Here is a 57,671-nt window from a genome sequence, read left to right as displayed (position 1 = left end):
CAAAAATATCATAGATAATTAAAATTGGTCTTAATAGCCATGAATATCTGCCACGTTTAAATTCCATAAGCTACTTGTTTATATAGCCCGTAAAATCCTTATGCTCACTTTTATAAAGCTCTTCTTCTGTTAAACTCTTAAAATAATCAAAAGTGATTTTCATTCCTTCAGCTCTATCCACTTTTGGCTCCCAGCCTAATAATTTCCTTGCTAAAGTTATATCTGGTTGTCTCTGCATAGGATCATTCACTGGTAATTCTTTGTAAATCACTTTTTGAGTTGTGCCTGTTAACTTTATAATCTCTTCAGCAAAATCCTTAATTGATATTTCATGTGGATTACCAATGTTCACAGGATATACATAATCACTTAATAAAAGCCTGTAAATACCCTCCACCTGATCATCTACATAACAAAATGATCTGGTTTGTGAACCATCACCAAATATGGTTAAATCCTCACCACGCAATGCTTGTCCCATAAATGCAGGAATCACTCGCCCATCATTCAGTCTCATTCTTGGACCATAGGTATTAAAAATACGAACTATTCGAGTCTCTAACCCATGAAACCGATGATAAGCCATGGTTATAGATTCTTGAAACCTTTTAGCTTCATCATATACGCCTCTTGGTCCTATAGTATTTACATTCCCATAATAATCTTCCGTTTGGGGGTGTACTAAGGGATCTCCATAAATTTCGGATGTTGATGCAATCAAAATTCTTGCTTTTTTAGCTTTAGCTAAACCTAATAAATTATGAGTCCCTAATGACCCTACTTTTAATGTTTGAATTGGTATTTTTAGGTAATCTATAGGACTAGCTGGCGATGCGAAATGAAGTATATAATCTAATGGTCCTTCAACAATGATGTGCTCTGTAACGTCATGTTCAATAAATTCAAAATTTGGATGATTTATTAAATGTTGAATATTCCTTTTATCACCAGTAATAAAATTATCCATTCCAATAACTTTATAGCCTTCTCGAATAAATCGATCACACAGATGAGATCCTAAAAACCCTGCGGCTCCTGTTATTAATGTTTTTTTCATTTCCCTTTTGTTTCTCTTCCGATTGAACTATAATAAAACCCTTCTTGCTGCATTTCCTTTATATCATACAGGTTTCGACCATCAAAAATTACTGGTTGGTTTAAACTCGTTTTTAATTTATCAAAATCAGGCGTACGAAAAAGACTCCATTCTGTACAAATTATTAACGCATCTGCATTTACCGTTGCCTCATCTTTGTTTAATGCATATAATATTTGATTTCCAAATTTTAATTTTACGTTTGGCATTGCTTCTGGATCAAAAACCTGGACATTAGCCCCTTTACTCAATAAAGCCTCAATGATGTATAAAGCTGGTGCTTCTCTAATATCATCTGTTTCAGGTTTAAACGCTAAACCCCAGATCGCAAAAGTTTTACCCTTTATGTCATTGTTGAAATAGGTTTCAATTCTTGGGATTAAAATTTTCTTTTGAATATCGTTTACTTTTATAACGGCATTTAATATATCAAACTCATAGCCTAAATCTTTACCAGATTTGTATAATGCTTTTACGTCTTTTGGAAAACAAGAACCTCCGTAACCTATTCCTGGAAACAAAAACCGTTTTCCAATTCTAGAATCTGTCCCCATTCCTGCTCGTACTTTATCAACATCTGCACCTACTTTTTCACAAAAATTAGCAATTTCATTCATGAAAGTGATTTTGGTCGCTAAAAATGAATTAGCTGCATATTTAGTAAGTTCAGCAGATTTTTCGTCCATAATAATTATTGGATTACCTGATCTAACAAAAGGCTTATAAAGTTTTTCCATTAACTCAATCGCCTTTTGAGAACTTGAACCAATAACTATTCGCTCCGGTTTTAAAAAATCATCTACAGCAAATCCTTCACGCAGAAACTCAGGGTTTGAGACTACATCAAATTCAACATCTGTATGACTAGAAATTACTTCGCATACTCTTTCAGCTGTACCAACAGGAACAGTACTTTTATCAACTATAACTTTATAGCATTTTAATAGCTTCCCAATATCTGAGGCGCATCCTAACACATAAGATAAATCTGCAGAACCATCTCCGTCTTCTGGTGTTGGCAATGCTAGAAATATAATATCTCCATGCTCTACACCTTCTTTTAATGACGTAGAAAAATTTAATCTCTTGGCCTTAATATTTCTTTGAAATAACACATCTAAATGGGGCTCATAAATTGGCACAACCCCTTTTTTCATTTTATCGACCTTTTTCTTATCAATATCTACGCACAATACATTATTTCCTGTTTCTGCTAAACAGGTTCCTGTAACCAAACCCACATAACCCGTTCCTATTACTGATACTTTCATTCTTCTTTCTAAAATTAATTAATACGCCTTTTCTTCACCTTTAAACATATTCAAGACAGTTTGAATAATTATATTAAAATCTAAAAGTAAAGACCAGTTTTCAATGTAAAATACATCATACTTTGTTCTATTTACAATATCTTCTCTTGTTTCAATCTCCCCTCTATAGCCTCTCACTTGTGCTAAACCTGTAACCCCTGGTTTTACAAAATGTCTCATCATGTATTTAGAAATTTTCGTGCCATACATTTTATTTTGTCTCCACAAATGTGGGCGCGGTCCGACGACCGACATGGTTCCAAACAATACATTGAAAAACTGTGGCAATTCATCAATACTTGTTCTTCTAATAAACTTTCCTACACGAGTCACCCTAGCGTCATTTCTAGTGGCAGAATCCTCTGATCTAGAATTTAAAGTCATCGATCTAAATTTGTAGCACCCAAATCCTTTTTCTTTGATTCCTGGCCGGTTTTGCTGAAAAAAAATGGGTCCTCTGCTTTCTAAGATTATTATTAAACCCAATATGGGTATTAGCCAAGAAAGAACAAAAATTATTACTATACTAGAAAAAATTATATCAAAAATTCGTTTCGTTGCAGCATTTATTGGGTCATCTAACGGAATATCTCGTAATGAGAGTATTGGTGTAATATCGTAATAATTCAAGTATAAATTTTTACTAAATAATTCTTCGCTATCAGGAATAAATTTTAACGTTTTTAAATTTATATCACAGAAATCAATAAACTCCTTTATTTGGTTATTTGTTAATTCTTTTACTGAACAATAAACTTCATCTATTTTATTTTTTAATATAAAATCAAAGCTTTGAGCAATAGACCCTTTTTTATCATTATTTTCTTCATTAGTAAAATATCCTACAAACTTATAGCCATATCCTAGATTATAATTAAAAAATTCTTCTAACTTTTTCGTGGATTCATTTCTTCCTATTATTACAACTTGCTTATAATTACTACCGGTTATAATTCTATATTTTCTAAAGATTATGTGCAAAAATATCCTCCATATATTAAATATTACCAATGTAAAAACAAAAAATATAACAACATTTTCAAAAAGAATTTTTGAATCATTTATGTATAAATAAGTAAAAATTAATAAGACAAATGTTGTTATTTGCTTAGATAGCAAAGAAACTATTTTAATAATTTTAGTGTATCTGTAAACTTTATAGAAAGAGAAGGATATTGAAAGAATTATCCAAAAACTAATAAAAAAAATTAGATCTATTGGCTTTTGTGTTAAGAAAATATTTAGAAAACCTGAAATAAATAACAAATCTATTATATACAATGATGGCTTTATCCAACTAGAATAACCTTCTTTGTTTGCCATAAGCTAATTTGTTGTTTTTACTAAAAACAAATATAATTTAATATATAGAAAAATCAACAATGATTAGTCGTTATTAAAGACATTATAAGTTATTTTTTATAGTATAATTTTAGAGTTTAAGGCTTTTTTATTCAAGTTAATACTCACAATTAAACAATAAAATATTGTGAATACAAATAGCCCTTGTTGTCTCCATAATAATGACTCTGTAAAAAATATCATTGTTGTAGTAACACAAAACATAATAAATAAAAAATTATTAGTTCTTATCGCTTTAATCATAGCTGTCAAGATCATTGCTAACAGTAAAATTAATCCAAAAACACCCGTTTCAGATAAAATTTGGGCGTATTGATTATGATAATTATAATTATGAAACGTATAATAGGTGTCAAACTCTTGATGTCTTTCCTTTACATTTTGTCGTGAAGCGAATAATCCAAACCCTCTCCAAAAAATATTGTCTTCTTCAATTTGTTCTTTTAATATTCTCAATTGAAGTAACCTTATTGAGCTGCCTGTCCATGGGTAACTATTTCCAAACTCTTTTTTTGTAATAATTTCATTAACGCGGGTGTCTTTTTCAAACAGGAATCTTTTGGTAAGTGTAATCGAACTTATGCCAATTATAAAAAATATTATGACAACCATATATATTGATTTTGCCTTGTAGATCTTAATATTTTTATTCTTATAAATATATATAAAGCCCCCAATTAACAAGTTAAAAAGCATCATTTTTGAGGACAATAACAACAGTAATATCAAAAAAAATAGAATCAAAAATTTATCCTTAATACTTTTCTTGTTATTTGATATCAAATAAAAAAAACTGATGGAGAAAATTAATGATACATAAATGGCATTTAAGTCTAATGCACTTACCAAATTATGGTATGTAAAAGAGTATAAAGAATGTGTCTTAAAAAAATTGGAAAACGCATCAATTAAAAAATATAATCCAAAAAAGACATTTGACCAAGTGAAAATATTTAAAATTAATTGGAGGTTTTTTAATGTAATTTTCGGGATAATAGTAAATGCAAAAGGGACTAAAAAAAGGCATACCGTTCTCTCTAATCCTGTCTTAGTTAAACCTTTATCAACTGTCCAAAACCATGTTAAGGAAAATAGCAGGTATAAAGCCATTGGTAACAGCAGAGCTAAATTTAGCGTTCCCCTGTCCCAATTTATAATTTTATGCCTAACAGAAAATATAATAAATAGTCCTAACGCAATACTGCTTGGAGCATATCCCACAAAAAGCATAGACAATACCAGAGCAATTAAATAGGCTAAAAACTCTGTAGAGTTAATGAAAAGTCTAGTTTTGTTTATTACATTCATGTAAAAAATCTAAGTACTTTTTATTTATTATTTCCCATTTAAATTTCTGTTCAATTTTAGAATAGCAATTTTCCAGTTTATCTGTGAATTGATCTTTGTTTATACTATCTATATGATTCTTAACATCTGTTTTTGAGCTAAAATAAAATGCGTCATTTTCTAAAATTGATTTTGCAAACTCATTGTCATGGGCTATTATCAGTGCTTTTGATGCCATTGCTTCCAACAATGATGGATTTGTACCGCCTACAGAATGACCATGAAAATATAAGTTTGAATAATATCGTAAATTGTTTAGATGCTCTAAGTTATATATTCCCCCAACAAATCTAATGTAATTGTAGTTTTTAAATTTGCTTTTTAAATAGGCTCCGAATTTGTTGGTGTGATGGTTACCAACTACCAGAAAAGTAGTTTTCTTTTTGGCTAATACAACACCATCCAATATAACTTCGAGATTGTTTTCTGGTTCAAATCTTGCTACCAGCATATTGTAATTTTTTTCTTTTACATCGTATTGAGATAAAATATCAATATTTGGCTCTGTAAACAACTCTGCACCATAGGCTATGTACTCTGATTTAGCATTGTATTCTTTTAGAAGATACGTTTGTATTCCAATAGAGTCTGAAATCAAATAGTCGCTTGATTTGACTGCTAGTTTTTCGGCATATTTTAAAAATTTTCTTACCACTGGTGAATATTTAGAGCGTTTCCATTCTAAACCATCCATATTGCTAATAATAACCGTATTTTTTGGTAACAACTTATGCCAAATAGTATTACTGGTATAACCTAATTGTAATAAAACATCGAAGTTTCTTTTTCTGGAATCTAAAATACAATTAAAATCATAAATAAATTGACCAAAAGTACCAACTAAATATTCTGGGTCAAACTTATGTCTAATTTTCACCCCTTTAAATAGGCTTTCCTGATAAAGATGATTATGTGAATTATAAACGGTTATATCGTAGCCATTTTCTGCTGCATACACTGAAAAAAACTCGGCAAATTGCTCAAAACCACTATAATGATTGGGAATACCTCTAGTTCCTATTATTGCTATTTTCAAATTCTAGTTTGATTTGATGATCCCTTAAAAAAATAATCCCCCCTAATATGAGTGTCAAATTATCTCTAGGATTATAAATTCCTGAAATTACAAGTGTTGAAATTAAATAAAAAAAGCTAAATCCTAATATAATATTATTGATTCGATTTAGTTCAAGTTGACCATGCATAATGGGTCTGTAGTATAATATTAACAAAAACAGGAAGAACGATAAAAGCCCTAATACACCCGATTTGTATAGAATAAACCCGTATGCATTGTGGAGTAATGAAATAAACCGCATCCCTTCTCCTTCGTCGTCTAAAGGAGCTTTAAAACCTAAATCGACCGTAGACCCAAATCCTCTTCCAAAAACCCAAGATAACGGGCCATCATTATTTAAACTTTCTATTGCCTTTAACACTTCATAACCTCTCCAGTGATCCCATAATTCAGCATGATTATTAACATCAATTTCCGTTAAAAATATTTCAGCTGGAGCTATTTTTAACTTATACATAAATTTACTTAATGTCCCTTCGTTATCTCTATCAATCTCTATAGAAAGCAGATATGCATACAGCCCCAATAATAGAATTATGAGTGTTCCAAAGTATTTGATGCCTTTTCTGGTTATCCTGGTGTATCCAAAAAAAGACAACCCAAGTAAAAGAATTATAATAAACATAGTTCTTGAAAAATAGAGAACAAAGGATGTTGCTAAAATAAAAAAGATGACTTTTTTATACTTAATATTAAGTGTTGGCAACCTATAATTTAGAATTAAAAACAAAAGCGCTATAAGTTCTAAAAAATTATCTCGCCCATATCTGGTTCTAAAAAGATTCATGTCTATAGACATTACTTCCTTATAATTAATTAAAACAATGCTTATATGAAACAATGCGAGGAAAGCTCCAACGTTAATTATACTGATTAAAAAAAACCTTTGATCTCCTATTCTTTTTATTAGTAGATACCCAAGAGACATAAGAGCTATTGGTTTAAAAATATAAAAAAAATCCTTTATAAAATCGATTATTTCGAAACTCCTGAAAAGGGCACTAAAAAGAGACAAAGAAAATATTATAATTAAAGGGAAAAGAATATTTAAAAAACTTTTGGAAAATTTTAAATTACAAGTTAAAAAAGTAATCCCCAAAGAAATGAGAATAAACAAAAAAATAATTTCAACGCTATTAAATAAGAATGAACTTAATAGAAGTAGCACAAACATAATTTTGTGAAGTGTGATTTTACTTATATCATCGGACTTTATCATAGCGTTTCGTAAAGACTGATTATATTTGAAACATATTTTTTTTCAGAAAAATTATTCATTGCGTTTAAATATCCTTTCTCTGCAATTTTATTTCTCTTTTTAATATCAGTAATTAATACTCTTAAATTTAACTTTAAATCTTCTTTGTTGTTCGGTTCAAATAACAAACCGGTTTCATTATGCTTAATAATTTCTTTTAGTCCACCATGATTTGCACCTATAACAGCCTTCTTAGATACCATGGCTTCTAATGATACCAATCCAAAAGGTTCAGGCTCGGTAGAAGGTACTACCGTAAAATCAAAAATATCATACAAATTCCAGATGTCCTTTTGGAAAGGTATAATTAAACATTTATCCTGTAAGTTAAAATCCTTTATTTTAGTTTCTAGTTTATCTTTATATATTGATTGGTTTGGAGGTATTGAACCTACAAAAATTAAAGAAATATTTGAGAATTCATCAGCTAAATCATTAAATGCCTCAAGTAATAATTCATGTCCTTTCCATCTACTTATCCTACCCACTAGACCTATGACCAAGTTATCTGGATTTATATTATAACCTCTTTTAATCTGAGCTATTTTTTCTGTACATAAAATTTCTGTATTTCTGTTAATCCCATTCCAAACAACATGAGATTTCTTCATAAGACTAACATTAGATTTGCACATACTATTTTGTGAAGCAACAGAATTAAAGATTACCGTTTTTGAAAAAACATTAACAAGTCTGGGATAAATTATCTTTGCTAAATGAGGATGTTCAATAATTTCATGTATATGCCAAATATGATTAATGCCTTTTATTTTGGCAAAAATAGCTCCTAATAGGACGGCCAAAGTATTTGAATGAATTAGTACAATTTCCTTTCCCTCAATTTGCCTATTAATATATTTAATAGACTTTATAATCTGAAACGGTAGTTTTAAAAACGCTTTTATACGAAACATTCCGCGGGAAAGTTTAAGTACTGGAGTAGTAATATAGGAGATGTTCAAATCATTTAATGCGCCCGTTAAATCTCCTTCGTTTGGAAGTACGACAATAGGATTATAATCTGAGTTTTCTTTTAAGTCCTTTACTAAATACAATAAGGTTTTGTCAGATCCATAAAGTTCAGCTGATTGGTGAAAAAAGAGAATAGATTTTTTCATAACTACTTTATCTTTTTTCTTGAAACAGATCCTAAAGTTAGTATTCTAAAATCGTTTAGAATAAACCTAGTTAAAAAAAATAATTTTATTCGGCGCTTACTTTTTGTGTGTTTACACATCTTAATACTTATTTTTAATAATCTTTATAAATTTATTTAATGTTATACATGTTTTATATATAGCCTTTGTGGGGTTTCTATAAAAATTATTAATATAAATAAAGTATCCATCTATTAACTGCTTTTCTCGCTTAGCATTAAATCCTCCGTAATGAATATACGAAAGCGTGTTAAAATAAATTCTCTTTTTTTTAATAAGAGAAACCCTTTTACTAAAATCTACATCCTCTACATACATAAAATAATCCTCACATAACCCTCCTAGCTGATCCCAAATCCTTCTTTTTGTTAACAGAAAAGACCCCTCAATCCAATCTACTTCGTAAATATTTTTATTAAATATTCCAGAACTAAATCCATTAGTGTTTTTTGTTAAAAGAGACAATTTAAACAGACTTAATGGATTGGGAAAATTACCTGTAGATTTTCTGTAGTTTTTTTTAGAATCCAACATCTTTATACCAACAACCCCAACGTCATCTTTACTTAATATATTTATTGCTGGTCTTAGATTATTTAATAAAACAGTGTCATTATTTAATAGCAAAATAAATTCCCCATTACTTTTTTTAACACCAATGTTATTAGCTTTAGCGAATCCCAAGTTTTTTGTGTTGCGTATAAGCATGCATTCTGCATAATTCTTTTCAATAATTTCAAGACTTTTATCGGTAGATTTATTGTCTACTATAATTATTTCATACGTAATCCCTTGACTTTGCTTGTGAACAGATGCTAAACAATCATGAAGATATTTTGCTCCATTATAATTAACAATTACTATTGAAAGTTCTACGCTATTGGTCAATGACCTATTTGTCATAATAAAAATTACTTTTTTTGGAAGATAAAAGTAGCTTGATCTCCTTTATCTTTCAAGTTTAATATTCTGGAAAAAATTGTAAAATACATTCCTTTTGGATAAAATCTAGTTTTTAAAATATTTGTATTTTGAGAAATCATAGGAATTCCCCTTTTATAATTTGCACTAATCAAAAATTGTTTGGCGTCAGAATCAAAAAAATAATTTTGTAAACGAAACCCTAGTTTTTCGCACATTTGCTTTAAGCCTGAAAAAGAGGGGATTAAGATATGCCGAGGTGCGTCTATCTGATACCAGTTTTTTTTATATTTCTTAAAAGCATAGCAGGAACTTATTGGGGATCTGAGTATTAGAGCCCCATTGCTTTCAAGTAATTTATAAATATTTTTTAAACTTGAATGGGGTTCTTCAAAATGCTCAAACACATGACTTAAAATAATAATATCAAATTTACATTTTTCATTAACCAAACCTTCTACACTTTCCTTTCTAATTTTATAATCGTTTTTTTGTATTTCTTTCTCTAAATATGGGTCAATACCAAAAAGTTTTTTAAATCCTTGTTCATTTAACTTATCTAATAAAAATCCATCTCCACAACCAATATCCAAAATTCTTGAGGTGTTCTTATCTGGTTTACAAATTTTAATAGCCTTCAAGTTTGAGTTTCTACCAGTTAAAAACCTAACGGAACAACCGATTATTGAAAAGTCTCCTAAAGTATTAGCGCTTTTGCTTTTTGAAATCCAATTCTTAAATTTGTTCGCACTCCTTTTTACAAAAGAATAATAATTTCTAGGATAATAATCTACCATGTTATTTGGAATGTTTATCAAAGACAAGCTTTGGCAACTATCACAATACAAATATTCAAAATAAGTTTTGAATCCAAACATCATTTCTTCAACTTCAATAATATCATCAGACTCATTAAAACATAGTTTACATTCTCTTTTCATAAATTATCATATATTTTATTCTATATTGTTTAAAAGCAATTATTAGGCCCACTTGTTCTCACTTAAAATTTACTCCTTTTAAATTTAGATAAACGACTAGTAAACAAGTGGCATAAAATATTTCAATTAAAATAAGTGTGAAAATTGAACCTATAATTTCAAAATAATTAATTAAAAATATGCCAGATAACAACCCAAACAGGGGGGCTATTATTGCGATTTTCATGAGTTCTTGTTTCCTGTCTAAAGCAGTCAAATATAGGGCTAATGGACAATTAACAATTGCTATTAAGATTCCTACTAAAGATAAGAGCAACATGCTTTCTAGTATGTTTGAATTAAAACTAGTAAAATACAATATGACTTCTTGGTGAAAAATTAATAAAGCGCCTAATTCTATAATAACAAACATAATAACAAAGCCATACGTGTTTTTTATGTTACGTTTAGCAACTGTTTTGCTAGTGTTTACTTGCTCAGATATCTTTGGTAACATAAATGTTTGGTATATCCCAAAAGGTTTTCTTCCAATGTTGTATATCTTTTCAATAATAGAGTACACTCCCGCCATTTCATAAGAAATAAGAGAGCCAACTAAAGGGCCTAAAAAGTAAAGGGACGTATAACTCCCTATGTTTGATAGAAAAAAATGGTAGCTCCCTTTTAATTCTGTTATAATTGAAGAAAATATAAACTTATTAAACTTGAAGTTATGATTTTTTATTATATAAATTAAAGATGATAGTCCAGAAACAAATATTCCTATTCCATAAAATAAATTTATTAGAATAACATCGTCTTTATCTTTAACAAAAAGATAGATAAAAATAAGGTAAACAAATTGTCCGAAAACAGTCAAAAGACTCCAAATTTTAATTCTATGAAGTCCTTGAAGTGCCCAGCTTAAATTTAAAACAGACGCAAAAGGGAGGCTTAAAGAAATAATATAAACCAATAGCTCTATTGGATTAGATATGATAAAAGAGTATATGAATAAACATATTGGAAGTATGGTCAAAAATATAAGCCCTTTTGTGTAAATAATATTATTTATTACCCGTGTTTTATTATCAGGATTGCTTTCTTTTGAAAGTTTATTGACGCCTGTAATATTAAATCCATAATCTACAATCATACTGAAAAAATAGGAAACCGAAAATGCTACTGCCGACATCCCATAAAGTTCTAGGCCTACTGTTTTAATAAGGTGTGGAACCACAAGTATGGGCACTAACAAACCCACAATACTACTAAGCCCCGTGTAGAATGTACCTGTGAAAAAGTATTTTAAATCAGGTGTAGTTTTTTTGTAAAATTGCATTTACTGTTTTGTGCTGTTTTCTGTGATCTAATACAGGTGATTTTTAAACTATTGGGTTGTTATTGAAACATTTTTACTAATGCCATTCGTTATCTTTGTTTTGCTGTAATACGAATTTATACTTGATAAGCATAAAAAAATATGCTTTTTATTTGGTCAATAATTCTCTGTTTTGAATCTTTCTTAATTCTTCAGTAATTATATAATCTATTTGATAAAAAATCGGATTATATAATTCACCTTCTTTTGTAGGTGTAATTGTAGAATTATGATAATCGACTGCAATTTGTTCTGTTGGAGAAAAATAGTGAAAAAATTGTTTTCCATGTGCTTCAAATTTTTTGTTAAAGTATTGAACACAAAAATTATTCATTAGCATTTGCCCTTGTTCTATATTTTCTCCAACATCAATTCTTAAATTAGTTATTAGTAAATCCTCTGGTAATTCAAAAACTAATTTTTGAATTCGACTATTTCCTTTAACAATTACTCTTACAGACATTTCTTCACTAAAATTTCCTGTTCCATCTTCGGTATAAAAAACCTGAAAAATATCATCTTTGGGGACAAGCATTTCTAAAACAACTTTCACATTGCTTTCAACTGGTTTTAAAGTAACAAGTTCAAGACTATCTATTGGTTTCTCGTTTTTACAATTGGTCAATATTAGTACAGATAAAATTAAAATTATTGCTTTCATAAATTTATTTATTTTCCGTTACTATTATAATTTTTTAAAATCTCCTCTCGAAAAATATTTTTCAACAAAACAATATACCAAAATAAAAAAATAACGGCTGCCCATTTCTTTTATTTTAAGTTTTGATTCACCATATTTTCTGTTAGTCCATGAATTAGGAATTACCGTATAAGAATAACCTCTTATAATTGCTTTTAAAGGTAATTCAATTGTCAGATTAAAATGTGGTGAAAGAATTGGTTTAACTCCTTCAATTACTTCTTTTTTATAAAGCTTAAATGCATTTGTAGTGTCATTATATTTTATTTGCATGACTATTCTAATAATAGCATTAGCGACTCTATTAATAATTTTTTTAACAAATGGGTAATCAATTACTTTTCCTCCTTTCATAAAACGACTACCAAAAACACAATCATAATTACCTTCGACCATGGTGGTGTAATAGCGAATCAAATCGTATGGCGAATCGGACAAATCCGCCATCATGACTGCAACGCAATCGCCGGTAAATCGGTCTAAACCATATCTCACTGCATATCCAAATCCATTTGGTCCAAGATTGGTTTCATATTTTACTGTTGGATATTTTTGTGCCAATCTTTCTAAAACTTGCAACGTATTATCCTTTGAATTATCATTAACTATAATAATTTCGTGGTCTAAATTAACTTTAGAAAAGGCTTCTTCAATTGAGTCAATTGTTTCTGTAATAGATTCTTCCTCGTTATAGGCAGGAATTACGATGCTAAGCTTCATTTATTTTCTTTTATTCACATATATTAGTTCTGCGAAATCACCAAAACCATGTTTAAATTCTGCTGCTATTTCAAAACCATGTTTAACTAATATCTTTTCAATGTCTTGATGCTGACTGTTACTTAAGTACATATCGTCTTTGTGACTTTCCAATTGAATAAACCTTATGGGCATAACCTTGTTTTCATCGCTAAACAATCCTTGCAAGCATTTCAATTCATGACCTTCAACATCAATTTTTAAAACATCAAATGAAATATGTGGATTTTCATTTATAAAATCACTCAATCTAATAACCTCAACTTTGTAATTATCTACAATAAGGTTTTCTTTCGAAACACCTAAAATTTTTGCCTTTTTTTCTAAATATTTTGATTCTAAGTTCAACTCTTCAAATGTAGATGTTTCGTCCAAAATGTTTTCATGAAAGACCAAATCACCCTTTATGTTACTTACACCAAAATTATATAATTTGACATTAGTAGTTGTCTTATATTTGTTTAGTAAAAAACTAAATAATTTTTTATTCGGTTCAAACGCATGGACATTAATATTTTGATTAATCCTTTTAAAAAAATCTATCGATTGCCCTTTGTTTGCTCCAACATCTAAAATATTGATGTGTTGATTTATTAAATTTTCCTTATAAAACTTTTTTAATTTGGGGTAAAAGAAAACACCTTCATTAATATGAACTAATTTTTGAATTATTTTGGTTCTAATACTCATTGATTAGTTCTTAATAATTGTCGAATTAAAAATTTGAGTCAAAATATCGTTAATGTTGTATTTCCAATTCCATTCAGGAAAATGTGTTTTAAATTTAGAAACATCACTAATCCACCAAATATGATCACCTACTCGGTTAGTTTCTGAATACTCATAATTCATTGGTTTTCCGGTAATTTGTTCACACATTTCTATAGCTTCTGCCATAGAACAATTTGAGTGTCTTCCCCCACCGGCATTGTAGACTTCACCTTGACGTGGGTTTTGATAAAAATACCAAAACATGTTTACTAAATCCCAACTGTGTATGTTGTCTCTAACTTGTTTGCCCTGGTAGCCAAAAACAGTGTATTTATCCCCTGTAATAGCACATTTCATTAAATAGGATAGAAAACCATGTAGTTGTGTTCCTGAATGATTAGGCCCCGTTAAACAGCCTCCTCTAAAAACCCCCGTATTCATGCCAAAGTATTTACCATATTCTTGCACCAAAACATCGGCCGCAACTTTTGAAGCGCCAAACAATGAATGTTTGGTTTGATCTATACTCATTTGCTCATCAATACCTTCTTTAAAATAAGGGTGAGACTCGTCTATTTCCCATCGCTTATCTAATTCAACTAATGGTAAGTAATTTGGAGTATCTCCATAAACTTTGTTTGTAGAAGTGAAAATAAACGTTGCTTCTGGCGCATGTAAACGTGTCATCTCTAACATATTTAACGTTCCATTGGCATTCACTGTAAAATCGGTTAATGGTTCGCGTGCTGCCCAATCATGGCTTGGTTGTGCAGCTGTATGAACGATTAATTTTATATCTGAACCATACTTTGAAAATAATTTTTCCAATTCCTCAACATTTCTTATGTCAATTGCATGATGTTCGAAATTAGCTATTTCCTCTACTAATTTTTGGGTATTCCATTCCGTAGATGCATTAGAGCCAAAAAAAACTTTGCGCATATTATTGTCAATTCCTATTATTTTATCAAATTTTTGAGCAAAAAAAGTAACGGATTCACTACCTATTAATCCTGATGACCCAGTAATAATACCTATTTTCATTATTGTGTGATTTTATATTCTTTAATTCTAACTTTTTCTTTGAAATATTTCGACTTTTGAGGAATAAGATTGTATTCTATAATTGCTGTTTTCTGTTTGTTTAAACTATCTATCGTTTCTTGAAATTCTTCATTTCTGTTAATAAATTTATCAGAAAATATTCCAGTTTTTAATAGTGCATTTGAAGTTTTAAATTCAGATATTTTTCTATTGGCTGTTTTTATTGCTATTTTAATACTTGGTGTGTGTTTAAAGAGGCCATATAATTTTCCAGATAGGGTATGATATAATTCTAGTTCATAATAGACGTCCTTTTTAGGAATTAATGGCGAATTGATCAACATGGCATATTCCTTTATAAATTTTAGTTTAACTGGTTTAATATTTTTCTTTTTTTCTAATAAAATGTAGTCGTTTCCATTTAAAGTAAATGCATCAATTTTTGAATAATTTTTTAATAAAATTAAATTCATTTTTACCTCATCAAAAAGAGGGTATCTATTGTCAATTGACAAATAATTGAATAAAACGAATTGAGGAGCCTTTTCAGAATTATAATGCTCAAAGTTTAAATCTTCTAAATACTTCGTATAAGCAGTGTAAGATTGAATAACGGGCCTTGGTAAATAATTTAATTTGTTTTCAAATAATAATTGAATATTCCACGGATATACGTCAACTGTTTCATTGCCTATTCTTTTTAATATAGATTGAGGTATTTGATTCTCATTTGGGAAAATACGCATGCTGGAAGTTGGTGTGAAATCCATAAAGCTTTCAAAATAATTTCTTTTATCAATCTTTGATTTTATACTTATTGACTTGAATTCAGAATTTTGAACACAAATAAATAAGCCAATTGAAATCAAAGCGGTTGTAAAAAGTGTCATTATATTCTTCAATTTGTATGAGAAAAAATCCATAAAACACAAAACCAATAATAGAATATAATTATAAAACTCCATTACGTGTTGAATGTCAGCTCTTACAAAAGCTTGCTTATAAATTATGAAAAGGCAGAGGGTAAATAAGCAGAGGGTAAACAGGTTTTTTAGATATGTTTTTTTCTCTTTAAAAAGCCTTATTAATAAAAACAGTAATGATAGAAAAATAAAAACATATGTTAAATTTTGATAATTGATAAAATTAAATTGTTCCAAATACATTATTTCATTATACCCAGTAACCATTTCAATTCCTGAGATAATGTAACCGTATAATTCAACATTTAATATTTTGGATAGTATAAAAATCAATACCAAAGGAATCGACCCATATAAAAGAATCCATTTAATTTTTTCTTTTTTAGTGATTATAAAATAAATAAGCATGCCATAATACGGCAAAAAGGCTATTAAACCTGTGTTGAATTTGATGAAAAACATCAACGGCAATAATATGATTGAAAACACATATTTATACCACTTTATACTTTCAATATTTTGTCGAATCCAAAAAACCAAAAACAACAATAAGACTAATGATTGTGAACCCCCGATAAAAAATGGAAAAAGAAGTACTACGGATATAATAGCAAAAACTACAAGTAGTTTATTTTTACTTTTTGTGTAGGTTAAAAAACATATAGTAAATAAATTAATAAAGTAGAAAATATCAAAAAGTAAAAAGCTAAACTTATTTGCTCCCCAACCTATTCTAAGTGTTAAATACGATAATGGTCCATAAGTAAATGCAAATTCTTTTCCCCAAATTAAATCTTTAATATTAGCATAGCCCATTGTTACAACCCATGACGGGTCTAAAGAATTACCTGATAAATCTATTGGGAAAATTATTAACTCAAAAAAGTTAGGAAATAATAAATATGCCGCGCTAAAAGACACTACAAATGCCAATATATTATTCTTAGAAAACAATGCTTTTTTTATCATTTTAGTATTGATTCTAATTGGTTTTCGTTTTTCTTAATCCAGTCGTAAATATCTTGAAAAATAGTTTCAACCGATTTTTTTGGTTTCCAGCCAATTTCATTTTCAATTCTTGAATTATCCGTAATATAAATTCTTAAATCGGCTGTTCTGGTTTCCGCTACTCCATCAATTTTAATTGAGTTTCCGGTAATTTTTTCACATATTTTGGTCATTTCTTGTAACGAGACACTGTTTTCTAAACCACCTCCTACATTATAAATTTTACCATTAAACTTTTCAATCTGATGGATTTGCAAGTCTACTAAATCTAATAAATCATCAACGTGAAGAATATCGCGAACTTGTTTGCCAGTTCCGCCATAACCAATATATTTTAAAGATTGTTTCCAAAAATGTTTAGCCATCCAGAGCGTTACAACACCCTGGTCTGTTTTTCCCATTTGTCTTGGTCCAGCAATAACTCCAAATCGAGTAACAGCAGCTTGCAGACCATAAAATGCCCCATATTCTTGAATGAATAATTCTGAAGCTAATTTTGTTGTTCCATAAAAAGACCTTGCGCCTTCAAGTGATAATTTTTCAGAAATTCCTTTTGGAGAAATTCCTTCACTTGTTTGATTTTCATCAAAAACAAAACGCGATTCTTTTTCAATAAAATTTGCTTTTTCAATGGTGTCTATTGGATAGACCCTACTTGTTGAAAGAAAAATTAGTTTAGCCTTGTTTCTAATACATGCATTAAAGCAATTTATAGAACCGTACAAGTTGTTGTTTATAACATAGGTGGGGTCTGAATCTAAGCCAGCAGTTACCGAAGGTTCTGCAGATGCCTCTATAAGCACATCAAAACTTCCAATCGCCTGAACATCTTCATTATTTCTTATATCGCCATGAATAAATAAAACACCTTGTTTTTGAAAATCGGCAAAATTTAATTCAGATCCACGACGTTTTAAATTATCAAATGCTATAATTTCATATGCTGGGTATTTTGATTTTAATTGTAAACAAAGTGTTGACCCTACAAATCCTGCCCCTCCAGTAATTACTATTTTCATTATTAATGTGTTTTTAAACTCTCTTCCCAATTTTTAACTTCAAGTCCAAAAATGTTAGTGATTTTAGTTTTATCCAAAACACTATAAATTGGTCTTTTTGCAGGAGTCGGGTAGTTTGATGTTGGAATTGGTTTCAGATTTATTTTGATGTTATTAGTTTCAAATATTTTCTTAGCGAAATCAAACCAACTACAATATCCTTCATTACTAAAATGATAGGTCCCGTAAAAATCTATTCCTTGTTTTCTTTGCTCAAACAAAATATGTTTAGAAATCATGTGCATTATGGCTTCTGCCAAGTCTAGCGCATTTGTTGGCGTTCCTATTTGATCGTTAACAACACTTAATTCGGTTCTGGTTTCTGCCAAACGCAACATGGTTTTTACAAAATTACTTCCATAAGGGGAATACAACCAGGAGGTTCTTATAATAAAATGTTTTGGTAAAATAGATTGAATATGCTTTTCTCCTTCCCATTTTGAAGCGCCATATATACTTATTGGATTCGGAAAATCACTTTCTTTATATGGTGTCGTTTTGGCGCCATCAAAAACAAAGTCTGTAGAAATATGAATCAAAACAGTGTTATATTCCAAGCAAGATTCCGCTAAATTTTTGGCACCATTTGCGTTGACATCAAAAGCTTTTTGAGTATCTTCTTCAGCCTTGTCTACAGCAGTATATGCCGCGGTATTAATGCAAAAATCTGGTTTAAAATCATGAAAAAAGTCTAGTATTTGTTTAGAATCACAAATGTCCAACTCATCGATATCTACATACTTATATTCAAAATCAGAATACTGGTTTGATATATCTTGAAGACACTTTCCCAATTGACCTAATGATCCTGTTACCAATATTTTTTTCATACTTGAGTTTGACTTAAAGGCTTTAGCAACATGTCTTTTTCTGAAACAATGTACTCACTCTCACTTAAAACCCAATCAATATTCAGATCTTTATCGTTATAAATAATGCCCCCTTCGGACTCTTTATTATAAAAATTATCGCATTTGTAAGAAAAAATCGCTGTGTCGCTAAGCACAATAAAACCGTGAGCAAATCCTCTCGGAATAAATAATTGTAGTTTATTATCTTCAGATAACTCTAAAGACACATGTTCACCAAAAGTTGGTGAGTCTTTTCTGATATCTACCGCTATATCAAGTACCTTTCCCTTAATTACTCTTACTAATTTGGCCTGAGCATATTCACCTCTTTGATAATGTAAGCCTCTTAAAACTCCTTTTGAAGAATACGATTCGTTGTCTTGAATAAAATTAATATTTTTCCCAATTAACCTATTGAAAGTATTTTGATTAAAACTTTCAAAAAAATAGCCTCTGCTATCTTGAAAAACTTTTGGCTCCAATATAAAACACCCTTTTAATTTGGTTTCTTTTAATGTCATTATTTATTATTAAGTAAGCCTAATAAGTTTTTGCCATACCCGCTTTTTAATAGTGGTTGTGCTAAATTTTTAAACTGTTCTTTATTAATATAACCCATTTCGTAAGCAGCAGCTTCAATAGCGCCTATTTTAAGTCCTTGGCGCTCTTCAATAACCTCAACAAATTGAGAAGCCTGCATTAATGATTGAAAAGTGCCTGTGTCTAACCAAGCTGTTCCTCTATCTAAAATACTAACATTAAGTTTGCCTTGTTTTAAATATTCTCTATTCACATCTGTAATTTCGAGTTCCCCTCTATGACTTGGCTTTATGTTTTTGGCAATTTCTACTACCGAATTGTCATAAAAATAAATACCTGGCACAGCATAATTAGATTTAGGTATTTTTGGCTTTTCTTCAATGGAAATAGCTTGACCATCACTATTAAACTCTACAACGCCATAACGTTCTGGGTCATGCACTCTGTAGGCATAAATAACCCCGCCATCAGGATTATTATTGGCTTGCAAAAGTTTCGCTAATCCTGTGCCATAAAAAATATTATCTCCTAATATTAGAGCTACTTTCTCTTTTCCTATAAATGCTTCGCCAATAATAAAAGCTTCAGCCAAACCATTTGGTGCTTCTTGAACCGCATATTCAAATCTACAACCATACTTTTTGCCATCTCCCAACAACTCTTGAAATAATGGTAAATCTTTTGGTGTTGAAATGATTAATACTTCATTTATTCCCGCATACATTAAGGTAGATAAAGGATAGTATATCATTGGCTTATCATAAATAGGCATGAGTTGCTTACTTACAGATAAGGTTAATGGGTGTAATCGCGTTCCCGATCCTCCTGCTAGTATGATTCCCTTCATTTAATTATTATATTGTTTTTCGTAATATAATTGATAATCACCACTAGTAACACCATGTAACCAATCGTCATTATTCAAATACCAGTCTATAGTTTTATTTAATCCTTCTTCAAATGTTACTGAAGGTTTCCAGCCTAATTCTTTGTTTATTTTTGAGGCATCAATTGCATATCGCAAATCATGTCCCGGGCGATCTTTTACATAGGTTATCAGTTTTTCAGATGTACCCTCAAGCCTATCTAATTTAGCATCCATTTGTTTGCATAGTAATTTAACTAAATCTATGTTTTTCCATTCGTTAAAGCCCCCAATATTATAGGTTTCTTTATTTTTTCCCTTATGAAAAACTAAATCAATAGCTACAGCATGATCTTTTACATACAACCAATCCCTTGTGTAATTTCCATCACCATAAACAGGTAGCCCTTTATTATTTATTATGTTATTTATAAAGAGTGGAATTAACTTTTCAGGAAACTGGTTTTGCCCATAATTATTTGAACAATTTGTGATAACATACGGCATTCCATAGGTTTCTCCATAGGCTCTAACAAAATGATCTGAACTAGCTTTTGATGCTGAATAAGGTGAATTAGGATCATATGCTGTTTTTTCAGTAAACAATCCTGTTTGCCCTAAACTTCCATAAACCTCATCGGTACTCACATGATAAAACAGTTTGTTGCTGAAGTTGTCTTTCCAAGTATTCTTAAAAGCATTTAAAAGAATCATGGTGCCTATAACGTTGGTTTTAACAAAAGCCAAAGGGTCTTTTATAGATCTATCTACATGAGACTCTGCGGCTAAATGGATGACCCTATCAAACTTATATTTCTCAAATAAGTTGTTTATAAAGACTTCATCTGTAATATCCCCTTTTAAAAAAGTGTAATTTACTTTATTTTCAACATCTTTTAAATTCTCTAGATTGCCCGCATAAGTCAACGCATCTAAATTAAAAATATGATAATCCGAATACTTCTCTACAAAAAGTCTTACCACATGAGACCCTATAAACCCTGCACCTCCTGTAATTAAAATATTCATCAACTATAATTTACTTTTTTCTAATTGTCTTTTATAAAAAGAACTGAAGCCCCTGATAAAAATAAAACCTATTATAAAGATAAATGGCAAAATAAATTTCATCTTTTCATTTATAGCTTGAGTGTTTTTAATATTTATGGTTGAACTCGTATCCTTAATGATTCTATCCTCATCTATTAATTGAATTCTACTATAACCTTGTTCCCTTGTTAACTTGTCTTTAGTTTCAATAACATCATTTAATTGTGTGTTCTCATTATAGTAAACAAGTCTATCATTATGTTGAGGACCGTTTGCTGCATTTGAAAAACTATTTAAAACACTATTTATTTGATAAATGATGGAGTCATTAGCTTTCATTTTAAGTTTAAGGTTGTTTAGACTCTCTTTCTGAATTGCCTTAAAATAGTCTGATTTATTTAAATAATTTAAAATAGGTTCAACTGTTTTTTCTTGAGTAATTTTTTGTGAGGTCGTAAAATTTATAACATGAAAAAAATAATTTTTGCTTGTTGTTTTGTCTAAAATTACTTTTTCAATTTTGTCATCCTCGGCCATTAATTTAATTAATTCGAAATTTTCTGGTCTATTCTGAACGAACCTATAAACATCAGCAATAGGTTCAATTGTTATCTCCTTTAAGTATTTTGGTTCCTTTAAGCCCAATTCATTTTTTAAAAAACTGGAATCATTTTCTTTAATTTTAGAATTAATCAAATCTATCTTATCATACAAATAATCATTAGATCCGAAATTTGGTTTAACGATGATATTATGGTTATAGTTTTTTATGGAAATATCACTTAAATAACCCAAAGCAACACCAACCATAAATAAAGCACCAAAAATTATAGCATTTCTCTTTAAAAAAAGGATGGCTTCAAATATTTTTGTTAAAAGCGTGTCAAAAAACCGACCAATTATCTTTGAAATTTGAAATAAATCAATCTCTTCATTTTCAAAATTGTTCTCCGAATTTGAACTCATAATTGTATTTTTTATTAATTAAATATTTGTTCTAAAATTTTTCGTGTGATGAGATAAGTTGGCCGCACCCCTGTGGTTCCTAAACCACCAGACGCCAAAGTGCTTCCTGTTTCTAAAGGATTATCACTGGCATAATAGGCATATCTCACTTTTACATTTGCGCTAATGCTTCCTCTTACTTTTGAAGCTGCTTGAATGGCTTTCTGATAGTGCGCTCCTTCCATTTCTAATCCAATCACACTCCATGTTGAATTAAAAAAGAATTTTAAAATATCTTTATTTTGTAAAGAGGTTCCTAATACCGTAATCATAGCTCCTTCATAAACATCCACGCCTTGTCCTTCCAAATCTTGTTTGGATAGCTCATTTTTAAATGGATAGTTATCAGCTGTTCCTTCAAAAATGTGCGCAGTCGGTATCATAATATCACCTTTCCCTCCTTCAAGAATTCCTGCTTTGCCCATAATGGAAATTGATTCTACATTTAAATATACTTTCTTTCCTTTTGTTTTATAAGGTTTTAATAGTTCATCAATGGTTTCATAGGCTTGTTCTCCAAAGGCATAATCCATAACCAATATAACTGGTTTTACCTCTTTTAAAATGGTTGCATTTGTTTTAACATCAATTTTTGACACATCTATTTTACTAGTGTCAAAAATCTGAACATCAATATTAGTCCCTGAAGTGTCAGGTATAAAATGCATTCCTTTTTGAAGCGCTTCCTTTGTTACTTTATCTCGTAAATCTTTATTTGCACTCAAACTTAAAGCTTCATAAACTTCAAAAATAGTCTTTTTTGCGGATTCGGTTTTTAGTGCACTTGGCGCAAAGAGAGTATTCATAACACTGTGCATATTGGCGCTTATAATATGAATAGGTCTTTCAAGAAGCCCGTTTTTATGAAGTGATTCCTTAATAGCGTCTGCCCATATTTCACCATGTATATGATGCCCCAGTCGTTCTCTCAAAACAGGGCTGAAGGTTACTGTCCGTTTGTTATTGTTTATTTGCTCTTCTATCGCCAATTTTCCTAACCAGTAGATAATATGCAATAACCTTTCGGGTTGAGAATCCGTTGCGAAATCTTCATAAACATCTTGTAATTCATTAAAAGTTCTACCTAAGATATTCGCCATATGGGTAATCGCTATTTCCCGTTCTTGTTGTGTGAGTTTTTTGCGAGATAAAACAGCATTTTCAAGTTTAATCCAATCTCTGGTCGTTGATCCAATCTCATCAATCAAGACGCGTTTACTGATTTTGTGAGATTCTACAAAAAGAAAGGTAAGGTGTGTTAAAATATCATAGATTTCCGATCTGCCTCGTGTGATTTCAATATTCATTTGTTCAGAATCAATTCTGTAACAATTACGCCTTCTTTTTTCTGGAATAATTGGTTTAAAATGTGAATTTGAATAGCCTTCGTCACTCGTTAAGTTTATAAACGTGCATTCTTCAATTCCTTGGGGAAGTCTTTCTATAACATACAACAACCCGCTTAATTCTGCCTTTTCTTCACCAATAGAGCCATAAATTTCAGGCCGTAACAGGAGCAATGATTGTCTTAATGTTTCACCGGAAATACCCATGGGTTTGTAAAACCCTCGGTTAAACAAATGGCGCATCGTAATGTACATACGTTCAATAGCATTTGAACTTTCCTGCGCACGTGTTCGTTCATGTCTCTTTTTTTCTTTCATGGACCATTTTTATTGTGGCAAAGATACTACAATTTAACTAAATTTAACTGAGTGAAAACCGCGACAATATTTCTATCATTTGATAATCGGGGTATTTTATTTTGACCTCCTAATTTGCCAATTGACTTCATATAATCCTGAAAACCGTCTTTTTTTACCTTAGTAATTTTAAGGGGTTGTAATACTTTACCTTTAATCAAATCGAAATAATAGGAGTTTTGCTTTTGAAGAGATTCATCTATTTTTCTCTCTAATTCCTCGAAATCGTCAGGTTCATTCTCAAATTCAACAAACCACTCATGATAGGGCAACCCCTCTTCTGGAGTTATTTGTGGTGCTACAGTATATTCAGTTACTCTAACGTCTGTATCATGAGTAGCTTCTAACATTGCTTGCTCTACTTCTTTACCAATCACGTGTTCTCCAAAGGCTGAAATGAAATGTTTAATTCTTCCTGATACTATGACTCTATAGGGTTTTAAAGAAGTAAACTGCACGGTATCTCCAATATTATAAGCCCAAAGCCCTGCATTAGTAGAAATGATCATCACATAATTAACACCTAACTCAACCTCTTTTATAGTAATCCGCCTGGGGTTTTCATTAAAAAATTCATCTGCCGTAATAAATTCATAAAAAATTCCAGAATTTAACTGCAGCAACATACCTTTTTCGTTTTGTTTATCCTGAAATGCAAAAAACCCTTCACTTGCCGGGTATAATTCAATGCTATCAACTTTCCTTCCTATTAAGTTTTCAAACTTTGCTCTATACGGTTCGTAATTAACACCACCGAAAATAAACAGGTTAAAATTTTTAAAAATATCACCCACTTTTTTACCTGTTTTTAACTGCAACTTTTCAAAATACATTTGAACCCAGGATGGAATACCTGAAATAATAGTCATATTCTCTGGCAAAGTTTCCTCTACAATAGCTTCTACTTTTGTTTCCCAATCATCAATACAATTGGTTTTATAAGAAGGCAATCTGTTTTTTTGAAGGTATTTAGGAACATAATGCGCCACAATACCTGAAAGCCTGCCTAGTTGTATGCCGTTTTTTTCGTCCAGAATTGGACTGCCTTGTAAGAAAATCATCTTTCCGTCTACAAATTTGCTGTTTCCTGTTTCATGAATATAAAGCAGAATGGCATTTCTTGCCGCCTCAATATGATAAGGCATGCTCTCCTTTGTGATTGGAATGTATTTTGACCCCGAAGTTGTTCCAGAGGTTTTTGCGAAATAAATAGGTTTTCCTGGCCAAAGGACATTTTCCTGACCTTTAACCACGTTTTCAACATAAGGTTTAAGTGCTTCATAATCTCTTACAGGAACCCTCTTAATAAAGTCGGAATATGAGTTTATACTAATAAAATCATGGTCTTTTCCAAAAGTTGTTGAAGCAGCAGTGCTTATTAAATCCTGAAACAGTTTTTCTTGCGTTTCTATGGGGTTGTTTGCCCACTTTTGAATCCGTTTGAAGATTATTTTTGCAAATGGTTTTGCTAGTGCAGATTTTATTGACAACATTATTTGAAATCTATAAAGTTTGTTGGGTTAACAGGATAACCATCGTTCCAAAGTTCAAAGTGCAAATGAGGCCCTGTTGAAAGTTCGCCTAAATTTCCTGCAGTCGCTATAACTTCTCCAGCTTTAACCAAATCCCCTTGCGATTTAGTTAAAGAAGCATTGTGCTTATACACCGAGATTAAACCATAACTGTGTTCTATTATAATAACGTATCCTGTTGTAGCGGTCCATTCGGCAAAAACCACCACACCGTCAGCTGTTGCCTTAATCGGAGTGTTTTTAGCCACGACAATATCAACAGCATAATGTTTTTCTTTTAAATTATAGGGTTCGCTTATAGGTCCGTTTGCGGGTGGAAACAACACAAAATTAGTGGCCGAAGTAGCCGATTCGAATAAGTTATATTTATCTTCCTTGTCTACTTTCTGTCTTAGAAGTGAGTCTTCTAAAATAGGATTTAAATCAACCTCACTGGCTTCCAGTTTAACAGCCTGAATGATGGAGTCTCTATTAAAGTCAACTACGCTTAGGTCTCCTTGTAAGACTTTCCTAATTGATGCATAATATTTCTCATTCATCAGGATAGCCTGCTGTAATGAATCCGTTTTATAATTTAGCTCCGTTGCTTGTCTTTTTAATGCTGTTGAAGAATATCCTGGAATATATTCTCTTAAAGGTGTAAAGGCAATTAAGACTGTTGTAAGTACAATTAAAATAATAGTTGACAAAGACGCTAAAACAAAAACATTCAATCTGGTTAATTTAAATGAAACCCGTTCCTCAAAGGTTTCTTCATTAAGCACCACTAACCTGTACTTGTCAAGTAGTTTGCGGGTAATTCTTGTAGGATTTTTTTTGATTTTGCTCATGTTGAAAACAAAATTAATTAAAATTATCTCATAAGCTTGTGCTCATGGTATTAATCTTAATCGTAAAACGATATAATTAAACTTTAATTATTAACTTTGTTCTTTAAATATAAACATTATGAGCTTATACATGTTACCGTTAGTAATTGGAGCACCTCAAATTATTCTAATTGTAGTAGTTGTTTTATTATTATTTGGAGGAAAAAAGATACCTGAATTAATGAGAGGACTTGGTAGCGGCATCAAAGAATTTAAAGATGCCAGCAAAGAAGATGATAAAAAAGACGATAAAAAAGAGAAAGAATAATGACTTCTTTTAACAAAAAAAGCCTACACAGTGTGTAGGCTTTTTTTGTTTGTTCTTTACTAATTTATTTGATTTTAATGGACTTAATAATTGCTTCAAGCTCCAACATATAATCTCTTTTTTCGACTGAAGGCGCAAAAACAAATCCTTCTAAAATAACCCATCTGTTATTTGTTTTATCCTCAATGGCATAATTTATAAATGGCCCGGACATAAAGGCATTTTTAACATCCCAAAGTCCTTTGGTTTCTAATGTAGGTTTGTTATCCAAAGTCGTTTCAAAATGAAAGGGTGTATAAGCGTTTTCTGTTATCATATAAGAACCTTCAAGCGGTCCTGGAATGTATTTTTCACCAATGGAGTCTCTTACCTTAATAATAGTGTTAACAACACTATCACTGCGCTTAATGGCCTCAAAAGGTAATTCATATAGCATTAAATTCATTGAGCCCGTCTTTATATCCTTTCTAATCCAAAAAAATGAATTATCCTCTTTGGCAATTCTGTATGCGGTTGGAAACTTGATACTAACCCCTAATTTATCTTCAATAGATTTATCATTATGTAATGACAAGTTGATGCGTCTTTGTTTTTCTTGAAGCTCTTCGCTTTTAAAAGCAGCTACTATTTTAGGCGCATTTTTTGTAATTTCATTAGCAATAGCTTCTTTTGTTGGTCCTGAAATGACAACGACTCGTTGTGGCTTAGCATAAACATCGTCTAGAACAGAAAGTGATGTATTATTATTTACTTCAATTTTTAAAACAGTTCTGTTTTTTGTAACAAAGCCGCTAAAAACTGAGGGCGGAATTTGATTCATATTAAACATGGGTTCGTCTTGGGGTAATCCGTCAATCGTTGTTGCCAAAGTGGTTCTAATGGCTTCTCCAACACTACTGCTCCACATATCATTATCAACCACTACTGAAATGTTATTGAGGTTGCCGGATGAATCAGATATTATTCTTTGGTTTTTTGAATTTTCATTTTCACAAGAGAATATGAGCAGAGTCGTTACTGCAATTAAAAAAGCGTTTTTCATAATTAATTAAAGTTAAAAGGAATTTATCCTTTAGATATTTTAAGTTTCATTCCCGGTTTTAAATGATTACCACTAATATCGTTCCAATCTTTAATATTTTGAACAGAAACTCCAGAAAACTTTTGAGAAATGCTCCATAATGAGTCTCCTTCTTTAACTGTGTAGTAGGTGAGATTGCTTGGATTGAGCTTTACTGAAGAGCTAGGTTTGTTTGTTGAACTTGAAGTTATGTATGGCTTACTTGGATAAATTGTAAGCCTTTGGCCTATACTAATATTGTTACTTCTTAAACCATTCCATTGTTTTATTTGACTTACTCTTACACCATATTTTCTAGCGATTTTTCCTAAAAAATCACCCGATCTTACCCGATAGATTGTTTTGCTTTCAGCTTCAAAAAATTGAGGTAATGGTTTTTCTCTCTTATCAAATTCAGCTTTTGCATAGGCATATATTTGATCTTCATTATTTACAAAAGGTCCTATGACATTTCTTGGCAGGCGAAGCGTATAATTTTCATCTTTAATGTATGGAATAATGTCTAATTTATAAGATGGATTTAAAAACTGAAGTTCTTCAATATCAACCCCTGTGACTTCTGAAACCTGGTCAAGAGTAATCATTTGCTTCACTCTGATAGTGTCCGTTTCTTTATAAACAAATTCTGGTTTAGCTTTAGTAAATCCGTGCTCTTCAGCATATTCAAAAATATACATCGTCGCTAAAAATGCTGGTAAATATCCCGCCGTTTCACGTGGTAAATTATGCCTAATATTCCAGTAATTTTGATAACCCCCAGAACGTCTTATGGCTTTTGTAACATTCCCCGGACCGGAATTATAAGCGGCTAATGCCAAATCCCAATCACCAAATATTTCATATAATTTTGATAAATATTTTGTGGCTGCTTTTGTTGATTTAATAGGGTCGCTTCGTTCATCTACATAACTGCTAACATCCAATCCATACATTTTTCCTGTGTTATACATAAATTGCCACAAACCCGTAGCACCAACTCTTGATTTTGCTCTGGGCTTTAATGCAGACTCTACAATAGCCAAATATTTAATTTCTAAAGGAATATCATGGCTATCTAATTCCTGCTCAAAAAGAGGAAAATAATAGGCGCTAAGAGAGATGAGTCTTTGAAGTGATTCCCGTCTGTTTTTTAAATAAGACTTAATAACGCTTTCCAGGCCTGGATTGTATTCTACATTAAAAGGGGTTTTTGTGTTTAAATCTTTTAACCTTGCCTTTAGAGTTTCTGTTGAAAGTTCTGGATAATCAACTTCTTCAAAAGTAAGTTCTGAAATTGATTTAGAAATGCTGTCGTATAAATCATTGCCATATAACTCCTCCAACCATTTTTCATCAATTGTTGCAGCGTGGTCATTGTCTAAAAAACTTAATGCCGATACGCTATCTATCTGCGCTTTAATTATCTTACTAAGATTTTCGTTTCCATCAATTAATGAATCCAAAACCTTTGTTTTTGGAGAGCCTAAAGAATCCTTGGTTTGTCCTAAACAAAATCCAATATTCATTATAAAAAATAAAAAAAAAATTCGCAATGCCATAATTTGAGTTTAACTTATTATTCAACGATAGTATTGCGAAAATCGTATTTTTTCGTTTAAATATAAAATTTTAAAAGGTTTATTCTAAAATTGCAGCTATACCTGGTAAAGTTTTTCCTTCAAGGCTTTCTAGCATAGCGCCTCCACCAGTACTCACATAACTTACTTTTTCTTCAAAGCCAAATTGCTTAACTGCCGCAACTGAGTCTCCGCCACCAACTAAAGAAAATGCTCCTTTTTTAGTCGCTTCAGCAATAGAGTTTCCTAAGGCTATAGTTCCTTTTGCAAAACTTTCCATTTCAAATACACCCAATGGTCCATTCCACAAAATGGTTTTACTTTTCATAACAATATCATGAAAAATAGCGATTGATTTTGGTCCGGCATCAACACCCTCCCAGCCATCAGGGATTTTGTCAATATCCACTATTTGTGTATTAGCATCATTACTGAACTTATCAGCCGCCACGACATCCACAGGAATATGAATCTGTACATTTTTTTCTTTTGCTTGTTTTAAAATGTCTAAGGCCAAATCCATTTTATCATCTTCACAAATAGAATTTCCTATTTTCCCGCCTTGAGCTTTTACAAAGGTAAAAGACATACCGCCGCCAATAATTAAATGGTCTACTTTATCAAGAATGTTTTCAATTATGGTTATTTTAGAGGACACTTTTGCACCACCAAGAACCGCTAAAACTGGTTTTTCTCCTGTTTTCATTACTTTCTCAATGCTTTTAATTTCTTGTGCTAGTAAATAACCAAAACACTTGTGTTTTGGGAAAAACTCAGCTACAATAGTCGTAGAAGCATGTGCTCTATGAGCAGTACCAAAGGCATCATTAACATAAATATCACCCAACTTTGAAAGTTGTTTAGAAAAAGCCTTGTCTCCTGCTTCTTCTTCTTTGTGAAAACGTAAATTTTCTAACAATAATATTTGACCCGGTTCTAAACTTGCCGCTGCCGCTTCTGCCTTTGCGCCAACACATTCTTCAACAAATTTTACTTCAACACCTAATATATTTTCAACTTTTTCAACAATATGTTTAAGTGAATATTTGGCTTCAGCTCCTTTTGGTCTTCCTAAATGAGACATTAAAATACAGCTCCCGCCATCTTCCAAAATCTTAATAATCGTTGGTTTTGCAGATACAATTCTAGTAGCATCAGTTACTTCAAACTGTTCATTTAAAGGTACGTTAAAATCAACTCTAATAAGAGCCTTCTTGTTTTCAAAGTTAAAATCGTCAAGCGTTTTCATTTGTTTATTTTTAATGTTTTATATTTTTATTAATCTGTAAGACCTCATCTGTTTTTTGGTGATAAACAATATTTTAGAGCACTTTTAGTTTAGCAAATGTAATTAATTAAAAAACGCTGTAGAACGTGTTTTTTTACGAAAACGATTGAAGTGATAAAGAATTATAAAAAAACTATATTTGCTTCATGCTTTTTGAAGATATATTAGGCCAGGAATACATTAAAAAACATCTCACACAAAGTGTAGATAACGGCAGGATTGCTCACGCCCAATTATTTATTGGTCCAGAAGGAAGCGGTACTCTGCCTATGGCTATTGCTTATGCCCAATACCTTTTGTGCTCAAACACCAACGGAGAGAACGCCGGCGGTAATCAGTCCTGTAATCTGAAGTTTAATAATTTTTCCCATCCAGATTTACATTTTGCTTTTCCTGTAACCACCAGTGATAAGGCTAAAAGCCATCCTGTATCAAACCATTATATGGAAGAATGGCGTCAACTTTTAAAGGAACAACCATATGGAAATTTGTTTGACTGGTATAAACTACTTGGAGTAGATAACAAACAGGGGCAAATTGGGGTGGATGAAGCCTTAGAAATAGTTAAGTCATTGTCTTTAAAATCATATGAAGGTGGTTATAAGGTTATGTTGATTTGGATGGCAGAAAAAATGAATAGCGCCTGTGCCAATAAACTATTAAAGCTTATTGAAGAACCGCCAAATAAAACCGTTTTTATTCTGATAGCAGAAGATGAGGAGCAAATTATAAACACCATAAAATCTCGATGTCAATTACTTCACTTTCCTCCTTTATCAGAACATGTTATTAAGCACGGGCTTATTAAAACTTATGGTTTAGATGAGTCTGTTGCCACAAAAATAGCGCATCAATCCAACGGCAATTTCAACAAAGCCTGTGATCTCATTTATCAAGATTCTGAAGATTTACAATTTGAAGAATGGTTTGTTTTTTGGATTAGAAGCGCCTTTAAAGCCAAAGGGAATAAATCAGCAATTCATGATTTAATTAATTGGAGTGAAGATATCGCAAAAACTGGTCGTGAAACTCAAAAGCAATTTTTATTGTTCTGTTTAAATTTTTTCAGACAAGCTTTGTTGTTAAACTATAACACTTCTGAATTAGTATATCTCGAACCTAAAACGGACAACTTTAAATTGGAAAAATTTGCGCCGTTTATTCATGACGCCAATATTATGGAAATTAGTGACGAAATTCAGGATGCTATTTACCACATAGAAAGAAATGGGAATTCTAAAATCATCTTAACTGATTTATCTATTAAACTAACACGCTTACTTCATAAAAAATCAGCCTAGTGTCTAGTCTTTCAAAAAAATGGTTCGTAATAATTAATCCAACTTCTGGAAATGGCAAAAGCAAAAAGAAATGGCCTGAAATAAAACAGCTTTTAGAGTTGCATGGTTTTGAATTTGAATTTGTTTTTACAGAATATTCCGGACATAGCGTTTTATTAGTTCAGGAGGCTATTGATAATAATTTTATGAATATTATCTGTGTAGGTGGTGATGGCACACTTCATAATATTGTGAATGGCATTATGTCCCAAAATAAAATTCTGTCTAAAAATATTCATGTTGGAATGATTCCAATAGGAACCGGAAATGATTGGGTTAAAACACATCATATTCCCATGACCATAAAATCTGCCATAGAGACTATTTTCAAAGGAAATATTTTGACACAAGACATCGGGAAAATTGAATTATTAAATAAAAATTCTATCCCTGTTTATTTTAATAATTTAGCAGGTATTGGATTTGACGCCTATGTGGCTAATAAAGTCCATAAATATAAGTATTTAGGGCCATTAGCTTATCTTTTCGGTGCTATAATTGGTTTGTTTTCGTTTAAAAAATTTAACGCTATTGTTTCCGTTGAGTCCCATAAATATTCAAATAAAAACTTAATGATTCTTGTAGGGCTTTGTAAATATTCTGGCGGTGGAATGAGACTAACTCAAAACCCTGATCCATTTGATGGCTTATTTGATATTAGCATTGCCCAAAATTTATCTAAAATTGAGATTATTAAAAATTTAGGCCGCCTGTTTAATGGGAAAATAGTTTTTAATAAAAAGGTGACTACTCTTAAGGCGGCGGCAATTGATATTGAGCTTATTGAAAATGGCGCTCTGTTTGCTCAAGCAGATGGGGAAATTATAGGATCTGGGGGATTTAAAGCAACAATTATTCCAAAGGCCTTTACCTTTTATTGTTAAAATAAAAAAAGCATCAAATAACTCTTGATGCTTTTTAACTAATTGTATAACAGGTGTTTATCCTTATTTTTTATACTCTTTATTTAAAGCATCTAATATGGTTTGAGTCAAATCATTTTCATCGGCACCGTATAATACGGTAGCAGAAGCATCGCTTGTTCCTAAGATATATGTATAACCATTTGTTTTACCATAATTTTTTACAAACTCTTTTACTTTAACGATCAATGTATCTATTTCTGTTTGAAAAGCTTGCTGAATTTCTTGTTGTTCAGCTTGCATTTGTTGTTTTAAATATTGTTGTTTCTGACCAAGCTCTTGATATTTTTCTTGCTGAGCTTTCGGACTCATGCTATTCGCCTTGTCTTGAAAAGATTTAGCTTCCATTTGAAATGCTTGTCCTATACTATCTGCCTTTTTTTGAAAAGCCCCATCTTTTTCTTGATATCTGGCTTCAAGATCTTTTTTACTTTGATATTCATTAATAACCTTGCCATTATCAACGAAACCAATTTTTTGGGTTTTTTGGCAAGAAGTAACTGCTATTAAAAGCAATAGTACATAAAATATATTCTTCATTTTTTTTCTTTTAAAATTTGAACAAAAGTAGGAAAGTAAAATAATTAAACAGAGAATTCATAGTGTTTTTGTTGTATAAGAAAATCTTATAGTAAAAACGATTATCAATTACTTTTTTTTATTTTAAATTGATTGTTTTAGGGCGTTTTAAGGCGGTTAAAATAATTTGTAAGGTTATTTCTTATTGCTGTGGATTATGGTTTAAATATGGTCTTTATATTTAAATTTTCTCCTTTTTAATGCAATAAATTAATGAAGAATATTCCTTTGTGCTAATAGCTCGTAAATTAGAAAAACATCCTATCAAAAAAGAAAGAAGCGGTTTCATTTTTCCTGATTTATATTTTTCAGAAAGTAAGCTAACATAAAAAGCATCAAAAAGCATTGGATAGGTTTTTATGACTTTCATGTTTTCTATAGAGACTAAATTATTTATCGCGGTTCTGGAAAAATGCCATAAGTGTCTGGGCACATCAAAAGCGGCCCAAAAGTTTTTATAATATCTCGCATCATAACTTTTGTAATTAGGTACCGCAACAATTAATATCCCATTTGGCTTTAAAAGCTTGTTGAAAACAGATAACTGTTCTTTTGTGTTTGGTAAATGTTCCAGTACATGCCAAAGTGTAATGACATCAAAACTCTCCTTTTTAAATTTTGAAATATGATCAGAATTAAAAACTAGATTATTTGTTTTTTTATTGGCAATTTGCCTAGCTTGTTCATTAGGCTCAACACCAAAAACAGTCCATCCTTTTTTTTGTGCCTCTTTCAAAAAGTCACCTGTACCACATCCAAAATCTAAAAGATATTTACCTTCTTTAGCATTTGATTTTATGATTTTCAATTTTCTTTTAATAGCAATTTTTTTTACAAATTGATATGCCTTTTCAAATAAGGTTCTTTGAGAATCTGTATGAGAGATATAGTCCTCACTTTGATAATAATCTGGCAATTTATCTAAAGAAGGTTGCGGTTGAGTTTCTAAAAAATCAAAGGTCTTGTTGTAAATTAATTCAAAGGAATCTCCGGAAACAGAATAATCCTTAACTTTTAAGTAGCTTGTTTTTTTCACAAATGAACAAGTTTTTGAATAATTTGATTTTATATTTTCATTTTGTTCCACGTGGAACCTTCCTGTCATCGTCCCATGTAAACCAATAATACTGAAATATCATTTGGTGAAACACCGCTTATTCTAGAGGCCTGCGATACAGTAGTTGGTTGAATTTTTTTAAGCTTTTCTCTGGCTTCAAAACTCATCGATTTTATTTGAGAATAATCAAATCCTGCCGGGATTTTGACATACTCTAACCGACTCAATTTGTCGGCATTGTTCTTTTCTTTAGAAATATATCCGGAATATTTTACTTGTATTTCTGCCTGCTCTATTACTTCATTATCCAAATCATTTTCGTTAATATATGTTTCTACTGCAGCAAACTTTCTAACGTCGTCAATGGTAATATTAGGTCTGGAAAAGATTTTAAACATTTTATCTGACTGTTTCACCAAGGCTGATCCCTTAGATTCCAAAACAGGATTTGCTTCTTCTGGCTTTACACTGGTATTTGCAAAAAACGCTACAAACTTTTCAGCTTCACTGTGTTTTTGTTCCATGCGTTTTAGTCTAGCTTCACTAGCCAAACCTAATTCATAGCCTTTTGGGGTTAGTCTTAAATCTGCATTATCTTGTCTTAATAAAGTCCTATACTCCGCTCTAGAAGTAAACATCCGATAAGGTTCCTCTGTCCCTTTTGTAATTAAATCATCTATTAAAACACCTATATACGCTTCATCACGTTTTAAGTTAAAGGGTTCCATTTCCCGTACTTTTAAACTTGCATTGATACCGGCCATTAATCCTTGTGAAGCCGCTTCTTCATATCCTGTCGTTCCATTTATCTGACCCGCAAAATAAAGTCCTTCAATAATTTTAGTTTCCAGAGTATGCTTTAACTGTGTAGGTGGAAAATAATCATATTCAATAGCATATCCAGGTCTAAAGAACTTAACATTTTCAAAACCAACAACAGAACGTAAAGCTTTAAATTGAACATCTTCTGGTAAAGATGTAGAGAACCCATTTACATAAACCTCAACGGTATTCCATCCTTCAGGTTCAATAAACAATTGATGTCTGTCTTTATCAGCAAAACGATTAATCTTATCTTCAATAGACGGACAATATCGTGGCCCTAAACTTTTTATTCTACCATTAAACATAGGCGACCTATCAAAACCTTCTCTTAACAAATCATGAACCTCTAAACTGGTATAAGTCATGTAACAAGAGCGCTGTTCTTTAAGCGGTTTTGTGATATCTAAAAAAGAAAATTTTTCAGGGTTTATATCGCCAGGTTGCTCAATCATTTTAGAAAAATCAAGAGACCTACCATCTACTCTTGGTGGTGTCCCCGTCTTCATTCTCCCTGAATCAAATCCAAGATCAACCAATTGTTCAGTCAAACCTGTCGAGGCTCTTTCTCCAGCACGACCACCACCAAAATTTTTGTCACCTATATGAATAAGCCCATTTAAAAAGGTACCGTTGGTCAAAACAACTGATTTAGATCTTATTTCTATACCCAAAGACGTCTTAACTCCTGCAACTTTGTAGTCTTCAATAATCAAACCGCAAGCCATGTCTTGATAAAAATCTAAGTTCGGGGTTTTTTCAAGCATCAACCTCCAGTCTTCTGCAAAACGCATTCTGTCACTTTGAACCCTCGGGCTCCACATGGCTGGACCTTTTGATTTATTAAGCATTTTAAACTGAATAGCAGAGGTGTCACTGACAATACCACTATAACCGCCTAACGCATCAATCTCTCTAACTATTTGTCCTTTTGCAATACCTCCCATAGCAGGATTACAAGACATTTGAGCAATATTTTGAAGATTCATGGTAACAAGAAGTGTTTTGCTGCCCATGTTCGCAGAGGCAGCTGCCGCCTCGCTACCAGCGTGGCCACCACCCACTACAATCACATCATAAATATCATTAAACATATTGCTGCCTTGTTATAATTAATTGTTATTGTCGGAATTGCTCCACGTGGAACAAACTACAAAAGCTCTTTAAAAGAGTTTGCAAATATACAGTTAAATCTTAAATATCAAGCTAAGCGTTTTAAGTAGAAGTTTTCCTTCTCTCTCATTAAGAGCGCGTCCTCAGGTGTCTTGTCCTTATATCCACAATAATGCAAAACCCCATGTATAATTACTCTATGTAATTCCTCAAAAAAAGACACTTTGAAATCTGTGGCATTTTCTTTAACGCGCTCAACCGAAATAAAAATATCGCCTTGTATAGTTTTTCCGACAGAATAATCAAAACTAATAATATCAGTTAATGTGTCATGATTCAAAAATTCAATATTTAATTTGTACAAATATTCGTCATCACAAAAAATATAGTTAATCTCTTCCAATGAATATTCTTCGGTTCTTATACAGTCAACAATCCATTTCGATAGAGCGTCTTCATCCTTTAATGCAAAATCCGTTTCGTAATTAAAATTAATCATCCTTTCTCCTAAAATAATCCTGAACCTTATTCTTAAATGTCTGTTGCAATGGTAATGCTTGCTTATTTAATATTTCTGTATTTCTAAAATATTGCTTTGCTCTTGGTATCTGATTAAGACCATTATTATCAAAATTGTCTAAATTACTTTTAGATTCACGTTTATTATCTTCTCCTTGTTGAAAAGCCGCGTTATCTAATTTTAATAACTGATGTTCCAACTCCATCATCTTTTCAAGCGTTCGGTTTGTAAACCCTTTATTCAATAGTTCCATCCCAACCTCCTCCATTTTCCTTAATAAGTCAGCCCCCGATCCTTTATCACCATTTTTTAAAAGTTGATCCTCTAAAGCCTGTCGTAATTTTTCCTGTTCTTGATAAATTTCATATAAGAGCCCATTCATCGAATCGTTTTCTCCGTCACCAACATTCTCGTCTCCTTCCTGACCCTCTCTCTCTTTTCCCTTTTCACCATTTTTGTCCTCTGGTTTCCCGTCCTTTCCATCCTTTCCTTTTTTTAGACCTTCTTCCATCATTTTATTCAACTCTTCCTGACTCATAATAATATCTTGCAGTTGCATATCCATTTTCCCTTGACCGCTTCCTGGTGATGGATTTAATTGCTCCTGCATATTATCTAAAACATCGCTTAAAAAATTTGACAAATTATTAGATGCCGTTATAGTAAATTGTTGATTAGACATACCCTGTAGAATTTGATTATCTGCAAATTGTTCTAAAGACCTATCTATATTAAAAAACACTTCTGTGATTTCCTTATTTACCGTTTCAGAGAGTTTTGGTTGTCTTAACGATAGCGCAAATAAACTATCATCTACGTGTTTAAAATGCTCTCTTAAACCACTTTGTTTCCTTAAATAAGAGGCGTACTTATTATGATCAACACCAATATTCTTGAACTGGTTCATGAGCGCTTCCTGATCAAATGAAAACAACAACAAATTATCTAAAATTTGACGTAACATATCAACATCCTCCTGCATCTGCTCTCCTCCGCTCATTTGCATTGCTTGTTGCATTCCCTGACTCATCTTCTTCATCTTTTGAGCGGCCTTCTTCTGACTTTTCTTAGCATTATTCATCTTTTCCTTACCATGAGGACTTTCACCTTCCTGTTCTGACTTTTCCAAATCATCAGAAGCCTTTTTTTGTTCATCCTCCACCTCATTCTCATCAAGTTTGTCCCTTGGAATTTCTATAGGCTTTTTAAGCTCCTTATTCTCCTTTTGAAGTTCATCAAGTTGCTTTTTAAATTCCTCAAAATCTGAATTCAATAAATCCTGTTTTACTTTGGTATTTTGGTCTTCAGATACATTTGACAATTTCTCTTGTTCCAAAGCCTGTTTTAACAAGTCTTCCTGAAGTTTTTCTAATTTCTTATTAACATAAAAGCGCTTCGTTAATTCTAATAACTGTTCTAAACTTCTTTTTTTGTTTTTGTTTTGTTTAGCAAGTTCTTCAAGTTTTTGAGAAAACTCTTCTTTCTCTATTTTATCTTGAAGCTTTTCTAGTTCTTGTAACAGTTTCTCATCTTGCTTAAGCTGATCTTCATTTTCCTTAAGACGTTCCTTTAAGTCTTCTTTAAAGTTATCTTTAACAGGGCTGTCTTTTTGAAAATCTTCAACATTTTCCTTTAATTGCTTGTTGAAGTTTTTCATCACTTCATCTTGTTGTTTCTGACGCTGAAAAAACGATTCTAACTTTTTCCGATCATTAAAATTTAATTCTCTTTTTTCCTTTTGAGTCTTTGACAATTCTTTTAGCTGTTTTTCCTGTTCATCAAACTTTTTTAAAGACTGATCCAATTTTTTAATTGTTTCGTTCTGCTCTGATAGCCTCTTCTGCTCCTCTTCGTCCTTTGTTCTCTTTCTATATGAAAACACATTACTCTTAGTGCTCTTATAACCATGAATAGCATCGTTGTCAAACACTTGAAAATACAAGCTATAAGCTACGCCTTCCTTAATATTTAAATCATTTGGAAAAGCTGTAATAAACTCATAAAAATTTGAGGATTCTGTTGGAAAGAATTTTTGTTTCTCATCATTTTCGTTATCCGTTGGATAATAAACCAATTGCAGTTTACTAAACCCGTAATCATCACTTATTTGACCATAAAAATAAAGTGTTTGTAAATCAATACTATCCTTTTCTGTTTTCAGAATAAGTTCAGGCAATTCATCCTTTATGATATCAATGTTAAAAGCTAAATTTTCATAATTATTAAGTTGATTATTACTTGTGCTTAGGCTATAATCCAAATTATTATAAACAGTCTTTGTCAACTCAAAATAATTATTTTGTGTCTTTAAAAAAGAAATCGTGTCTTTTGCAAACAACTCAACATTATCAGTGGCCTTGGTATTAAGTTTCCACGTTACTTGCGTTCCTTCTGGTATTATAGCGTTACCCGTACTCTTTAAAATATCAGCAGGTTTCTTTATATAATCGGGATATTTTAACACCATTTCAAAACTCAATAATGACGGCACCTGCATAACATGCAAATCATAAGGTTTGGAACTGATATTATTAGCTGCTAATTCAAAACGAATGTCCTCTTTTGGTTGAGAAAAAACATACTCAAACTCGCCTACTTTATTTTGTTGTAAAAAATAAGATTCGTTATTGTAAAGTATTTCTACATTTTCAGGCATCACTTCGCCTACAACAGAAACTAGCAATTTAAAATTACTGTTTTCAATAGCATCTAAATTATCATTTAACACATAAAACTTAAACGGAGCAGGCGGTTCGTAGGCTGTTTTGTAATGAACCACTCTATCAAAACTATCGCTAAATAAATTAAAGTTACCCGTAAATATAGCCGCTAAAATAATAACCAAAGGCACAGCAGCATATTTTAAATACTTGAAATTCGTTTTAAAATTTATAGCAAGTTTAAAAGGAATGGGACTTAATTCAATAGATTTTTGATGGATACTTGCCAATAAAAGTTCCGTTTTCTCTGTTTCCTTTTCGAGTTGTAAAACATTTAATAGTTTATCGCTGACCTGAGGAAAATGCTGCCCTATAATTTTTGAGGCCTCTTCATAATTTATCCCTTCTTTAAATTTCAATAGCTTCGCGACGGGAGCGAGAATGAACTTGACAATTAAAGTGAATTCAACTGCCACAAATAACCAAAACATAACCGTTCTTAAAGTAGCGTTTAACCATAAAAAGTATTCAATAAGCAGCGTAATTAAAAAATAGAGCAGCCCTAAAGAAAAAAACAAAATAGCCCCTTTAATAAGTTCATTAGTATAATACTTTCTAACAAACCCTTCAAGCTTTTGCTGTATGTTATTAAAATCGTTCAATATTCTAAAGCCTTTTTATTTAAAACTAAACTTATAACACACGAAATTACAATTTTATTTTATGTCATTATTGACTAAATTTGATATAATAGGTTGATTTAAGCAGAAATATGTAACTATATAAAAAGAACACATGAAAGATTTAAAATATTTGGCAGCATTATCTATTCCTATGGTTGCTTTCTTAGGGCTCAATTTGGGTGGTGTTTATTCCTATCTTACCCCTGTTTATGCGTTCGTCATTATTCCTGTTTTAGAACTTGTGTTTCCGGTTGACAACTCCAATTATTCTGAAAAAGACTTTCAAATCAGATTAAAGAATAAACTGTTTGATTGGCTATTATACCTTAATTTACCCATAGTCTTCGGATTGGTTATTTATGCTTTATTATTTATAATATCTCACGAATTAGAAACCTATGAATTTGTAGGTTTTATAATTTCTATAGGTATTGTATTGGGTGTAAATGGTATTAATGTAGGACATGAATTAGGTCACAGACAATCAACTAACGAACGCTTTATTGGTAAGGCCCTCTTATTGCCCGCATTATATATGCACTTTTACATTGAACATAATTTTGGACATCATTTGCACGCAGCCACCAAAGAAGATCCGGCCACGGCAAGGTATAATCAAACCGTTTATGCCTTTTGGTTTAGTTCTGTTATCAGGCAATACGCCGGCGCCTGGAAGATTCAAAAGAGATTACTCCAGAACAATAATCTCTCTTTTTTGTCTGTGAAAAATGATATGCTGTGGTTTACACTTATACAAACTTTATACTTGCTGAGTATCTATTTAATTTTTGGAAATATTGGGTTCCTGTTTGCCTTCTTTTCAGCTGTTACCGGATTTATCCTTTTGGAAACCGTTAACTATATAGAGCATTATGGATTGCTAAGGTTAAAAACACCTTCGGGCAGATATGAGCGGGTCAAAGAAATTCATTCCTGGAATTCAAATCACGTTATAGGAAGAATTGTTTTGTATGAATTAACCAGACATAGTGACCATCATTACAAAAGCTCCAAAAAATATCAAACTTTAGACTGTTATGATGAAAGCCCGCAAATGCCTTATGGTTATCCAACCTCCATGGTTTTAGCCATGATTCCACCTCTATGGTTTCATATTATGAATAAACGGGTTCCTCGCGAAATGATAGGGGCATAATTATTCCTATTCATAAATATCCTTTTATCTTTGCACTCAAAATAACAAAGCATGAGTAACAATGTTCGTGTGCGTTTTGCACCAAGCCCAACTGGTCCGCTTCATATTGGAGGTGTTCGCACAGCCTTATTTAATTATTTGTTTGCAAAGAAACATAAGGGCACTTTCATTCTAAGAATTGAAGATACTGACCAAAACAGATATGTTGAAGGCGCGGAACAATACATAGTTGATGCCTTAAACTGGTGTAACATTCCTTATGATGAAGGGCCCGAAAAAGAGGGTGGCTTTGGTCCTTATAGACAAAGTGAGCGCAAAGAAATATATGCGAAATATGCTGAACAATTAATTGCATCTGGTAATGCTTATTACGCTTTTGACAGCGCAGAGACATTAGATTTTCATAGGAAAGACCACGAAGAAAAAGGTAAAACCTTTATTTACAACTGGCATAACCGAGAAAAACTTAGTAACTCCATCTCTCTTTCAAAAGAAGAGGTAGATAAAAAACTTGCGAATGGCGACGAGTACGTGATTCGTTTTAAATCCCCAAAGGACGAATCCTTGCAATTAACAGATATTATTCGTGGCGCGATAACAATAGACACCAATATTCTTGATGATAAAGTGCTTTTTAAAAGTGATGGTATGCCCACCTATCATTTAGCTAATATTGTGGATGATCATTTAATGGAAATAACCCACGTGATAAGAGGTGAAGAATGGTTACCGTCATTAGCATTACATTTTCAATTATACCAAGCCTTTGGTTGGGAAGCCCCACAATTTGCTCATTTACCACTTATTTTAAAACCAACCGGTAAAGGAAAACTCAGCAAGCGTGATGGTGATAAATTAGGCTTTCCGGTATTTCCTTTAGAATGGAAAGATCCGCAAACAGAAGAAATATCAAGAGGCTATAAAGAAGACGGCTATTTTCCAGAAGCCATGATAAATTTCTTGGCCTTTTTAGGGTGGAATCCTGGAACTGAAAAAGAAATTTTCAATCTAACCGAACTTATAAATGCTTTTGAATTAGAGCGCGTACACAAAGCTGGCGCCCGTTTTGATCCTGAAAAAATTAAATGGTTTAATCATCATTACATGCAGGAACAAAACGATATGGCTTTGGCAGAAGCATTTAAACAACTTAAGTCTGAATTAAGCACTATTGATTTAGAATATATTGCAATGGTAGTTTCTATGGTTAAAGAACGCGCTACGTTTGTAAATGACCTCTGGGATTTAAGTCATTACTTTTTTGAAGCTCCCTTGTATTATGATGAAAAAGGCTCTAAAAAAGCTTTTAAAGAAGGCACCAAAGACCTTTTGCTGCGATTAGTTGAAATTATTCAACCTATTGAAGACTTTACGGTTGAAAACCTTCAAACACACATAAAAGGCTGGATAACATCAAACAGCATTGGGTTTGGTCAAGTTATAATGCCACTGCGACTTTCTTTAGTAGGTGCTTTACAGGGACCTGACGTGTTTGACATTATGTTTTTGATTGGAAAAACAGAAACTATCAAACGTATTGAAAAGACGATTAACCTTTTATAAAAGTAATTTTCTTAAGCACTTTAATCGTTCTTCTTGATTATAGCCTTTTAAAGCCCGTTGACTTTGTTAGAAAAAAACGATAACATCGGCTAACTGCTGATATAAACAATTAAAAAAGTTTATATCATCGCATTAAACGAATCATCCTAAATTATTGTTTCTAGTTAAAAAGTAAATAGTTCCTCCTAAAACTAATATTGATTGATTTCCTCTAAAAACTTTATTCCTATCCAGATGCGTCTGAGTGTACAACAATAAGCTTCTTGAATATGCTGATTAATAAGTAAAAAGGTGAAAAGGGATAATGTTACATATGCTTGGGAAAACCCTCCAAATATGACATAAATTTCGTAACTTAATCGTTCAAAATTTTTAACATAAAATCATGAGTCAATTATTCATTCCTATCATCCTTTTTTTAGGACTAATCATCTTAATTTCGTCCTTTTTTATAGTAAAACAACAAACCGCAGCCATTGTTGAGCGGTTTGGTCGATTCAACAGTATTCGTCATTCTGGTCTTCAGTTAAAAATACCTTTAGTTGATAGAATTGCGGGCAAAGTGAGCTTAAAAATTACACAACTAGATGTTATCATTGAAACTAAAACTCTAGATGATGTATTTGTTAAACTTAAGGTCTCTGTGCAGTATAAGGTAATAAGAGAAAAAGTGTATGACGCTTTTTATAAATTAGATTACCCACACGAACAAATCACCTCTTATGTGTTTGATGTGGTCAGAGCCGAAGTTCCTAAAATGAAACTAGATGATGTCTTTGTAAAAAAAGATGATATCGCTATTGCTGTTAAAACAGAATTAAACGATGCCATGATGGAATATGGTTACGATATCATTAAAACTTTGGTTACCGACATTGATCCTGATTCACAAGTGAAAGCTGCCATGAACAGAATTAATGCAGCTGATAGAGAAAAAACAGCGGCCCAATATGAAGGGGATGCAGCCAGAATATTAATTGTTGAAAAAGCGAAGGCAGAAGCGGAAAGCAAACGCTTGCAAGGTCAGGGTATTGCCGATCAACGTAGAGAAATAGCAAGAGGGTTAGAAGAATCTGTAGAGGTATTAAACAGGGTCGGCATCAATTCTCAAGAAGCTTCAGCCCTTATCGTGGTCACACAACATTATGACACGCTTCAATCTTTAGGTCAGGAAACAAACAGTAATTTAATTTTGTTACCTAATACGCCGCAAGCCGGAAGCCAGATGTTAAATGATATGGTTGCCAGCTTTACTGCCAGTAATCAAATTGGAGAGGCCATGAAACAGGCCCAAAAAAAGAAAAACGGTAAATGATTTTTTATCACGCTTTTACAAAACCTCTTAAACTATTAAGGGGTTTTATTTTTTAAAAGGGCGTCTTTCCTCCCATTTCTGAGTAGGATTCATGAGATTGAATATCTGTTTTAAAAGGGCGTTCACAAAACTATTTGTATATTTTAAATAGATAAACATGGTTTCTGGTTGTGCTCCAACGGAGCTTTTAATTTCCATAGCCGTACGGGCATACACAACCGACTCAAATCCATTATTAATAGCATACGCAGCCATATCATAAAGCATATTTAAATACAGCTGATTACTGTGTTGATGCTCTGAATCATACCCTAAAAAATAGGTTTCTAAAGAATTATTATTCAGGATTAAACTGTAAAAACCAATGAGTTCATTATTTAAATAATATCCAAAAACTTTAAAATCATCTAACAGATGCTCTTTCAATATTAAAAAATGATTTTTTGGTAATATAAACGTATTAAAAGACGCATTTTTAGACACGTTTTTATACAGTTTATATAAATCGATAGAGTGATTTTTTATCTCCTCAATATTTAATTCCTTGGTAATGATTGATTGCCTTTTTTGCCTAGCCCGATTAAATCTTGATCTGTATTTAGTGGTCATATCAGCAACATAATCCTGAGTACTTAACCAATTTTTTCTCGGTTTCATAACCATATTAGGCTGAACCTGCATTTTATAAAACTTTTTGGACTCAAAAACAGACTGCTCCAAGTGAATAGAATCATTTTTAAAGTAATCTTTAAAAAGAATTAAACGTATTTTTCGTTTCCTTTCTATTCTTATCCACTTTGTTAATTCTTCACATGCTTCAAATATTTTTTCAATAAACTGTGTTTGAGAAATTTTTGTTTGGTCAATAAAAATACCATGTTGCCCGGTATGAGTTAAATTACCAACTACTAAAATATTCCCTTTTAAAAACTTTGAAAGTGCGTTTTGAAGCACTTCTTTAAAACGAGTAGCACCTTCGTGTCTGAACATGTCCTTTAAATACAATTGTACTCTTTGAATAACAGCGACGCCAACAAGTTCATTTTTATTAAACACGCCAACATAATAGACACAAATGGTATTAGGACAGGCCTTTTCAAAAGCTTCTAAATAATGAGTTTGTAAAAAAATGTCGTGGCGAGTTAAACCATTCCATTCAATAATTGGAAGGTCCTTAACTGCTGTATATATTTTAAATTCTATCAAATTAAAAAAATAAAGACTGAAAACTTAGGTCATCAGTCTTTAAAAATATTAAAAGGTTACAATATTATTTCCAACCACAAATTATAGCACCCATAACCGTTAGTGTTACAATCCAATAGCCGCTATTGATTAAAATATATTTAGCGCCTTTACGCTCAAACAAGGCATTAGTCCCTAAAATTGGAAGCGCAATAAACAGCCCTGCAATAAAGCCATGAAGTGCACCGTGCTTAAAGGTTCTGAAAGCATCTCCATAATCAGTCATAAACGCGTCATAAGAAGGTAAAGCTATTGTTGGATCTCCACCAACCATACCCATAGCACCCATTTGATGAATAACTATAGTTGGTAATATAAAAGCTAACATAAAAGCAAACAGAAGCGATAAAACAAGTATTTTAACAATGTTTCCTCCTTTGATCTGCTCTTCAGTAACACCCGCGGCTTTCATCCAGGCATTTCCAAAGACTTTCGGGTTATACCAAACAAATCCAATAAATAACGCTGACACTGCAGCTGCAAGAATTGCTAAAAAATTTAATTCCATAAAAAGATAGTTTTAGTTAGAATTTAAATATAGTTAAAATTCTAATATCAATACTTTTTAGCATTTTGTAAATCAACAGTTTAAAACGATATTTCAATTTAAACAGCAGAAGCCTCAGCCACTAAAAGGGCGTCCTTATCATCTAATCCTTTCTGAATAAAAGCCTCTATTTCAGCATTTTTTTTAAGACCCTTTTTAAGTAAAACACCTAAAGTAATCATCGTGGCAATTCTGGTTCCAACTTTTTTTGCCGCTGTTGAAAACAAGGGCTCCAAATCCTCATAACTCACATTTTTAGCAAGTTCCTGAATTTCAGCTTTCGCCTTAAGTTGTTTAGCCTCAGGTAAATTAGTGTACTTTTTACCTAATTGCTGTATGACATCCAAAGCCTGTCTTTGTCGTTGATTTTGGTTGTTTTTTACTTGATTTTGACCCTCTTTTGATATTGATTTATTTGAGGTTTGAGTGGATTCCTCTTGTTTTGCCCAGGTATCACGTAACCCTACCGTTTTATTAAATATCAATAACTTTTCACTAGAATCGTCATCAACATTAAAATAGCCTAAGCGCTGAAACTGAAACCTATCTCCAACCTTGGCTTCTAATAAACTTGGTTCCACATAAACCTCAATAATTTTTAAAGAATCTGGGTTGATAAACTCCATAAAATCTTTGTCTTGATGACTGTCTGGAGATTCATCCATAAACAATCTGTCATACTCTCTTACTTCTGCTTTTATGGCATGTTTTATTGAAACCCAATGCAAAGTGCCTTTTACTTTTCTTAAACTGGCTTCGGTACCTGTTCCGCTTAAACTATCAGAATCATAAGTACAATGTATTTCGGTGATATTTCCATTCATATCCTTCACAACGCTTTCACCTTTAATGATATAAGCATTTTTAAGACGTACTTCTTTTCCTAATGCCAGCCTAAAATATTTACTGTTGGCGACTTCTTTAAAATCATCTCTTTCTATATATAATTCCTTTGAAAAAGGCACTTTTCTAAAGCCTGCCTTTTCATCTTCCTGATTATTCTCGGCTTCCAACCACTCCTCTTTTCCTTCAGGATAATTGGTAATAATTAACTTTACAGGATCTAAAACCGCCATCACACGTGGTGCTATTTTGTTTAAATCTTCACGAATACAAAATTCTAAAAGAGACACATCAATCACATTGTCGCGCTTAGCAACTCCAACCGTTTCCACAAACTTTCTAATAGCCGTGGGCGTATATCCTCTGCGTCTCAAACCAGAAATAGTAGGCATTCGCGGATCGTCCCACCCTTTTACAACGCCTTCTTCAACCAATTGGAGCAACTTTCTTTTGCTCATAATGGTATAGCTAAGGTTTAAGCGCGCAAACTCTCGTTGCTTAGGCCTAACAGTGCCGTCAGCTACAACCTGGTCTAAAAACCAATCATAAAGCTCTCTATGGGGTTTGAATTCTAAAGAACACAATGAATGTGAGATTGATTCTACATAATCACTTTCTCCGTGTGTCCAATCATACATAGGGTAAATACACCAGGTATCACCCGTTCTGTGATGCTGCTTTTTTAAAATGCGATACATGATGGGGTCACGCATTAACATATTGGGATGTTGCATGTCAATCTTTGCTCTAAGAATATGCGACCCTTCCTCAAATTCACCATTTTTCATACGGTTGAACAAATCAAGATTTTCTTCAACACTTCTGTTTCTAAATGGACTATCAACTCCTGGTTGTGTTGGTGTTCCTTTTTGTTCAGCCATAGCTTCTGAAGATTGAGAATCAACATACGCTTTTCCTTCTTTAATTAATTTAACAGCCCAATCAAAAAGCTGTTGAAAGTAATCTGAAGAATATAATTCCTTGTCCCACGTATATCCCAACCACGATACGTCTTTTTTAATCGCATCAACATACTCTTGCTCTTCTTTCGCCGGGTTTGTATCATCAAAACGCAGATTAACAGGTGCATTATATTTTTCACCCAAACCAAAACTAATGCCAATAGCTTTTGTGTGGCCAATGTGCAAATAGCCATTTGGTTCTGGTGGAAAACGAAAACGCAATTCGTTTTTGTCCATTCCATTAGCCAAATCTTCCTCAATGATTTGCTCTAAAAAATTTAGTGGTTTTTTTTCTTCAGACATAAAATAATAGCCAGTAGCTAGTTTATGATTTTAAATGATACCTATTAATCAAAAAATATTGTGTAAAATTAGGTAATTTTGATGACTTAAAAAGCCATACTATGGGAATTATAAAAGTTGAAAACATACGTGTGTTTGCGCATCATGGTTGTCTTCGGGAAGAAACAAAAATAGGTAGTGATTATCGCGTAGATTTAAAAGTTGAAGCCAACCTAGAAACCTCTGCAAAATCTGATAAACTTATTGATACTGTTGATTATGTTTTATTAAACCGTATTGTAAGAGACGAAATGAGTAAACCTGCTTATCTCTTAGAAACCGTGGGTAAACGTATTTTAGATAGAATTTTTAAAGAAGCTCATCTGGTAAACAAAGCAACTGTATGGGTAAGTAAATTAAACCCACCTATTGGGGGTGATGTTGAAAAAGTAACGATTAAAATGACCGATAAACGTAAAAAGTAAATAATAGTCAGAAAAACTCTATTTTTTTTTATATTTGCAGTCAGAAAATGGCGTTGTGGCCGAGTGGCTAGGCAGAGGTCTGCAAAACCTTCTACAGCGGTTCGAATCCGCTCGACGCCTCAAAAAACCTTCAGATCAATCTGAGGGTTTTTCTTTTATAATATTAATCTTTTCAAACTTTTCTTTGATCAATTCCTTTTCTTTAGGAAAAAAAGCTTGTACTAAAAGTAAAACACCAAAGCCTAAAATGACTAAGGCTATAATTTTTTTTGTTTTAAAAATAATTCGTGGGGTTAGTTTATTCTTTAATTTTTTAGAAACGGCTATTTTAACCAGGTCTATTAAAAAATAGACTATTAAAATGGTTGATAAAAATACAATGACCCCTTCTTTATTGTCTGTTAAAGAATTAGCTAAAACTATAAAAGCAACCCAGCCCAATAAGACGCCAATGTTAATAAAATTAAGTAAAAAACCTTTTAAAAATAATTTACCATATTTTTTTTGAATGTCAATTCTATGATATTCTTTAACAATATCTCTGAAAGATTTAGAGGTTTTTATAAATGAAATAAAACCATAAACAACTAACAAAACACCACCAAAAACCAAAAAATTAGGATCATCTTTTATTTTATCTAACAATTTGTTGGTACTATAAAAAGCCACAAGAATAAATAAAATATCCGCAAACATAACACCTAGGTCAAATATTAAGGCGCTCTTAAACCCTTTTGTAACGCTGGTTTCAAGAAGCACAAAAAAAACAGGTCCTATAGTGAAGGCTAATATCACACCAAAAGGAATTGCTCTTATAATATCTTCAAACATAAATTTCTATGCGTTTATACAAAGTAAAGAAATATTATATAGATTATTATTGATTTGGATTTGATTTCATTTTTTACAATAAAAAAAGCCTGTTAAAAACAAGCTTTTTTTAATATCTTTTTTCCGATAGTTAATTCATTCGTTTTACTCTGCCTCCTAATACTTTACTTTCATTAACGGTTTCTGGGTTGCCATAAATAAAAACATCTCCTCCTGCCCTTATTTTTATATCAACCACTTTACTTGCTTTTACATAAGCCTCACCTGCGGCATTGATAGATACTTCCGTATTTTCAGTCTCATTATTTTCCCCCTTAAAAATCCCTCCAGTTAATAAAGAAACATCTTGCTTTTTAGACTTCCCTGAGACTTCTACAATACCACCCGTTACTGCTTTAACATTTAAATATGAAACATCACAAAAAATATTGATAGAGCCTCCTTCTTGTGATCTTAAATCTAGTTCAAATTGTTTTATCTCATCTTTAGAATAAATTTTTGCCCCTTCATTAGCGTCAAGAACATCAACAGCTGTATAATACAAAATAACTTTAGTGTTGTTGCCATCAAAAAGCTTTTCAATATTCATTTTAATCTTCAGCTTTCCATTTTTATTATTTACCACAACATCTTTATTGTTTTTTCCTGAAATAGTAATTTTATTTTCGTTGGATTTTATCATTTCAACTTCTATTAAATCAAAAACTTTAAGTTCAGTAAATTCACCTATGGTTTTTTCAATGGAATTTTGTGCTGATAAGGATACAGCATAAACAAATACTAATAATGTCAATAAGCGTTTCATGTTTTTATTTTTTTATATAACGTCATGGTATCAATAATTATTCCTCTTTTTTACCAATTAAATTAAAATCTAAATGTTTTTTAACTAAATCAGTGTTTTTAACTCTTACAATCACCTCATCACCAAGTTGATACATGTTTTTTGTGGTCTTACCAACTAAAGCATATTGACCTTCATCAAACACATAATGATCATCTTTAATATCCCTAACACTTACCATTCCTTCGCACTTATTAGAAATAATTTCAACATAAATTCCCCAATCTGTTACTCCGGAAATAACTCCCAAAAATTCTTCGTTTTTATGATCTTCCATAAAACGTATTTGCATATATTTTATAGAGTCACGCTCCGCTTTAGTAGCTAAATTTTCCATATTACTGGAGTGATTGCATTTATCTTCATAAATATCTTCATTAACAGATTTCCCTCCATCCAGATATAATTGTAATAAACGATGGGCCATCACATCAGGGTAACGACGAATTGGAGATGTAAAATGACTGTAATAATCAAACGCTAAACCATAATGACCTATATTATGAGTGGTGTATTCTGCCTTACTCATGGTCCGTATAGTTAAAGTATCAACTAAATTTTGTTCTTTTTTACCAACTACTTCTTGTAATAAATTATTTAACGAAGCTGTTGTGGTTTTTCTATCTTTAAAATTTAATTTATAACCAAACTTTGATACCACCCCTTGCAGCGTAGCAAGTTTACTGACGTCCGGTTCGTCGTGTACACGATATATAAAGGTTTTTTTAGGGGATTGTTTACCTATAAATTCTGCCACTTTCTTATTAGCAAGTAACATAAATTCTTCAATTAATTTATTAGCATCCTTAGTTGTTTTAAAAAACACCCCTACAGGATTAGCCTCTGCGTCCAAATCAAACTTCACTTCCACTTTATCAAATGATATAGCACCTTCATTCATACGCCTTTTACGCATGATTTTAGCTAGTTCATCTAACTTTAAGACAGCTTGTGTTATTTCTGGTGACGTTTGATATGGCTCACCAGTCAAAGAAACCTCTTGAGGTATATTATTTGATTTTGATTCTATAATTGCTTGCGCTTCTTCATAAGCAAACCTAGCATCACTATAAGTAACTGTTCTACCAAACCATTGTTCTTTTACTTCAGCTTTGTTATTAATTTTAAAGACTGCTGAAAAGGTGTATTTTTCTTCATGTGGTCTTAAAGAACATGCGTTGTTTGATAATACTTCAGGAAGCATAGGCACTACTCTATCTACTAAATAAACAGAGGTTGCGCGTTCATAAGCTTCATCATCCAGTATAGTTCCTTCTTGTAAATAATGAGACACATCTGCAATGTGAATCCCTATTTCATAGAGTCCATTATCTAAAATTTTAAAAGATAAAGCATCATCAAAATCTTTAGCATCTTTAGGGTCGATAGTAAAGGTTAAAACGTTTCGCATATCTCTGCGCTTTGCAATTTCTTCAGCTGTAATAGACGTATCTAAAGTATCAGCAAAATTTTCAACTTCATGCGGAAATTCATAAGGTAATCCGTATTCAGCCAAAATAGAATGAATCTCTGTATTATGTTCTCCCGGTTTACCTAAAACCTGTAACACTTTTCCATTAGGTGAATCTGCATTTTCTGGCCAGTCTTCTAATGAAACCAACACTTTATCACCATCTTCCGCTTTATTTATTTTATTAATAGGTACAAAAATATCTTTGTACATTTTATTACTATCAGGTATTACAAAGGCATAATTATTATGTACTTGAATAACTCCTACATATTCACTTTTAGCTCGCTTAATAACCTGCGTTATTTCTCCTTCCATCTTACCTCTTTTACGTCTTTTATAAACGTAAAACTCAACTTCATCACCATTTAAGGCTCTATTTATATTATTGGATGCTATAAAAATATCTTCATCAAAATCATCACAAATAACATAACCAGATCCTTTTACAGATAAGTCTAAAATTCCTGAATGGTATTCCGTAGTAACAATAGCTTTGAATTTACCACGTTCAAATTCCTCTATTTCTTTCTGAGCTGCTAAAGCATGTAATTTTTTTATTATTTGGTTTCGACTACTGGCATCATTAACTCCTAGTTTAGAAGCAATTTGTTTATAGTTAAAACTTTGGTTTCTATCTTTTTTTAAAATACTTAGAATTGTATTTGTAAGGTTAGAAATCTTTTGAGATGATTTCTGTTTTTTATGTCTTGTCATTTAAATTTTTTGTAATCATATTAATTTCCTAAGATACTGGAAATTGAGTTATTATATAGCTCTTTTTTAGGAGAAGATTAGCTATTTATTTTTTACAAAGTTACACTTTAAATATTAAAACATATTTTTTAAACGTTATGTTAAGTTAAAATTAACTTATCCACATTATATATTATATTATTAATTTCTTTTTAAAATTTAAAAAAATAATGATGGTTATTATAGTCTGTTAATATGTGCAATAACTTTTTTACATTTTATTTTGATATCAATTTATTTACCTTCTATTAATAGTTAATGAACAAGTTATATTTCTTTAAAATATTCATTTTAAGGTGTTTTATATTTAATATTAACCGTTGTTAATAACTAAAAATATAAGATGTTTTGTTATAAGTATTTTTATTTTTTATGTTGGTATCATATAAAATTAGTGTAACAACTTTTATATAAAAAAATATTAAAAATTAGGTCATTCTTTTCAAGTTTTTGATTGTATTTTTTTTTGAATTAAAACCATTTTACTTTTAATTAATTATAAACAGTTATGAACAGATAATGAATAGTGTTATAAACTAAAATTATAAGACATATTTATTACCTTTACTTCTTAAAAATTATATATTATGACTATTTCAATTGGCAATGATCACGCTGGTGTTGAGTATAAATTTGAAATTATAAAACATTTAAAATTAAAAGGTTATACTATAAAAAATTATGGTACTGATACTACAGATAGTGTAGACTATCCAGACTTTATTCATCCTGTTGCTTCAGATGTTGAAGAAAAAAGAGCGGACTTTGGAATTATTATTTGCGGAAGTGGAAATGGTGCTAATATGACAGCAAATAAACATCAAGGTGTACGTTCAGCTTTATGTTGGAATAAAGAGATTGTAGCTTTAGCAAGACAACATAATAATGCTAATATTTTATCTATTCCAGCTCGTTTTACAGCACTTCAACAAGTTATAGAAATGGTTGATACTTTTTTTGAAACTAAATTTGAAGGTGGGCGTCATCAGGCACGTGTAAATAAGATCCCTACTTCTTGTTAAATGAGTAATTTACACACGCACAACCATCAGCATTCCCATAAACAACTTAAAGGAAGAAATCTTTTTATTTCTATTTTATTAAACATTCTTATCACTGTTGCTCAGGTAATAGGTGGTTTAGTTTCTGGAAGTTTAGCATTATTAAGCGATGCGTTACACAATTTCACAGATGTAATATCTCTTATGGTTAGTTATATAGCAACTGTTTTATCAAAAAAATCGGCTTCTTTACATAAAACATTTGGTTATAAGCGTGCAGAAATTTTAGCTGCTTTTGTTAATGCGGCAACTTTAATTATTGTTGCTATCCTTTTAATTAAAGAAGCTACTATTAGATTTCAACACCCACATGAAATTAAATCAGGCTTGGTTATTTGGCTATCATTATTAGGGATTATAGTTAACGGACTGAGTGTATTATTATTAAAAAAAGATTCAGAAAGAAATATGAATATGCGATCAGCCTATTTACATTTATTAACAGATATGTTAGCTAGTGTAGCGGTGTTAATAGGAGGGTTATTGATGAAATTTTATGAGATTTACTGGATAGACAGCGTTTTAACTCTTATTATAGCCTTGTATTTAGTGTGGGTTGGTTTTGATTTATTAAAGGATTCTTTTCATGTACTGATGTTATTTGCTCCAGAAAACATACCAATTCAAGATATTGTTAAAGAAGTTCAAGAACTAGAGCAAATAAAAAATGTTCATCATGTACATGTGTGGCAATTGAATGAGGATGAAACCCATTTTGAAGCCCATGTTGATTTTCATGAGAATATTACTTTATCTCAGTTTGATGAAGTTTTGAATGAAATTGAAGAACTTTTATTTCATAAGTTCAAAATTAATCATGTGAATATTCAACCTGAATTCGGAAAATGTGGACCAAAAGATGTCATTGTTCAAGATTGATTATCATATAATTTTATAGGTTTTAATTATGATAGATATACAAATAAAAACTTTTGAGGAACTTTCAAAACAAGAGCTGTATAGAATTTTACAATTGCGCAGTGAGGTCTTTGTGGTTGAACAAGATTGTGTATATCAAGATATTGATGGTAAAGACGAAAAAGCACTTCATGTTATTGGTGTAAAGGAAAACATTATTATTGCTTATACACGCCTTTTTAAACCTGGCGATTATTTTGAAAAAGCGAGTATTGGTAGGGTGGTAGTAGCCAAAGACCAGCGCCACTATAAATATGGAAATGATATTATGAAGGCTTCAATTCAGGGAATAAAGCAGCATTATAATGAGACTTATATTAAGATTTCAGCACAGGCTTATTTAAAATCTTTTTATAATAATTTAGGCTTTCAGGAAGTTGGTGAGGAATATTTAGAAGATGATATTCCACATATTGCCATGATCAAACATTAATAACCTTATCGCTTTAATGTAAAATGTCCTTTTAATACTTCACCTGTTTGTAGGGTTATGACATACCAATAATCATTAGTTTCCATTGGTTTCCCATTAAAAGAACCGTTCCAACCTATATTAGGGCCTAAAGACTTAAGCAATTTCCCGTAATGGTCAAAAATCGCAATGTTTTTAATATTGTTTAAAAAATCTTTGACTACCCAAAAATCGTGATGACCATCATTATTTGGTGTAAAATATTTCGGAATATAAAAAGGCTCTTCGGTAATTATTACTCTAAAACTGGTTTCATTACTATCACAAAAGGTCTCGTTATATATAAAAATAGTTTGTGAGGTGTTTATAAAATCTCCTGGAGACAAATTAATTCCTGTTCCTCCAGAACCAGTAAAATAACTTCCATAAGTTAAATTAGGTAAGATATAAGTAGCACCAATAAAATTATCTTGAGAATCTACATTAACAAAAGCTTTACAATCATTAATAGAGTATGTATAATTTGTAAACGACGTTGGGATCCAGGAAGAAGGATTCCCAGAAGGATTGTCAACAACCACGCAACTTAAGTTAGGATTGTTTGAAAAGTCAAATGCGTTTAACGCATTATTATTACCGTTTTTTATATTGATTTGACATAAATTATTATCCCTACAAATTACTTCCGTGATTTGATTATTTAATGATAAATCTAGCACTTCTAACAGATTGAAGCTTAAATCAAGGGTAATAAGAATCAAGTTTTTTGATATATCTAAATCACTAATTTGATTAATACTACAATTAAGATTTACTAAGTTGTTATTATTACTAATATCTAAACTAGTTAAAAAGTTATTACTGCAATTAAAAGTTGTAAGTGTGCTGTTTATAGAAACATCAATAGTGGTTATTTGATTCGTTTCAAAAACCAACACATTAAGAGCCGGATTGTTTGTAACATTTAAATTAGTTAATTGATTGTTGTCGCAAACTAAAGAAATTAATTTAGTGTTTTTGCTAACATCTAAAGCAGAAAGTTCATTATTTGAGCACCAAAAAATCTGTAAATCAATAAGAGGAGACACATTAATAGTGGTGATTGAATTAGAGCCACAAAACAATTGAGTTAATCCTATAAAATCTTGAATACCTGTAATATCAGATATGTTTTTAGCTTGCACGTCTAAAGAAGTTAAATAGCTAATATTGCTGGTTGGAACCATCCCATCTAAAGGACCACTATCATGACCCAAATCAATTAAAGCTTGTTCAAAATTAGGATCAGGAATAAGGGTGTTTTGAGAAAAGCCAGTAATACTCAGAGCCAAGAGAGAAAAGAAACATATTATGAATTTTTTACTCAAAATAAAAAGGCGTTTATGTTATGGTTCTTTTACGTAAGTAATTAGAATTTCAACACGGCGGTCATCCTTTGGATCACCTCCTAAGGGAAACAAACGTCTTAACCCCACATATTTCATACGTTTTGGATTAATACCTTTTTTAACAAAATAATCATAAACAAATTTAGCCCGCGCCACGGATAAATTTCTTTTTTTTGTTTTTCTATCAACCGCGTCTCTACTATATTGCGTGCAGCAGACATGTCCCTGAATAGTAAAATAAATATCTTTTCTTTCTACTAAAGATTTAGCAATAGCCTCTAATACGGGTTTTGATTCAGACACCATAGTACTGTATCCGGTTTTGAACAAAATATTTTCAAAGACTATTTTATCTCCAATTTTAAGATTCCCCTTTATCTGTTCGGGTACATCTTTCTTTATTACAGCTGCTTCCGTTTGTTTTTCTTGAATTGTTTTAGGTGGTTTAGGGTTAATGATTATTTCTACCTTCCTATTCAATCCCCTAATTTTTATGAGGTCCTTTTCATCAACAATTTTTAAAAGAATTTCCCCTTTGCCATCAACATTACTTATTAATGATTCACTTATTTCATTATTAGCAAAAATGGCTTTAATAGCATTGGCACGATCTTGAGAAAGTTTTAAGTTATATTCTGAAGCTCCAATATCATCACAAAAACCATAAATTGAAATAGATTCTATATCAATATCTGAAAGGGAAGAAATAAACAATAACAAGCGGTTTTCTTCTGTTACAGGTACGTCATATTTGTCTGTTTCAAAATAAACTTCGTGGGTTAATTTATTTTGAGAAACAGTTAATTGACCAATTAATATGATGGATAGAAACAATTTATTCATTACTGAGGCACATAATAATTTTTTAAATATACTATTTTTAATTATTCAATTGATGCTCAAATCATCTTAAATACTCTAAGTAAGTAGTTGGGCTTCCAAGAATTTCAGTTGCTTTCTTTATTTCAGGATCGTGTTGTTTGAAATAGTCATATAATCCTTCTCTATACACATATCTCTTGACAATTTCTTCCGTTAAAAGCTCTAAGAGGTAATCTTTGTTAATGTCTAAACCCGCTAATTTGGACTTGTTTAAGTTAGAAATCAGCATATTATAATCACTTTTAATATCGTCGTCTAAATCTTCTGTTTTTGCTTCATCAAAGGCTTTTTTGAGGGCTTTTTCGGTATTCGTTTCAAAAGAAAAGTTCTTGGTATTTAAAAAGTTTTTAAAGTCATCAAAATCTGAAGCGG

The 57,671-nt window shown here is 31.5% G+C and carries 53 protein-coding genes and 1 tRNA gene (2 of these 54 only partly in view); 12 read left to right on the top strand and 42 right to left on the bottom strand.

The features are described from left to right. From V8G56_RS01385 to V8G56_RS01365, 5 genes are all read right to left on the bottom strand, one after another. Window positions 1-67: the 5' end (the start) of an exopolysaccharide biosynthesis polyprenyl glycosylphosphotransferase gene (locus tag V8G56_RS01385; RefSeq protein WP_395436658.1), read on the bottom strand. The gene continues 1,343 nt to the left of window position 1, outside the view; only the first 67 of its 1,410 coding nucleotides appear in the window; its start codon is at window positions 65-67; its stop codon lies off the left edge, out of view. A gap of 3 nt (window positions 68-70) precedes the next feature. Next, a complete protein-coding gene (locus V8G56_RS01380) occupies window positions 71-1,057 on the bottom strand; it encodes a UDP-glucuronic acid decarboxylase family protein (protein WP_395436656.1) in 987 nt (328 codons plus the stop codon). Then, on the bottom strand, window positions 1,054-2,367 hold the full coding sequence (locus tag V8G56_RS01375) for a UDP-glucose dehydrogenase family protein (RefSeq protein ID WP_395436655.1): 1,314 nt from the start codon (window positions 2,365-2,367) through the stop codon (window positions 1,054-1,056). Before V8G56_RS01375 ends, V8G56_RS01380 begins: the two co-directional genes overlap by 4 nt. 18 nt (window positions 2,368-2,385) lie before the next feature. Further along, window positions 2,386-3,729: an exopolysaccharide biosynthesis polyprenyl glycosylphosphotransferase gene (locus tag V8G56_RS01370; protein ID WP_395436654.1), complete on the bottom strand. Its 1,344-nt coding sequence runs from the start codon at window positions 3,727-3,729 to the stop codon at window positions 2,386-2,388. Between the two features lie 96 nt (window positions 3,730-3,825). Continuing rightward, window positions 3,826-4,512 (bottom strand): O-antigen ligase family protein, encoded by a 687-nt coding sequence (locus V8G56_RS01365; protein WP_395436653.1) that lies wholly within the window; start codon window positions 4,510-4,512, stop codon window positions 3,826-3,828. Window positions 4,513-4,588: 76 nt separating this feature from the next. On the opposite strand from V8G56_RS01365, the gene V8G56_RS01360 reads away from it, so the two are divergent. After that, window positions 4,589-5,023: a hypothetical protein gene (locus V8G56_RS01360; RefSeq protein ID WP_395436652.1), complete on the top strand. Its 435-nt coding sequence runs from the start codon at window positions 4,589-4,591 to the stop codon at window positions 5,021-5,023. Between the two features lie 30 nt (window positions 5,024-5,053). Here the strand turns inward: V8G56_RS01360 and V8G56_RS01355 are convergent, their stop codons facing one another. The 20 genes from V8G56_RS01355 to V8G56_RS01260 form a co-directional block, all read right to left on the bottom strand. Beyond that, on the bottom strand, window positions 5,054-6,151 hold the full coding sequence (locus V8G56_RS01355) for a DUF1972 domain-containing protein (RefSeq protein ID WP_395436651.1): 1,098 nt from the start codon (window positions 6,149-6,151) through the stop codon (window positions 5,054-5,056). Next, entirely contained in the window at window positions 6,126-6,980 is an 855-nt protein-coding gene (locus tag V8G56_RS01350) for a hypothetical protein (protein ID WP_395436650.1), read from the bottom strand. Before V8G56_RS01350 ends, V8G56_RS01355 begins: the two co-directional genes overlap by 26 nt. 428 nt (window positions 6,981-7,408) lie before the next feature. Next, a complete protein-coding gene (locus V8G56_RS01345; protein ID WP_395436649.1) occupies window positions 7,409-8,569 on the bottom strand; it encodes a glycosyltransferase family 4 protein in 1,161 nt (386 codons plus the stop codon). A gap of 120 nt (window positions 8,570-8,689) precedes the next feature. Then, entirely contained in the window at window positions 8,690-9,511 is an 822-nt protein-coding gene (locus V8G56_RS01340) for a glycosyltransferase family 2 protein (RefSeq protein WP_395436648.1), read from the bottom strand. An 8-nt stretch (window positions 9,512-9,519) separates the two neighbouring features. Next, window positions 9,520-10,470 carry a class I SAM-dependent methyltransferase gene (locus V8G56_RS01335; RefSeq protein WP_395436647.1) on the bottom strand — a complete coding sequence of 317 codons (951 nt, stop codon included), beginning with the start codon at window positions 10,468-10,470 and terminating at the stop codon, window positions 9,520-9,522. A gap of 58 nt (window positions 10,471-10,528) precedes the next feature. Further along, window positions 10,529-11,791 carry an oligosaccharide flippase family protein gene (locus V8G56_RS01330; protein ID WP_395436646.1) on the bottom strand — a complete coding sequence of 421 codons (1,263 nt, stop codon included), beginning with the start codon at window positions 11,789-11,791 and terminating at the stop codon, window positions 10,529-10,531. A gap of 148 nt (window positions 11,792-11,939) precedes the next feature. Continuing rightward, window positions 11,940-12,491, bottom strand: a complete 552-nt coding sequence (locus V8G56_RS01325; RefSeq protein WP_395436645.1) for a hypothetical protein — start codon at window positions 12,489-12,491, stop codon at window positions 11,940-11,942. Between the two features lie 24 nt (window positions 12,492-12,515). Continuing rightward, complete coding sequence (locus tag V8G56_RS01320) at window positions 12,516-13,250, bottom strand: glycosyltransferase family 2 protein (RefSeq protein ID WP_395436644.1); 735 nt, start codon at window positions 13,248-13,250, stop codon at window positions 12,516-12,518. Continuing rightward, the gene (locus V8G56_RS01315) at window positions 13,251-13,979 is read right to left on the bottom strand and encodes an FkbM family methyltransferase (RefSeq protein WP_395436643.1); all 729 of its coding nucleotides are present in this window, start codon (window positions 13,977-13,979) and stop codon (window positions 13,251-13,253) included. A 3-nt stretch (window positions 13,980-13,982) separates the two neighbouring features. Beyond that, a complete protein-coding gene (locus V8G56_RS01310; RefSeq protein ID WP_395436642.1) occupies window positions 13,983-15,044 on the bottom strand; it encodes an NAD-dependent epimerase/dehydratase family protein in 1,062 nt (353 codons plus the stop codon). Further along, window positions 15,044-16,936, bottom strand: a complete 1,893-nt coding sequence (locus V8G56_RS01305; protein WP_395436641.1) for a hypothetical protein — start codon at window positions 16,934-16,936, stop codon at window positions 15,044-15,046. The genes V8G56_RS01310 and V8G56_RS01305 overlap by 1 nt, the downstream gene beginning before the upstream one ends. After that, complete coding sequence (locus V8G56_RS01300) at window positions 16,933-17,994, bottom strand: NAD-dependent epimerase/dehydratase family protein (RefSeq protein ID WP_395436640.1); 1,062 nt, start codon at window positions 17,992-17,994, stop codon at window positions 16,933-16,935. Before V8G56_RS01300 ends, V8G56_RS01305 begins: the two co-directional genes overlap by 4 nt. A 2-nt stretch (window positions 17,995-17,996) precedes the next feature. Beyond that, a complete protein-coding gene (gene rfbD / locus V8G56_RS01295; RefSeq protein WP_395436639.1) occupies window positions 17,997-18,863 on the bottom strand; it encodes a dTDP-4-dehydrorhamnose reductase in 867 nt (288 codons plus the stop codon). Further along, complete coding sequence (rfbC, locus tag V8G56_RS01290; RefSeq protein ID WP_395436637.1) at window positions 18,860-19,405, bottom strand: dTDP-4-dehydrorhamnose 3,5-epimerase; 546 nt, start codon at window positions 19,403-19,405, stop codon at window positions 18,860-18,862. The genes rfbD and rfbC overlap by 4 nt, the downstream gene beginning before the upstream one ends. Then, window positions 19,405-20,271, bottom strand: coding sequence for a glucose-1-phosphate thymidylyltransferase RfbA (rfbA, locus tag V8G56_RS01285; protein ID WP_395436636.1), 867 nt, complete (start codon window positions 20,269-20,271; stop codon window positions 19,405-19,407). Before rfbA ends, rfbC begins: the two co-directional genes overlap by 1 nt. Next, a complete protein-coding gene (rfbB, locus tag V8G56_RS01280) occupies window positions 20,272-21,318 on the bottom strand; it encodes a dTDP-glucose 4,6-dehydratase (RefSeq protein ID WP_395436634.1) in 1,047 nt (348 codons plus the stop codon). 3 nt (window positions 21,319-21,321) lie between these two features. After that, window positions 21,322-22,305, bottom strand: coding sequence for a hypothetical protein (locus tag V8G56_RS01275; RefSeq protein WP_395436633.1), 984 nt, complete (start codon window positions 22,303-22,305; stop codon window positions 21,322-21,324). 14 nt (window positions 22,306-22,319) lie between these two features. Further along, window positions 22,320-24,008, bottom strand: a complete 1,689-nt coding sequence (locus V8G56_RS01270) for a DUF6909 family protein (RefSeq protein WP_395436631.1) — start codon at window positions 24,006-24,008, stop codon at window positions 22,320-22,322. A 26-nt stretch (window positions 24,009-24,034) separates the two neighbouring features. After that, complete coding sequence (locus V8G56_RS01265; RefSeq protein ID WP_395436630.1) at window positions 24,035-25,540, bottom strand: GH3 auxin-responsive promoter family protein; 1,506 nt, start codon at window positions 25,538-25,540, stop codon at window positions 24,035-24,037. Next, entirely contained in the window at window positions 25,540-26,409 is an 870-nt protein-coding gene (locus V8G56_RS01260) for a M23 family metallopeptidase (RefSeq protein ID WP_395436629.1), read from the bottom strand. Before V8G56_RS01260 ends, V8G56_RS01265 begins: the two co-directional genes overlap by 1 nt. A gap of 118 nt (window positions 26,410-26,527) precedes the next feature. Here V8G56_RS01260 and V8G56_RS01255 point away from each other — a divergent pair, with 118 nt between their 5' ends. Next, on the top strand, window positions 26,528-26,716 hold the full coding sequence (locus V8G56_RS01255; protein WP_395436628.1) for a Sec-independent protein translocase subunit TatA/TatB: 189 nt from the start codon (window positions 26,528-26,530) through the stop codon (window positions 26,714-26,716). Between the two features lie 64 nt (window positions 26,717-26,780). On the opposite strand, the gene V8G56_RS01250 is transcribed toward V8G56_RS01255, so the two are convergent. From V8G56_RS01250 to V8G56_RS01240, 3 genes are all read right to left on the bottom strand, one after another. Then, window positions 26,781-27,758, bottom strand: coding sequence for a DUF4837 family protein (locus V8G56_RS01250; protein ID WP_395436627.1), 978 nt, complete (start codon window positions 27,756-27,758; stop codon window positions 26,781-26,783). 23 nt (window positions 27,759-27,781) lie between these two features. Next, window positions 27,782-29,302, bottom strand: coding sequence for a LysM peptidoglycan-binding domain-containing protein (locus V8G56_RS01245; protein WP_395436626.1), 1,521 nt, complete (start codon window positions 29,300-29,302; stop codon window positions 27,782-27,784). Window positions 29,303-29,414: 112 nt separating this feature from the next. After that, on the bottom strand, window positions 29,415-30,602 hold the full coding sequence (locus tag V8G56_RS01240) for a phosphoglycerate kinase (RefSeq protein WP_395436625.1): 1,188 nt from the start codon (window positions 30,600-30,602) through the stop codon (window positions 29,415-29,417). A gap of 185 nt (window positions 30,603-30,787) precedes the next feature. Between V8G56_RS01240 and V8G56_RS01235 the strand changes: the two genes are divergently transcribed. Continuing rightward, a complete protein-coding gene (locus tag V8G56_RS01235; protein WP_395436624.1) occupies window positions 30,788-31,942 on the top strand; it encodes a DNA polymerase III subunit in 1,155 nt (384 codons plus the stop codon). Next, a complete protein-coding gene (locus V8G56_RS01230; RefSeq protein ID WP_395436623.1) occupies window positions 31,942-32,865 on the top strand; it encodes a diacylglycerol/lipid kinase family protein in 924 nt (307 codons plus the stop codon). Before V8G56_RS01235 ends, V8G56_RS01230 begins: the two co-directional genes overlap by 1 nt. A 63-nt stretch (window positions 32,866-32,928) precedes the next feature. On the opposite strand, the gene V8G56_RS01225 is transcribed toward V8G56_RS01230, so the two are convergent. From V8G56_RS01225 to V8G56_RS01205, 5 genes are all read right to left on the bottom strand, one after another. After that, a complete protein-coding gene (locus V8G56_RS01225) occupies window positions 32,929-33,444 on the bottom strand; it encodes an OmpH family outer membrane protein (protein ID WP_395436622.1) in 516 nt (171 codons plus the stop codon). 220 nt (window positions 33,445-33,664) lie between these two features. Beyond that, window positions 33,665-34,519: a class I SAM-dependent methyltransferase gene (locus tag V8G56_RS01220; protein ID WP_395436621.1), complete on the bottom strand. Its 855-nt coding sequence runs from the start codon at window positions 34,517-34,519 to the stop codon at window positions 33,665-33,667. Window positions 34,520-34,584: 65 nt separating this feature from the next. Continuing rightward, the gene (gene mnmG, locus V8G56_RS01215; protein WP_395436620.1) at window positions 34,585-36,456 is read right to left on the bottom strand and encodes a tRNA uridine-5-carboxymethylaminomethyl(34) synthesis enzyme MnmG; all 1,872 of its coding nucleotides are present in this window, start codon (window positions 36,454-36,456) and stop codon (window positions 34,585-34,587) included. Between the two features lie 107 nt (window positions 36,457-36,563). After that, window positions 36,564-36,974, bottom strand: a complete 411-nt coding sequence (gene ybeY, locus V8G56_RS01210; protein ID WP_395436619.1) for an rRNA maturation RNase YbeY — start codon at window positions 36,972-36,974, stop codon at window positions 36,564-36,566. Next, window positions 36,967-40,317: a hypothetical protein gene (locus V8G56_RS01205; protein WP_395436618.1), complete on the bottom strand. Its 3,351-nt coding sequence runs from the start codon at window positions 40,315-40,317 to the stop codon at window positions 36,967-36,969. Before V8G56_RS01205 ends, ybeY begins: the two co-directional genes overlap by 8 nt. A 133-nt stretch (window positions 40,318-40,450) precedes the next feature. On the opposite strand from V8G56_RS01205, the gene V8G56_RS01200 reads away from it, so the two are divergent. The 3 genes from V8G56_RS01200 (at window position 40,451) to V8G56_RS01190 (ending at window position 44,372) form a co-directional block, all read left to right on the top strand. Then, window positions 40,451-41,494: an alkane 1-monooxygenase gene (locus V8G56_RS01200; protein ID WP_395436617.1), complete on the top strand. Its 1,044-nt coding sequence runs from the start codon at window positions 40,451-40,453 to the stop codon at window positions 41,492-41,494. Between the two features lie 51 nt (window positions 41,495-41,545). Continuing rightward, window positions 41,546-43,057 carry a glutamate--tRNA ligase gene (gene gltX / locus V8G56_RS01195; protein ID WP_395436616.1) on the top strand — a complete coding sequence of 504 codons (1,512 nt, stop codon included), beginning with the start codon at window positions 41,546-41,548 and terminating at the stop codon, window positions 43,055-43,057. A gap of 385 nt (window positions 43,058-43,442) precedes the next feature. Next, window positions 43,443-44,372 (top strand): SPFH domain-containing protein, encoded by a 930-nt coding sequence (locus V8G56_RS01190; protein ID WP_395436615.1) that lies wholly within the window; start codon window positions 43,443-43,445, stop codon window positions 44,370-44,372. Window positions 44,373-44,417: 45 nt separating this feature from the next. On the opposite strand, the gene V8G56_RS01185 is transcribed toward V8G56_RS01190, so the two are convergent. From V8G56_RS01185 to V8G56_RS01175, 3 genes are all read right to left on the bottom strand, one after another. Then, window positions 44,418-45,578, bottom strand: a complete 1,161-nt coding sequence (locus V8G56_RS01185) for a GNAT family N-acetyltransferase (RefSeq protein ID WP_395436614.1) — start codon at window positions 45,576-45,578, stop codon at window positions 44,418-44,420. A gap of 64 nt (window positions 45,579-45,642) precedes the next feature. Further along, window positions 45,643-46,125, bottom strand: a complete 483-nt coding sequence (locus V8G56_RS01180) for a DUF1761 domain-containing protein (RefSeq protein ID WP_395436613.1) — start codon at window positions 46,123-46,125, stop codon at window positions 45,643-45,645. Between the two features lie 98 nt (window positions 46,126-46,223). Beyond that, on the bottom strand, window positions 46,224-48,272 hold the full coding sequence (locus tag V8G56_RS01175) for a glutamine--tRNA ligase/YqeY domain fusion protein (RefSeq protein WP_395436612.1): 2,049 nt from the start codon (window positions 48,270-48,272) through the stop codon (window positions 46,224-46,226). Window positions 48,273-48,373: 101 nt separating this feature from the next. Between V8G56_RS01175 and folB the strand changes: the two genes are divergently transcribed. Beyond that, window positions 48,374-48,736: a dihydroneopterin aldolase gene (folB, locus tag V8G56_RS01170; RefSeq protein ID WP_395436611.1), complete on the top strand. Its 363-nt coding sequence runs from the start codon at window positions 48,374-48,376 to the stop codon at window positions 48,734-48,736. Window positions 48,737-48,785: 49 nt separating this feature from the next. Then, window positions 48,786-48,856, top strand: a tRNA-Cys gene (locus V8G56_RS01165). Between the two features lie 15 nt (window positions 48,857-48,871). Here the strand turns inward: V8G56_RS01165 and V8G56_RS01160 are convergent. From V8G56_RS01160 to rnr, 3 genes are all read right to left on the bottom strand, one after another. Then, window positions 48,872-49,567 (bottom strand): LysE family translocator, encoded by a 696-nt coding sequence (locus tag V8G56_RS01160; RefSeq protein ID WP_395436610.1) that lies wholly within the window; start codon window positions 49,565-49,567, stop codon window positions 48,872-48,874. 130 nt (window positions 49,568-49,697) lie between these two features. Then, the gene (locus V8G56_RS01155; protein ID WP_395436609.1) at window positions 49,698-50,372 is read right to left on the bottom strand and encodes a head GIN domain-containing protein; all 675 of its coding nucleotides are present in this window, start codon (window positions 50,370-50,372) and stop codon (window positions 49,698-49,700) included. A gap of 37 nt (window positions 50,373-50,409) precedes the next feature. Then, entirely contained in the window at window positions 50,410-52,599 is a 2,190-nt protein-coding gene (gene rnr / locus V8G56_RS01150) for a ribonuclease R (RefSeq protein ID WP_395436608.1), read from the bottom strand. A gap of 626 nt (window positions 52,600-53,225) precedes the next feature. On the opposite strand from rnr, the gene rpiB reads away from it, so the two are divergent. From rpiB to V8G56_RS01135, 3 genes are read left to right on the top strand one after another with little or no spacing between them, the layout of a single operon-like run. Further along, window positions 53,226-53,660: a ribose 5-phosphate isomerase B gene (gene rpiB, locus V8G56_RS01145; RefSeq protein WP_395436607.1), complete on the top strand. Its 435-nt coding sequence runs from the start codon at window positions 53,226-53,228 to the stop codon at window positions 53,658-53,660. After that, a complete protein-coding gene (locus tag V8G56_RS01140; protein WP_395436606.1) occupies window positions 53,661-54,578 on the top strand; it encodes a cation diffusion facilitator family transporter in 918 nt (305 codons plus the stop codon). 28 nt (window positions 54,579-54,606) lie between these two features. Next, window positions 54,607-55,050: a GNAT family N-acetyltransferase gene (locus V8G56_RS01135; RefSeq protein WP_395436605.1), complete on the top strand. Its 444-nt coding sequence runs from the start codon at window positions 54,607-54,609 to the stop codon at window positions 55,048-55,050. Between the two features lie 5 nt (window positions 55,051-55,055). Here V8G56_RS01135 and V8G56_RS01130 read toward each other — a convergent pair whose 3' ends face one another. The 3 genes from V8G56_RS01130 to V8G56_RS01120 all read right to left on the bottom strand — a co-directional run. Beyond that, the gene (locus V8G56_RS01130; protein ID WP_395436604.1) at window positions 55,056-56,396 is read right to left on the bottom strand and encodes a T9SS type B sorting domain-containing protein; all 1,341 of its coding nucleotides are present in this window, start codon (window positions 56,394-56,396) and stop codon (window positions 55,056-55,058) included. An 18-nt stretch (window positions 56,397-56,414) separates the two neighbouring features. Next, window positions 56,415-57,260, bottom strand: coding sequence for an OmpA family protein (locus V8G56_RS01125; protein ID WP_395436603.1), 846 nt, complete (start codon window positions 57,258-57,260; stop codon window positions 56,415-56,417). A gap of 61 nt (window positions 57,261-57,321) precedes the next feature. After that, window positions 57,322-57,671, bottom strand: partial view of a S41 family peptidase gene (locus V8G56_RS01120; protein ID WP_395436602.1) — the end only. Its footprint extends 1,285 nt past the window's final position; the window shows 350 of its 1,635 coding nt (coding positions 1,286-1,635); the start codon falls outside the window, past its right edge — the gene reads right to left on this strand; it ends in the stop codon at window positions 57,322-57,324.

Source organism: Gaetbulibacter aquiaggeris, assembly GCF_044003965.1.
GTDB lineage: Bacteria > Bacteroidota > Bacteroidia > Flavobacteriales > Flavobacteriaceae > Yeosuana > Yeosuana aquiaggeris.
The sequence above is the reverse complement of the archived record's forward strand: the minus strand, read 5'-3'. Positions and strand labels throughout refer to the sequence as shown.

Excerpts from the sequence above, each read along its gene's own strand:
- V8G56_RS01380 (WP_395436656.1), bottom strand. The coding sequence starts at position 1,057 with ATGAAAAAAACATTAATAACAGGAGCCGCAGGGTTTTTAGGATCTCAT.
- V8G56_RS01375 (WP_395436655.1), bottom strand. The coding sequence starts at position 2,367 with ATGAAAGTATCAGTAATAGGAACGGGTTATGTGGGTTTGGTTACAGGA.
- V8G56_RS01370 (WP_395436654.1), bottom strand. The coding sequence starts at position 3,729 with ATGGCAAACAAAGAAGGTTATTCTAGTTGGATAAAGCCATCATTGTAT.
- V8G56_RS01360 (WP_395436652.1), top strand. The coding sequence starts at position 4,589 with ATGGCATTTAAGTCTAATGCACTTACCAAATTATGGTATGTAAAAGAG.
- V8G56_RS01350 (WP_395436650.1), bottom strand. The coding sequence starts at position 6,980 with ATGAATCTTTTTAGAACCAGATATGGGCGAGATAATTTTTTAGAACTT.
- V8G56_RS01345 (WP_395436649.1), bottom strand. The coding sequence starts at position 8,569 with ATGAAAAAATCTATTCTCTTTTTTCACCAATCAGCTGAACTTTATGGA.
- V8G56_RS01340 (WP_395436648.1), bottom strand. The coding sequence starts at position 9,511 with ATGACAAATAGGTCATTGACCAATAGCGTAGAACTTTCAATAGTAATT.
- V8G56_RS01335 (WP_395436647.1), bottom strand. The coding sequence starts at position 10,470 with ATGAAAAGAGAATGTAAACTATGTTTTAATGAGTCTGATGATATTATT.
- V8G56_RS01330 (WP_395436646.1), bottom strand. The coding sequence starts at position 11,791 with ATGCAATTTTACAAAAAAACTACACCTGATTTAAAATACTTTTTCACA.
- V8G56_RS01325 (WP_395436645.1), bottom strand. The coding sequence starts at position 12,491 with ATGAAAGCAATAATTTTAATTTTATCTGTACTAATATTGACCAATTGT.
- V8G56_RS01320 (WP_395436644.1), bottom strand. The coding sequence starts at position 13,250 with ATGAAGCTTAGCATCGTAATTCCTGCCTATAACGAGGAAGAATCTATT.
- V8G56_RS01315 (WP_395436643.1), bottom strand. The coding sequence starts at position 13,979 with ATGAGTATTAGAACCAAAATAATTCAAAAATTAGTTCATATTAATGAA.
- V8G56_RS01310 (WP_395436642.1), bottom strand. The coding sequence starts at position 15,044 with ATGAAAATAGGTATTATTACTGGGTCATCAGGATTAATAGGTAGTGAA.
- V8G56_RS01305 (WP_395436641.1), bottom strand. The coding sequence starts at position 16,936 with ATGATAAAAAAAGCATTGTTTTCTAAGAATAATATATTGGCATTTGTA.
- V8G56_RS01300 (WP_395436640.1), bottom strand. The coding sequence starts at position 17,994 with ATGAAAATAGTAATTACTGGAGGGGCAGGATTTGTAGGGTCAACACTT.
- rfbD (WP_395436639.1), bottom strand. The coding sequence starts at position 18,863 with ATGAAAAAAATATTGGTAACAGGATCATTAGGTCAATTGGGAAAGTGT.
- rfbC (WP_395436637.1), bottom strand. The coding sequence starts at position 19,405 with ATGACATTAAAAGAAACCAAATTAAAAGGGTGTTTTATATTGGAGCCA.
- rfbA (WP_395436636.1), bottom strand. The coding sequence starts at position 20,271 with ATGAAGGGAATCATACTAGCAGGAGGATCGGGAACGCGATTACACCCA.
- rfbB (WP_395436634.1), bottom strand. The coding sequence starts at position 21,318 with ATGAATATTTTAATTACAGGAGGTGCAGGGTTTATAGGGTCTCATGTG.
- V8G56_RS01275 (WP_395436633.1), bottom strand. The coding sequence starts at position 22,305 with ATGAGTTCAAATTCGGAGAACAATTTTGAAAATGAAGAGATTGATTTA.
- V8G56_RS01270 (WP_395436631.1), bottom strand. The coding sequence starts at position 24,008 with ATGAAAGAAAAAAAGAGACATGAACGAACACGTGCGCAGGAAAGTTCA.
- V8G56_RS01265 (WP_395436630.1), bottom strand. The coding sequence starts at position 25,540 with ATGTTGTCAATAAAATCTGCACTAGCAAAACCATTTGCAAAAATAATC.
- V8G56_RS01260 (WP_395436629.1), bottom strand. The coding sequence starts at position 26,409 with ATGAGCAAAATCAAAAAAAATCCTACAAGAATTACCCGCAAACTACTT.
- V8G56_RS01255 (WP_395436628.1), top strand. The coding sequence starts at position 26,528 with ATGAGCTTATACATGTTACCGTTAGTAATTGGAGCACCTCAAATTATT.
- V8G56_RS01250 (WP_395436627.1), bottom strand. The coding sequence starts at position 27,758 with ATGAAAAACGCTTTTTTAATTGCAGTAACGACTCTGCTCATATTCTCT.
- V8G56_RS01245 (WP_395436626.1), bottom strand. The coding sequence starts at position 29,302 with ATGAATATTGGATTTTGTTTAGGACAAACCAAGGATTCTTTAGGCTCT.
- V8G56_RS01240 (WP_395436625.1), bottom strand. The coding sequence starts at position 30,602 with ATGAAAACGCTTGACGATTTTAACTTTGAAAACAAGAAGGCTCTTATT.
- V8G56_RS01235 (WP_395436624.1), top strand. The coding sequence starts at position 30,788 with ATGCTTTTTGAAGATATATTAGGCCAGGAATACATTAAAAAACATCTC.
- V8G56_RS01225 (WP_395436622.1), bottom strand. The coding sequence starts at position 33,444 with ATGAAGAATATATTTTATGTACTATTGCTTTTAATAGCAGTTACTTCT.
- mnmG (WP_395436620.1), bottom strand. The coding sequence starts at position 36,456 with ATGTTTAATGATATTTATGATGTGATTGTAGTGGGTGGTGGCCACGCT.
- ybeY (WP_395436619.1), bottom strand. The coding sequence starts at position 36,974 with ATGATTAATTTTAATTACGAAACGGATTTTGCATTAAAGGATGAAGAC.
- V8G56_RS01200 (WP_395436617.1), top strand. The coding sequence starts at position 40,451 with ATGAAAGATTTAAAATATTTGGCAGCATTATCTATTCCTATGGTTGCT.
- gltX (WP_395436616.1), top strand. The coding sequence starts at position 41,546 with ATGAGTAACAATGTTCGTGTGCGTTTTGCACCAAGCCCAACTGGTCCG.
- V8G56_RS01190 (WP_395436615.1), top strand. The coding sequence starts at position 43,443 with ATGAGTCAATTATTCATTCCTATCATCCTTTTTTTAGGACTAATCATC.
- V8G56_RS01180 (WP_395436613.1), bottom strand. The coding sequence starts at position 46,125 with ATGGAATTAAATTTTTTAGCAATTCTTGCAGCTGCAGTGTCAGCGTTA.
- V8G56_RS01175 (WP_395436612.1), bottom strand. The coding sequence starts at position 48,272 with ATGTCTGAAGAAAAAAAACCACTAAATTTTTTAGAGCAAATCATTGAG.
- folB (WP_395436611.1), top strand. The coding sequence starts at position 48,374 with ATGGGAATTATAAAAGTTGAAAACATACGTGTGTTTGCGCATCATGGT.
- V8G56_RS01160 (WP_395436610.1), bottom strand. The coding sequence starts at position 49,567 with ATGTTTGAAGATATTATAAGAGCAATTCCTTTTGGTGTGATATTAGCC.
- V8G56_RS01155 (WP_395436609.1), bottom strand. The coding sequence starts at position 50,372 with ATGAAACGCTTATTGACATTATTAGTATTTGTTTATGCTGTATCCTTA.
- rnr (WP_395436608.1), bottom strand. The coding sequence starts at position 52,599 with ATGACAAGACATAAAAAACAGAAATCATCTCAAAAGATTTCTAACCTT.
- rpiB (WP_395436607.1), top strand. The coding sequence starts at position 53,226 with ATGACTATTTCAATTGGCAATGATCACGCTGGTGTTGAGTATAAATTT.
- V8G56_RS01140 (WP_395436606.1), top strand. The coding sequence starts at position 53,661 with ATGAGTAATTTACACACGCACAACCATCAGCATTCCCATAAACAACTT.
- V8G56_RS01135 (WP_395436605.1), top strand. The coding sequence starts at position 54,607 with ATGATAGATATACAAATAAAAACTTTTGAGGAACTTTCAAAACAAGAG.
- V8G56_RS01125 (WP_395436603.1), bottom strand. The coding sequence starts at position 57,260 with ATGAATAAATTGTTTCTATCCATCATATTAATTGGTCAATTAACTGTT.